56 protein-coding genes, 1 pseudogene and 1 riboswitch (2 of these 58 only partly in view) are annotated in these 57,671 nt (G+C 41.8%); of the genes and pseudogenes, 30 read left to right on the top strand and 27 right to left on the bottom strand.

All coding sequences use genetic code 11. The features are described 5' to 3' along the window. Positions 1-734: the 3' portion of a hypothetical protein gene (locus B5D77_RS18075; protein WP_008203506.1), read on the top strand. It extends 187 nt beyond the left edge of the window; 734 of the gene's 921 nt are visible here — the last part of the coding sequence; its start codon lies off the left edge, out of view; its stop codon occupies positions 732-734. A 418-nt stretch (positions 735-1,152) separates the two neighbouring features. On the opposite strand, the gene B5D77_RS18085 is transcribed toward B5D77_RS18075, so the two are convergent. The 7 genes from B5D77_RS18085 to B5D77_RS18115 form a co-directional block, all read right to left on the bottom strand. After that, complete coding sequence (locus tag B5D77_RS18085) at positions 1,153-1,602, bottom strand: hypothetical protein (protein ID WP_159036978.1); 450 nt, start codon at positions 1,600-1,602, stop codon at positions 1,153-1,155. Between the two features lie 218 nt (positions 1,603-1,820). Then, a complete protein-coding gene (locus tag B5D77_RS18090; protein ID WP_106909361.1) occupies positions 1,821-2,990 on the bottom strand; it encodes a glycosyltransferase family 4 protein in 1,170 nt (389 codons plus the stop codon). A 13-nt stretch (positions 2,991-3,003) separates the two neighbouring features. Next, positions 3,004-3,462, bottom strand: coding sequence for a GtrA family protein (locus B5D77_RS18095; RefSeq protein WP_106909362.1), 459 nt, complete (start codon positions 3,460-3,462; stop codon positions 3,004-3,006). A gap of 31 nt (positions 3,463-3,493) precedes the next feature. Further along, positions 3,494-4,333, bottom strand: coding sequence for a bifunctional 2-polyprenyl-6-hydroxyphenol methylase/3-demethylubiquinol 3-O-methyltransferase UbiG (locus B5D77_RS18100; protein WP_016515147.1), 840 nt, complete (start codon positions 4,331-4,333; stop codon positions 3,494-3,496). A gap of 8 nt (positions 4,334-4,341) precedes the next feature. Next, a complete protein-coding gene (locus B5D77_RS18105; protein WP_016515148.1) occupies positions 4,342-5,403 on the bottom strand; it encodes a Gfo/Idh/MocA family protein in 1,062 nt (353 codons plus the stop codon). 41 nt (positions 5,404-5,444) lie between these two features. Then, positions 5,445-6,617 (bottom strand): glycosyltransferase family 2 protein, encoded by a 1,173-nt coding sequence (locus B5D77_RS18110; RefSeq protein WP_106909363.1) that lies wholly within the window; start codon positions 6,615-6,617, stop codon positions 5,445-5,447. A 360-nt stretch (positions 6,618-6,977) separates the two neighbouring features. Continuing rightward, positions 6,978-7,190 carry a hypothetical protein gene (locus tag B5D77_RS18115; RefSeq protein WP_002733331.1) on the bottom strand — a complete coding sequence of 71 codons (213 nt, stop codon included), beginning with the start codon at positions 7,188-7,190 and terminating at the stop codon, positions 6,978-6,980. Between the two features lie 61 nt (positions 7,191-7,251). Here B5D77_RS18115 and dapF point away from each other — a divergent pair, with 61 nt between their 5' ends. Further along, positions 7,252-8,097: a diaminopimelate epimerase gene (gene dapF, locus B5D77_RS18120; protein WP_106909364.1), complete on the top strand. Its 846-nt coding sequence runs from the start codon at positions 7,252-7,254 to the stop codon at positions 8,095-8,097. A 58-nt stretch (positions 8,098-8,155) separates the two neighbouring features. Here dapF and B5D77_RS18125 read toward each other — a convergent pair whose 3' ends face one another. Continuing rightward, a complete protein-coding gene (locus tag B5D77_RS18125) occupies positions 8,156-8,368 on the bottom strand; it encodes a chlorophyll a/b-binding protein (protein ID WP_002756687.1) in 213 nt (70 codons plus the stop codon). Between the two features lie 477 nt (positions 8,369-8,845). Between B5D77_RS18125 and B5D77_RS18135 the strand changes: the two genes are divergently transcribed. The 3 genes from B5D77_RS18135 (at position 8,846) to hisB (ending at position 12,212) form a co-directional block, all read left to right on the top strand. Continuing rightward, positions 8,846-9,505 carry a hypothetical protein gene (locus tag B5D77_RS18135; RefSeq protein WP_008203534.1) on the top strand — a complete coding sequence of 220 codons (660 nt, stop codon included), beginning with the start codon at positions 8,846-8,848 and terminating at the stop codon, positions 9,503-9,505. A 165-nt stretch (positions 9,506-9,670) separates the two neighbouring features. Then, positions 9,671-11,185 (top strand): energy transducer TonB, encoded by a 1,515-nt coding sequence (locus B5D77_RS18140; RefSeq protein ID WP_106909365.1) that lies wholly within the window; start codon positions 9,671-9,673, stop codon positions 11,183-11,185. A gap of 397 nt (positions 11,186-11,582) precedes the next feature. Next, positions 11,583-12,212, top strand: coding sequence for an imidazoleglycerol-phosphate dehydratase HisB (gene hisB / locus B5D77_RS18145; protein WP_008203540.1), 630 nt, complete (start codon positions 11,583-11,585; stop codon positions 12,210-12,212). Positions 12,213-12,241: 29 nt separating this feature from the next. On the opposite strand, the gene thrC is transcribed toward hisB, so the two are convergent. Then, positions 12,242-13,351, bottom strand: coding sequence for a threonine synthase (gene thrC, locus B5D77_RS18150; RefSeq protein ID WP_106909366.1), 1,110 nt, complete (start codon positions 13,349-13,351; stop codon positions 12,242-12,244). Positions 13,352-13,802: 451 nt separating this feature from the next. Here thrC and B5D77_RS18155 point away from each other — a divergent pair, with 451 nt between their 5' ends. Further along, a complete protein-coding gene (locus B5D77_RS18155; protein WP_008203546.1) occupies positions 13,803-14,573 on the top strand; it encodes a class II glutamine amidotransferase in 771 nt (256 codons plus the stop codon). 2 nt (positions 14,574-14,575) lie between these two features. Here the strand turns inward: B5D77_RS18155 and B5D77_RS18160 are convergent, their stop codons facing one another. Next, on the bottom strand, positions 14,576-15,304 hold the full coding sequence (locus B5D77_RS18160; RefSeq protein ID WP_106909367.1) for an ATP-binding cassette domain-containing protein: 729 nt from the start codon (positions 15,302-15,304) through the stop codon (positions 14,576-14,578). Between the two features lie 75 nt (positions 15,305-15,379). On the opposite strand from B5D77_RS18160, the gene B5D77_RS18165 reads away from it, so the two are divergent. Then, positions 15,380-16,090: a Uma2 family endonuclease gene (locus B5D77_RS18165; protein WP_106909368.1), complete on the top strand. Its 711-nt coding sequence runs from the start codon at positions 15,380-15,382 to the stop codon at positions 16,088-16,090. A gap of 322 nt (positions 16,091-16,412) precedes the next feature. Here B5D77_RS18165 and psaC read toward each other — a convergent pair whose 3' ends face one another. Next, positions 16,413-16,658, bottom strand: a complete 246-nt coding sequence (gene psaC, locus B5D77_RS18170) for a photosystem I iron-sulfur center protein PsaC (RefSeq protein WP_002734319.1) — start codon at positions 16,656-16,658, stop codon at positions 16,413-16,415. 251 nt (positions 16,659-16,909) lie between these two features. Between psaC and acs the strand changes: the two genes are divergently transcribed. From acs to B5D77_RS18195, 5 genes are all read left to right on the top strand, one after another. Next, positions 16,910-18,880 carry an acetate--CoA ligase gene (gene acs / locus B5D77_RS18175; RefSeq protein ID WP_106909369.1) on the top strand — a complete coding sequence of 657 codons (1,971 nt, stop codon included), beginning with the start codon at positions 16,910-16,912 and terminating at the stop codon, positions 18,878-18,880. Between the two features lie 210 nt (positions 18,881-19,090). Further along, positions 19,091-19,297: a hypothetical protein gene (locus B5D77_RS28175; protein WP_071989067.1), complete on the top strand. Its 207-nt coding sequence runs from the start codon at positions 19,091-19,093 to the stop codon at positions 19,295-19,297. A gap of 19 nt (positions 19,298-19,316) precedes the next feature. Then, positions 19,317-19,766, top strand: a complete 450-nt coding sequence (locus B5D77_RS18185; protein ID WP_106909370.1) for a hypothetical protein — start codon at positions 19,317-19,319, stop codon at positions 19,764-19,766. A gap of 39 nt (positions 19,767-19,805) precedes the next feature. Beyond that, a complete protein-coding gene (locus tag B5D77_RS18190; RefSeq protein WP_106909371.1) occupies positions 19,806-20,201 on the top strand; it encodes a GNAT family N-acetyltransferase in 396 nt (131 codons plus the stop codon). A gap of 181 nt (positions 20,202-20,382) precedes the next feature. Further along, positions 20,383-20,520: a hypothetical protein gene (locus tag B5D77_RS18195; RefSeq protein WP_008203558.1), complete on the top strand. Its 138-nt coding sequence runs from the start codon at positions 20,383-20,385 to the stop codon at positions 20,518-20,520. A gap of 127 nt (positions 20,521-20,647) precedes the next feature. Here B5D77_RS18195 and B5D77_RS18200 read toward each other — a convergent pair whose 3' ends face one another. From B5D77_RS18200 to rimI, 4 genes are all read right to left on the bottom strand, one after another. Next, on the bottom strand, positions 20,648-21,154 hold the full coding sequence (locus tag B5D77_RS18200) for a DUF1269 domain-containing protein (RefSeq protein ID WP_106909372.1): 507 nt from the start codon (positions 21,152-21,154) through the stop codon (positions 20,648-20,650). A gap of 97 nt (positions 21,155-21,251) precedes the next feature. After that, positions 21,252-21,869: a CP12 domain-containing protein gene (locus tag B5D77_RS18205; RefSeq protein WP_002756663.1), complete on the bottom strand. Its 618-nt coding sequence runs from the start codon at positions 21,867-21,869 to the stop codon at positions 21,252-21,254. A gap of 242 nt (positions 21,870-22,111) precedes the next feature. After that, positions 22,112-23,302 (bottom strand): glycosyltransferase family 4 protein, encoded by a 1,191-nt coding sequence (locus B5D77_RS18215; RefSeq protein WP_106909373.1) that lies wholly within the window; start codon positions 23,300-23,302, stop codon positions 22,112-22,114. Positions 23,303-23,340: 38 nt separating this feature from the next. Next, positions 23,341-23,919, bottom strand: a complete 579-nt coding sequence (rimI, locus tag B5D77_RS18220) for a ribosomal protein S18-alanine N-acetyltransferase (protein ID WP_106910025.1) — start codon at positions 23,917-23,919, stop codon at positions 23,341-23,343. A gap of 772 nt (positions 23,920-24,691) precedes the next feature. Between rimI and B5D77_RS18225 the strand changes: the two genes are divergently transcribed. Together B5D77_RS18225 and B5D77_RS18230 are read left to right on the top strand one after the other, a co-directional pair. Further along, entirely contained in the window at positions 24,692-25,672 is a 981-nt protein-coding gene (locus tag B5D77_RS18225) for a sodium-dependent bicarbonate transport family permease (RefSeq protein WP_106909374.1), read from the top strand. A 73-nt stretch (positions 25,673-25,745) separates the two neighbouring features. Further along, positions 25,746-26,063 (top strand): P-II family nitrogen regulator, encoded by a 318-nt coding sequence (locus tag B5D77_RS18230; RefSeq protein WP_106909375.1) that lies wholly within the window; start codon positions 25,746-25,748, stop codon positions 26,061-26,063. Positions 26,064-26,134: 71 nt separating this feature from the next. On the opposite strand, the gene B5D77_RS18235 is transcribed toward B5D77_RS18230, so the two are convergent. Next, positions 26,135-26,713 (bottom strand): DUF3172 domain-containing protein, encoded by a 579-nt coding sequence (locus tag B5D77_RS18235; protein WP_046663470.1) that lies wholly within the window; start codon positions 26,711-26,713, stop codon positions 26,135-26,137. A gap of 161 nt (positions 26,714-26,874) precedes the next feature. Further along, a riboswitch (cyclic di-AMP (ydaO/yuaA leader) is annotated at positions 26,875-27,038 on the top strand. Positions 27,039-27,267: 229 nt separating this feature from the next. Between B5D77_RS18235 and B5D77_RS18240 the strand changes: the two genes are divergently transcribed. From B5D77_RS18240 to dcm, 4 genes are all read left to right on the top strand, one after another. Next, on the top strand, positions 27,268-28,605 hold the full coding sequence (locus tag B5D77_RS18240; RefSeq protein ID WP_106909376.1) for an ArsB/NhaD family transporter: 1,338 nt from the start codon (positions 27,268-27,270) through the stop codon (positions 28,603-28,605). Positions 28,606-28,712: 107 nt separating this feature from the next. Then, positions 28,713-29,885 carry a glycosyltransferase family 4 protein gene (locus tag B5D77_RS18245; RefSeq protein WP_106909377.1) on the top strand — a complete coding sequence of 391 codons (1,173 nt, stop codon included), beginning with the start codon at positions 28,713-28,715 and terminating at the stop codon, positions 29,883-29,885. 51 nt (positions 29,886-29,936) lie between these two features. Beyond that, the gene (locus B5D77_RS18250; protein ID WP_106909378.1) at positions 29,937-31,952 is read left to right on the top strand and encodes an ABC transporter ATP-binding protein; all 2,016 of its coding nucleotides are present in this window, start codon (positions 29,937-29,939) and stop codon (positions 31,950-31,952) included. 256 nt (positions 31,953-32,208) lie between these two features. Continuing rightward, positions 32,209-33,576, top strand: coding sequence for a DNA cytosine methyltransferase (gene dcm / locus B5D77_RS18255; RefSeq protein WP_106909379.1), 1,368 nt, complete (start codon positions 32,209-32,211; stop codon positions 33,574-33,576). Here dcm and B5D77_RS18260 read toward each other — a convergent pair. The 4 genes from B5D77_RS18260 to B5D77_RS18280 form a co-directional block, all read right to left on the bottom strand. Then, the gene (locus tag B5D77_RS18260; protein ID WP_002777420.1) at positions 33,573-34,385 is read right to left on the bottom strand and encodes a TdeIII family type II restriction endonuclease; all 813 of its coding nucleotides are present in this window, start codon (positions 34,383-34,385) and stop codon (positions 33,573-33,575) included. The two genes, dcm and B5D77_RS18260, sit on opposite strands and share 4 nt — an antisense overlap. Positions 34,386-34,407: 22 nt before the next feature. Continuing rightward, entirely contained in the window at positions 34,408-34,623 is a 216-nt protein-coding gene (locus B5D77_RS18265) for a helix-turn-helix domain-containing protein (protein ID WP_106909380.1), read from the bottom strand. A gap of 339 nt (positions 34,624-34,962) precedes the next feature. Next, complete coding sequence (locus tag B5D77_RS18275) at positions 34,963-35,193, bottom strand: type II toxin-antitoxin system HicA family toxin (RefSeq protein ID WP_002744591.1); 231 nt, start codon at positions 35,191-35,193, stop codon at positions 34,963-34,965. Continuing rightward, positions 35,190-35,429 (bottom strand): type II toxin-antitoxin system HicB family antitoxin, encoded by a 240-nt coding sequence (locus tag B5D77_RS18280; protein ID WP_002777417.1) that lies wholly within the window; start codon positions 35,427-35,429, stop codon positions 35,190-35,192. The genes B5D77_RS18275 and B5D77_RS18280 overlap by 4 nt, the downstream gene beginning before the upstream one ends. A gap of 138 nt (positions 35,430-35,567) precedes the next feature. Between B5D77_RS18280 and prfC the strand changes: the two genes are divergently transcribed. From prfC to B5D77_RS18305, 4 genes and pseudogenes are all read left to right on the top strand, one after another. Continuing rightward, positions 35,568-37,202, top strand: coding sequence for a peptide chain release factor 3 (gene prfC, locus B5D77_RS18285; protein WP_002732604.1), 1,635 nt, complete (start codon positions 35,568-35,570; stop codon positions 37,200-37,202). Positions 37,203-37,503: 301 nt separating this feature from the next. Next, positions 37,504-38,214 carry a 1-acyl-sn-glycerol-3-phosphate acyltransferase gene (locus tag B5D77_RS18290; protein ID WP_106909381.1) on the top strand — a complete coding sequence of 237 codons (711 nt, stop codon included), beginning with the start codon at positions 37,504-37,506 and terminating at the stop codon, positions 38,212-38,214. Positions 38,215-38,608: 394 nt separating this feature from the next. Further along, positions 38,609-39,592: a GntR family transcriptional regulator gene (locus B5D77_RS18300; protein WP_106909383.1), complete on the top strand. Its 984-nt coding sequence runs from the start codon at positions 38,609-38,611 to the stop codon at positions 39,590-39,592. A 372-nt stretch (positions 39,593-39,964) separates the two neighbouring features. Next, positions 39,965-40,405: pseudogene (locus B5D77_RS18305) on the top strand (vWA domain-containing protein); the annotation flags it as partial. 97 nt (positions 40,406-40,502) lie between these two features. Here the strand turns inward: B5D77_RS18305 and B5D77_RS18310 are convergent. The 5 genes from B5D77_RS18310 to B5D77_RS27405 form a co-directional block, all read right to left on the bottom strand. Then, on the bottom strand, positions 40,503-42,584 hold the full coding sequence (locus B5D77_RS18310) for a hypothetical protein (protein WP_008203603.1): 2,082 nt from the start codon (positions 42,582-42,584) through the stop codon (positions 40,503-40,505). 13 nt (positions 42,585-42,597) lie between these two features. After that, positions 42,598-45,849 carry a hypothetical protein gene (locus B5D77_RS18315; RefSeq protein ID WP_008203605.1) on the bottom strand — a complete coding sequence of 1,084 codons (3,252 nt, stop codon included), beginning with the start codon at positions 45,847-45,849 and terminating at the stop codon, positions 42,598-42,600. 24 nt (positions 45,850-45,873) lie between these two features. Beyond that, positions 45,874-47,340 carry a hypothetical protein gene (locus B5D77_RS18320; protein ID WP_106909384.1) on the bottom strand — a complete coding sequence of 489 codons (1,467 nt, stop codon included), beginning with the start codon at positions 47,338-47,340 and terminating at the stop codon, positions 45,874-45,876. A 28-nt stretch (positions 47,341-47,368) separates the two neighbouring features. Continuing rightward, entirely contained in the window at positions 47,369-47,857 is a 489-nt protein-coding gene (locus tag B5D77_RS18325) for a hypothetical protein (RefSeq protein ID WP_106909385.1), read from the bottom strand. A 76-nt stretch (positions 47,858-47,933) separates the two neighbouring features. After that, positions 47,934-48,176, bottom strand: coding sequence for a hypothetical protein (locus tag B5D77_RS27405; RefSeq protein ID WP_254052987.1), 243 nt, complete (start codon positions 48,174-48,176; stop codon positions 47,934-47,936). A 22-nt stretch (positions 48,177-48,198) separates the two neighbouring features. Between B5D77_RS27405 and B5D77_RS18330 the strand changes: the two genes are divergently transcribed. The 4 genes from B5D77_RS18330 (at position 48,199) to B5D77_RS18345 (ending at position 51,124) form a co-directional block, all read left to right on the top strand. Continuing rightward, positions 48,199-49,455 (top strand): hypothetical protein, encoded by a 1,257-nt coding sequence (locus B5D77_RS18330; RefSeq protein WP_232306207.1) that lies wholly within the window; start codon positions 48,199-48,201, stop codon positions 49,453-49,455. Positions 49,456-50,167: 712 nt separating this feature from the next. Then, complete coding sequence (locus B5D77_RS28180) at positions 50,168-50,389, top strand: hypothetical protein (RefSeq protein WP_008203612.1); 222 nt, start codon at positions 50,168-50,170, stop codon at positions 50,387-50,389. Positions 50,390-50,468: 79 nt separating this feature from the next. Then, positions 50,469-50,702: a hypothetical protein gene (locus B5D77_RS18340; RefSeq protein ID WP_002756604.1), complete on the top strand. Its 234-nt coding sequence runs from the start codon at positions 50,469-50,471 to the stop codon at positions 50,700-50,702. Between the two features lie 14 nt (positions 50,703-50,716). Continuing rightward, a complete protein-coding gene (locus B5D77_RS18345) occupies positions 50,717-51,124 on the top strand; it encodes a type II toxin-antitoxin system VapC family toxin (RefSeq protein WP_106909387.1) in 408 nt (135 codons plus the stop codon). A 14-nt stretch (positions 51,125-51,138) separates the two neighbouring features. On the opposite strand, the gene B5D77_RS18350 is transcribed toward B5D77_RS18345, so the two are convergent. Both B5D77_RS18350 and B5D77_RS18355 read right to left on the bottom strand, forming a co-directional pair. Next, positions 51,139-51,699 (bottom strand): Uma2 family endonuclease, encoded by a 561-nt coding sequence (locus B5D77_RS18350; protein WP_106909388.1) that lies wholly within the window; start codon positions 51,697-51,699, stop codon positions 51,139-51,141. A gap of 109 nt (positions 51,700-51,808) precedes the next feature. Further along, the gene (locus tag B5D77_RS18355; protein ID WP_106909389.1) at positions 51,809-52,399 is read right to left on the bottom strand and encodes a Uma2 family endonuclease; all 591 of its coding nucleotides are present in this window, start codon (positions 52,397-52,399) and stop codon (positions 51,809-51,811) included. A 293-nt stretch (positions 52,400-52,692) separates the two neighbouring features. Between B5D77_RS18355 and B5D77_RS18360 the strand changes: the two genes are divergently transcribed. From B5D77_RS18360 to B5D77_RS18380, 4 genes are all read left to right on the top strand, one after another. Continuing rightward, complete coding sequence (locus B5D77_RS18360; protein WP_106909390.1) at positions 52,693-54,612, top strand: long-chain fatty acid--CoA ligase; 1,920 nt, start codon at positions 52,693-52,695, stop codon at positions 54,610-54,612. Positions 54,613-54,673: 61 nt separating this feature from the next. Next, positions 54,674-55,123 carry a YlqD family protein gene (locus B5D77_RS18365; protein ID WP_002782037.1) on the top strand — a complete coding sequence of 150 codons (450 nt, stop codon included), beginning with the start codon at positions 54,674-54,676 and terminating at the stop codon, positions 55,121-55,123. Between the two features lie 289 nt (positions 55,124-55,412). Next, on the top strand, positions 55,413-56,600 hold the full coding sequence (locus B5D77_RS18375; protein ID WP_106909391.1) for an RNA-guided endonuclease TnpB family protein: 1,188 nt from the start codon (positions 55,413-55,415) through the stop codon (positions 56,598-56,600). Between the two features lie 90 nt (positions 56,601-56,690). After that, positions 56,691-57,671: the 5' portion of a DUF3370 domain-containing protein gene (locus B5D77_RS18380; protein WP_106909392.1), read on the top strand. Its footprint extends 384 nt past the window's final position; only the first 981 of its 1,365 coding nucleotides appear in the window; its start codon is at positions 56,691-56,693; its stop codon lies off the right edge, out of view.

A 57,671-nucleotide genomic window follows, 5' to 3' on the forward strand; every position in this document is an offset into this window, starting at 1 on the left:
TCAATCAACTTTTACAGGACAATCAAGGTTGTCTCACCCCGATTGACCTATCGGCAAAAGCCAATCTCACGGCCAAATTAGCCAGACAATTTTTAGACAGAAAAGCTGAGGAATTTGGAGCGCAAAAAAAAGCGGTAGGCGATAAGGGTATGGCCTATTACTTTATCACCGCCAGTACCCTGGGTAGTATTTTTGATGAGAGTGACCCCTCTTTAGAAGAAATAGAGGAAAAACAAGTTCCTGCGATTACTGCCTCGAGATCCCCTCTGACCAATTTAGAGCCATCGCAGGAGGCTAAATCCCCCCTGATTGTGGCCGAGAAAAGCGAAAATTCTGTCCCGGAGGTTCCTGTTATTTCCTCCTCCCAACCTCTGACTAATTTAGGTAAATTATTTGAGGAAAAAGAGGAAGAAAATACCGCAGCAATCGCTGTTCAAGAAACGGTAATTCAAGAACCGGAGGAGATAATTAATCCTAGTTTGAACAGTTCTGCCAGTTCTTTGTTCCAGTCAGAAGCAGAAGTTAGGGAAGAATCACTAACCTCTGTATCTGAAACCATCTCATCGATGAGTTTGGCGGATTTGGCTAAACGTTTAGGAGTTACCCCAGCCGTTTTGGGTAGAAACAAGAAAAATAAATCCGAAACAGAATTCGCCGATTGGAGTCGCATCAGAGATCCCGATGGTATTGCTTGGAAATTTGACGCAAAAAACTCCCTATTTTTGGCCAACTGATAGGTAATTTGTTTGGTTTTCTAGACAGGCTCTCTGCCTGTCTTTTTTGGCTCTACGTCCTACCCTCAATCCCATAGATGGTTGCTTCAGATTGCTTGAGGATATTGGAAATCATCACCGACCACAAATCTGGCGGTTGTATCAGTAACAGGATAGGTTTTAACGTAAATGAGACAACCTGTTGTTGAGGAAGGACTGTAGGGGCAATTGGGGGGGTATCTTAGCCAACTGCCTACTGGATAACTACCCAATTCATCCTTCCAGGTACCTTCAACGAATGTTATTTTTCTGGATAAATTTCTGCACGGCAGTCAGATCGGGACTATATTGGGCCTCGATCAAGTCGATATATCTTTGGCGAAGTTTTTCATAGAATAACAAGTTATAGGGTTCTAAGCAGTCTCGAAAGCCAGTAAAATTAAAGAGAGTAAACAAGGAATCGTGAAAGAGCGAAGTAAGTAATAGATAAAGGCCAGAAAAGAGGGTTTAAAAAGCCCCTCGGAGTACCGGAACCTAAATCATCTTTTAACCACAGATTTTGATTGAGAAATAGTGTAGAGATAAATCCAGCCAAAGGTACGGGCAGAATTTGTAGGGAGACTCGATAGCAATAAATGGTAGATATTAAACCTAGGGCGATCGGTAGGAGCTTATTAAAAACTATGGCGTTTATCCCCACCACTGACATCAATTTATAAAGACTTGCTAAGGCCGAAGGAGTCGCCCATTGATAATAGTTCATCAGGAAATCATCGGGAAAAAGCCCTGAATCGGAGAAGCGCATCATCCAAACGATACTACGGCGTCCGTCATCCTGAATACTGTACTCGCTACCGAAAGCGATTTGTAAGAATAGGATACTGTACAAAATGGAGAATACGATGCTGAGACTGAACCAGAAGGTTCTGGAAAGCATCAATTCTCTTAGAGGAGTTAAATCTAAAAAATACGAGTTCTTTGTCTGCATAATTACCTTTACGTTTTATACAAGTATTTTACATTTAATAATTATTGTCGTTATATCCCACAATCGGAAGTGTTGAATGTGAAGATTTTGAAAAGTGTGACCAAGTTATACATTCACTCTTATTTTTCAGCTAAGTCTTGAAAAATTTGATAATATTCTTCGGCACAAGCTGACCAAGACCAATGCTTTTGGGCAAAATTAGCTACTTCCGGTCTTATGGATGTTAACATCTGAGAATCTTCAAGCAAATTCTCAATTTTTGCTATCCATTTCTCAATGATATCTCCCACCTCTAAGTCTTCTGAAAACATGAGATACTGAGCTGCACTGTTAGCTTGAACTGTTTCTGAATTAACCAAAACAGGCGTTCCACAAGCCATCGCTTCTTGCACGACCAAGGGAAACCCTTCTCCTGTACTCGGTAAGATTAATAAATCTGCTGCCTGATATAGTGGAGTCAATGTGGAATCTCGGCGATTACTAAAAACTTTCACATTTGGCAAATTCCAAGTTTCTGGATTGATTGATCCCCAACCCGCAAATATAAATTGAATAAGCGGTAATCGCTCGGCTAACTGTTGTATGATGGGCAATCCTTTTTTTTCTACAAAGCGTCCGACGAAAAGCAAGATAGGTAATTCTAAACTTAATCCTAACTCTTGGCGAATTTGTTGCCGCTGTTCTTCTTTAACTGGGATAAATATTTCAGTATCTACTCCATTGGGAATCATGAGAGTTGGGCAACGAAAGCAGGCTTTATCCGTGAAATATTTCTGAACAACTTCACTGATGAATATGGTTTGATTAGCTCGTTTTAGCATTTCTATTCCTATTGTTTCGTTAAGAAAAGAAAGCAATTTTTTAAGGAAAGCACTTTTGTAGGGAATGAAACCTATATGCTGAGTAATTACGAGCGGTTTATGCTGAATTTTAGCAAATAGGAAAGCAAAAATATTGCTCATATACAAGTAATCATGGAGATGAATAACATCTGCCCATTGAACTGCTCTCCAGAGTTTTACTAGGGAAGGCAAACTCCAAAAAGGATAGGGAAGATGGAGCTTTTCTTCTATAATATTAGAAGCCTTCATGGGCAAGCATTGCAGTCTAGGTATATCTATTGGATGTGGATCAACATTACTCGCCATCCAGTTAATTTCTATATTCCCTATTTTAGAGAGAGATTCTGCAAGTTTGCCAGCAACAATTTCTATCCCGCCTCTGTGCATTGGGTAGTAGTGGGTGACAAGTAAAATTGTTATTGGTTGAGATTTTTTTAGATAAATCATTATTCTACACGAATTACTTAAAACTCCAATTTTTGTGCATGAAAAAATTGTAAAAAAGAAATCCTAGAGTAATTGTTAAACTTGCATATATATACCACATATTAAATAATTGAACTAAAACAAACATGAAAAATAAATTTAATATAAAACTCGATAACATGACGCTATAGTATTTCCAGAGTTCTGGCAAAAATCTTTTTTGATCTGTTCTAAATGTATAATACTTATTGAGATAAAAACCAATGAAATTAATAGCTATTAATGCAATTAAAGTCGAAATTATATAATTTAATTTTGCGATGCTTGTTAATAGATACAAAAGTCCTAGATTGAGAGCAGTACAAAACGCACCAATAAAAGCAAACTTAATAAATTTACTGTCGATAATGTCTCTCAGAAGTTGTATGCTTCTGAACTTATACTGAAATTTTTTGGATTTTTTTCTACTCAATTTTACCTCATAAATTTTCACAAATAGTTCATTAACTTGGCTTAAAATTGGCCTAACATTTTTTCGCTTGGATCATCAAACATCCTTTAGGCTCCCCTCGTTGAGATTTGAAAGTCTTTAGATTAAGAGTAAATAAATGAGTGAATAAACTAGCTAAAAAAGTCGGCAGTTTAGTTTTTACTTTTCGTATTCCTAGAGTTCTTTGAATCTCAATAGGATGTTTCTTTTTGCCAAACAAGCTATATAAAACTCCTGCGGTAAAACGAGATAGAGTTTCCCATCGTTGAACTTCCGATTGATTCAAATATTCCGTAACTTGCTCAATTTCTAAACGATTCTCTAAAAGGTGCTGTCTCCAATCTTCAACACTCCAATATCTTAGGTGAGCGCATCGAGAATCTATTTCATTTAGATATGCTTGTCGAGATACCCAAGGCAACAGAGAGCCGCGAAGACACTGATGAAACTTATCTCCAGGAACTGTAAACAAAAATACACCTCCGGGTTTTAGTAAACGGGCTGTTTCTCTGAGGACATCTTCAAGATTATCGATATGCTCTAAAACAGAGTTTGAAAAGACAAAATCAAAAGTTTCATCTGGCTCTGGAATCTTGTTGGCTGGGATTGTATGAATACGCTGATAAATTTTAAGTTGTGCAGCTTGTTCAGTTTCTTTAGGATCAATATCAACCCCAACCAATTCTCGATGTCCTACACCCTCTAGAATAATCTTTGTCAGTTTTCCGTCTCCGCAGCCCAAGTCAAGACCAAATCCCTCAGGAAAGTGACAAGAAATGACCTGATCGATTTCAACCGCTCTCCAAAAACCCGTGGCAGGTTGGAAGGGATAATCACGGAGAAATTGTTTTAGTAAAGTTTGGTTAACACTCATAATAACTGTTAGTAAAGTATAGTTTGATTTTGAATGACCTCATGCTGCATTTTCAGCACGCGCAAAGCATCTTCTGGTCCAATATCCTGAGGGTTGCTACCCTGGACTACTGACCGAGCAAATCGCTCAAAAATTACCTCATTACCATATCGCAATTTACCTGTTAAGTGTTGAATTCCACTGGTAAAGTGTTGCGCCCAATGTTGCCAAGTAGCTAAAGCAGAAGTACGAAGGACTGTCTTAGTCGTGTGCAAGCCATCGTTAGGCAGACGGATATAGATATCTCGGAAAATATCAACATCACCCAGATAATGTTCCCCATAAACCGTTAAATGCCATTCACTTACAGTTGCTTCAAAATTCATATTGATGCTTACAGGAATTATACCGTGTTCTGAACTATCACAGCGATACTGAATAGCGATCACCGCCGGAGTCACGAATCCCAAGGTGCTAGGATGAACGTCAGCCCGAAGAAACTGTAAAGGACCGGGAGAAAGTCGTGTAACTAAGTAAAAGAAATGAGGACTTTCATCATAAAACAAGCCTAATGGTAATGCTTCATACCATACAGGGAGTCGTCGGCGCGGATTGCTTAACTGACTCGCTACGATACCTTTAATTTTACCAAAACAGCCACTTTGCAAATCTTTTAACAATTTTTGAGTCGATGAAGCAAACTGAAAATTATGGACGATTCCTAAAGTCAAACCCTTCTCTTGCGCCAAGTCAACAAGTTCTTGTCCTTCAGCTATCGTCAGCGTAAACGGCTTTTCAGTGAGAACGTGCTTGCCGAGCTTCAAAGCTGATTTAATGAGGGGATAATGGGAAGGAGGACAAGAACCTATAGTAACTGCATCAACCCGATCCAGCCAAGGAACATTTTCTAGGCTATCTGTTTCACAAAAGTGGCGATACCCTCGTTCTCTGGCGAGTGTTTCTGCTCTTTTAGGACGGCGATCGATAACTCCAACAATTTCATATTTTGGATTATTACTCATGGTTACTAGATGACGGTTAGTAGTCACCCATCCCAACCCTACTGAAGCAACTCTTAACTTTTCTTCCATCGTATCCACCCTTAATTTCTAGTCTGACAATTCTATAGTCTCTATCGTCTCTTCAGTCCCAAAACACTTAAAAAGAAACTGGAAAAAATCACCTGTACTCCCAACCCTAGAGCGGTTACGGAAGGAATGACAATCCGCATGGTCACGGCTGGATCTAAAGCCCCATAAAGTTGTGCATTCCAAGTATATAAAGCATACACCGAACCGCCTATACCTACTAAAAATAAAATTACGCCAATGATCAGTCCCACCTCTAGATTAATATAACGCAAAAATCGTCTTAACTTCCGGTCTTCTGGTAACAAACCTTCGCTGATAGCAAAAGCTTTCGTAAAGATGGCAAAACTGACGATTTGAAAGCCAATAATCAAAGCTGTGGCTGAATAGAGAAGGGTGTGAACTCTGGGTTGAGGAATAAACCAAATCGTCGCCACAAACCCCAGAAACATTAAAGCCAGTCCGGGGTAGAGAAACAACCAGCGAGGACTATACATTAAGAGAAATCGGAGATGTCGCCAGCCATCGCGCCAAGTTTTTAGGTGGGGGGGACGACTACGACCGTCAGGGGATAAAGTGGTTGGTACTTCGGTAATTTTCAGACCGTAGAGGGATGCTTTCACCACCATCTCGCTGGCGAATTCCATGCCAGTGGTGCGTAGGTTCAATTGTTCGATCGCCCGTTTACTAAACCCGCGCAATCCACAGTGAAAATCACCACAGGGGCTGCCAAAAAACAACCGTCCTAACCAAGTCAAGACAGGATTGCCCAGATACTTATGCAATACTGGCATCGCCCCGGGTTGAATTCCGCCCTGAAAACGATTGCCCATCACCAAATCGTAACCCTGTCGCAATTTTTCTAGGAAAGGCGAGAGATTGGTAAAGTCATAGCTATCATCGGCATCCCCCATAATAATGTATTGACCTTTGGCGGCGGCGATACCTCCCCGCAGGGCGCTACCATAACCCCTTTCCGGGATAGGAACCACCCGCGCCCCGGAATTAGTGGCAATTTCCTGGGAACCATCGCTACTGCCATTATCGGCGATTAGCACCTCTCCCGCAATTTTGTGTCGTTCCAGATAATCTCGTGCTTTGCCGATACAGGTGGCCAAGGTTTCCGCCTCGTTGAGACAGGGCATGACGATCGATAATTCTAAAGTAGGTATCTGCTCCTTAGAGGCGGCATCTGCCATGACCTGATTTTCCAGCATAATAATCGCGGTGGATTCGTTTTGCCCAAGAGTATAACAGGTTATGTACAGCAATGTCCCAAATTGTTAGCAGACAATCTGCTTATTCTTTTTCCTCTGAGCGGCAATCCATATCTGAAATTAGATGGCGATCGCTCTGCTGGATTCTCTGACCTTCTTTATTGGGCAATTTAACCCAAATTTTCCAGCAACTGAAATTCTGATGCTATCCTCGCCATCCCACCTAATTATTTGCTAGAATTCACGGCCAAATCTCCTTAACCCGAACTGACGCTACATTTGCTCAAAAGCTATCTGCTTGGCACTGAATTTTTGATGCGTCCGGGACGCATCCCACAGCCAAATATCGCCAATTTCCCCCTAGGCTTTAGGTCTTAAATAAACTAGAGACTGTTGCCAAATTAAAGTGGGTTTATCGTAGTGATCGACTAGGTATAGACAGTTAGCATCTTGCCAAAGGATGCGACCAACGAGGAGATCATCGGTGCTTAACTTAATTTCTACTTCCCGTTTCTCTTGAATATAGCTCTGTACTTGTTTAATACTCGGCAGACCAGGATCGAATTGAGACATAATGAGTTTATCGATGAGGTGTTTATCCTCTATTATTCCTGTTGAGTAGCTTTTATTGACGATGAAAATACCCTTCACCAAATATCAAGGCCTGGGCAATGATTTTATTTTGATAGATAACCGTCACAGTCCCGAACCCCTGATCACACCAGAAATGGCCGTGGCTATGTGCGATCGACATTTTGGCATCGGTGCCGATGGCGTGATTTTTGCGCTTCCCGGCCAAGCAGCAACCGACTACACCATGAGAATTTTCAACTCTGATGGTTCGGAACCGGAAATGTGTGGTAACGGTATTCGCTGTCTAGCCCAATTTATCGCCCGTTTAGAGGCTAACAACACCATTGGCCGCACCTATCGTATTCATACTCTAGCAGGAACGATTATTCCTCGTTTAGAAGCCAATGAACAGGTAACGGTTGATATGGGACCGCCGCAATTACTAGCCAGTGAAATCCCCACCACTTTAGTCGAGGGGTCTGAAAAAATCCTCGCGGTTCCCCTAGAGGTGGAGGGCAAAGATTGGTTAGTTACTTGCGTTAGTATGGGTAATCCCCACTGTGTCACTTTTGTGGATGATCTGGCCTCTATTCCCCTAGAAACTATCGGACCCAAATTTGAGCATCATCCGGTTTTTCCCCAACGGACTAATGTGGAGTTTGTGGAGGTAATCGCGCCAGATTATATGAAGATGCGTGTCTGGGAAAGAGGAGCGGGAATTACTCTCGCTTGCGGTACCGGTGCTTGTGCTGTGGTGGTGGCTGCCCTATTAACGGGCAAATGCGATCGCCGTTGTACCGTGGAACTCCCCGGTGGTTGTCTTCAGATTCACTGGTCGCAAACCGATAACCGGGTTTACATGACAGGTCCTGCTAAAGCTGTTTTTGAGGGCATTTACTTGGTCTAAACCAACCCGCTAGGACGGGGACTGAACTCCCCGAACAGCGCGACGGGATTGTTGATTCTTAGAGACTGGTAATCCAAGCAATAATTCCTTTACCGGTTAACAATTCAATGGCTAAAAGAGAGACAAAGCCAATCATGGCTAGTCTGCCATTCAATTTTTCAGCGTTTTTGGTAAAACCGAGACTGCTGGAACTATCAACGTACATTTTCGGTTCGACAGCAAAATTATTCAGTCTTCCTTGTTCTTCGGTGGTGTAGCCGCGGGCAGTCATGGGGAGGCTCCTTTTGTATGCTTTATGTTAAGAAGTGTAACACATTGTTAAGTTATGTTGCAAATTTTAACAAAAAATTTTTGGGGACTCAGAAAACCTCGATCGGGTAGGCTGTCAGGGTAGTGCTGTAGTTCTACCTTATCTGGGTTTATTGACGAAATTTTGCTTTTTCCTTGACAAATTACTCAGATTATGGTAGCAAAGAGGTGTAAGCTTGATCGCCCAATCAAGGGAAAGACAAAAACTATCTTAAGGCCGCCAGAGGAGTGCCGTTAAACCGCGTAGGGGTTAGCGGGGGATAAATTGCCACCAAAAGCGAACCCGACGTTAGGGAGTTAACTAACCTTGAGCGAAGATACTAGAAAGAGTGAGTGTGGGGAGAATAGGTAAAAACCACTAGGAAAAACCTGAATAGAATCTTAATATATGTAGTGCCTAGTAGCTGTAACGATCGCGCTCACTGTTTTTGTAAATTCCATGGCAGAGATTAACCCAGAGATCAACCTCATGCAGATAGCGACTATACTCAACCAATATCGATTTGAAATGAGAGGATATAAAGCGCAAGAATTAATCGAGCGCTGGTTGCCCACCTATTCGCTAAATTGGATTCGCATGGCAATTTTAGAGGCACTCTATCAGGGACGTTACAAAGTCATTTCGGTGGAGGAAATCCTCAAAATTTGGCGGCGCCGCGGCCATCCTACCTTTCATTTTACGGGGGAATTCGAGCGCTTGGTTTGTAAAAACTTGCCAGATTCCCAGTTAAATGGCAAAAAAACAGCAGTTATCCCTAAACAGGAACAGGTCAATATACCTTCCCCCACCCTTGAGCGGCCTTATCCAGAGTCACAAGCGGAAGTCACGGGTAAAGATTCTTTACTAAACTTAGAAGCTTCTCTTTTTGATGATCCTCGTAAAGGGATGAGTGATGTGGAGGAATTATTCTCGCAGTTAACCCCAGAAACGCCCAAATTCCCTGAATTAGAATCAGTGCCTAAATCGCCTAACAGCCATGGAACTAGGGAGAATTTTTCGGCTAATTTTAAGCCGGTAATCGATGAGTTTATCCCTTTGTTAGACCCTTCGGAATTATATCCCAAATTAAAAGCTGTGGCTCGCTCCCAGTCTAAGTAGGGTTGGCTGAAAAAGTTTTTCCTAGGGGCAGGGTGTGGGGTGTGGGGTGTGGGGTGGTGGGGTACTGACAGCAATTAATTCCCCGCCCCAAGAAAAAAAAATCGCCTTGACGATTAGAATAGAGTTAACTTTTCCCCTCAAGGCTCTGCTCAATTAACTAGCATTATGACATCCTCCTATTTTGGTCTAGAAACCGAAGAAAATAAACTAATTAACTCTAATAATCTCTCGTTCGCCGCTTCTCTTGGTATTCATGGCCTAATTTTAGCGATTATCTTACCTAATTTCCTCAATAATCCAGCGCAGGAGCCAAAAAAGGAATTACGCAACGTCAATCTGATTGAATTGAACCCTCTAGAGCAGTCACGTCTTCCCAGTCTTGACCCCTCCCTGTCCAGCTTACCGGAACTGCCTAACCTTAATTCCTCCTCTTCCTCTTTGCCGCCTCTCCCCTCCATGGACGGCATCCATAACAGCACCTTACCTCCTTTACCCGCGGTTTCTTCCCTTCCCCCCTTACCTTCCTTACCTGCTTTACCTCCCCTCTCCTCTTTACCCTCTGTCAATATCTATTCTCCTCCGGTGGCATCTATCCCCTCCCCGGGTAGATTACCGATTCCTCGCAATTTTCCCACTTCTACCCCCAGTTTACCTGGTCCTCCTGCTGTTCCTCCCCTGCCGGACAATAATAATCTACCTAGGGAGACTAATAACCAGCAGGTGCGGCCTGACTTCGATCCCTACCAAGATAATCTAACTTTAGATAGATTGCGAAATTCGCCTCTTAGTGCATCGCAACAGGCGCAGCAACAATTAAACAATTCCTTGGCCCGCACGTCGGAGCCGAATGGTCAATCGCCCCTCGACGAACAGCGTCGTCAACAATTAATGTGGGAAATGCGGGAACGTTTGCGCTCCCTAGAGGCGGACAAAAGCAATACCAGTAACGAGGAGGCCATGAGAAATCAGGTGGATTGGCTGGCCAGAGTCCAAAAAACCAATCCTAACGCCTTAAATGAACTAAATCAGCCCAATCAGGGCAGCGGAGGCATAACTACCGTCAATTTGACTGGTAACTATCCCGCCACGGCTTGTTCCCGTCAATTAGCGGGGACGGCGGTTTATGGCGTGACGGTGGATGGTCAAGGCCGCCTCAGCAGTGAACCCCAGTTAATTAAAAGTGCCGGCTTCCCGATTTTCAATCAACAGGGGGCTAGGGAAGTGCGCTTAACTCGCTTTAATAATCCCAGTGGTGAGTCGAGAATCTATCAGGTGCGAGTCAGTTTTGCCCCTAACCCGGAAGTGTGCCGAGGTGCGATCGCTAATCCCCCAAAACCAGAGGGTAGTAACCTCAATACCCGTAACTCCCCCCCCGTAACGCCGGCAATTGAAACCCCGCTTCGTCCCAATCAAACCCCGCAACCCGCCGTTAGCCCCCAACCGGATAACGTCAAGCCGCCCGAAACCACAGGTCCAAATCCACCCCAAACCCAGCCAGAACCGCCCAAAGAAGCGATAATCGAGCAAAAAGCCCCGGAAACTTCTTCCCACCCCCCCGCTCTCAATCAGACGGAGGTTTCCCCCGCTAGTCCCCCCACTAGCCAAAATCCTCAACCCCTGGGCGAGGAAGCTTTGCCCCCCGGTCCGCCGGCGGAAGCTAAAACTGAACCAGAAAGTTAGGCCTTTTCAGTTATCAGTTATCAGTTATCAGTTATCAGTTATCAGTTATCAGTTATCAGTTATCAGATGTGAGTTTTAAGTTCACTGATTACTGAAAAAAACTCTCATCTTCCTAGTCAATAATTCGATCCCCCCTTAGTCCCCCCTTAATAAGCTGTCCTTTAGTCACATCTTTCTTAACATTTCAAACCTTTGTAGCACAAGGCTTTCAAGACTCGGTTAACAATCTGTAATATTCCTTGTTGACACCCTTACTGACAAGGAAAAAACTGAAATCAAGTCAGGATAAGGGTTGGAGTGCTTACTGAAAAAATTGTTAAGAAAGATCCCTATAAGGGATAGCTTGATAAGGGGGCATCTGATAATTTTTAACGGCTACCTACTTATTTTTACTTAAATGATTTCCACTTCCCAGATACCCGATTCTTTTGTCTCACCTTGCCGTCGCGCCTCGGTTAGTCGTACTACCAAAGAAACCGATGTACAGGTGACGATCGATCTTGATGGTAGCGGCAATTGTCGCGCCCAGACAGGAATTCCCTTTCTCGATCATATGTTACAGCAAATTGCCTCCCACGCTGCGATCGATCTCGATGTGCGTGCCACCGGAGATCTAGAAATTGATGACCATCACACCAATGAAGACGTGGGAATCACCCTCGGACAAGCTTTACTGCAAGCTTTGGGGGACAAAAAGGGGATCGTCCGTTTCGGGCATTTTGTCGCCCCTCTCGATGAAGCTTTAGTGCAGGTTGCCCTCGATTTTTCCGGTCGCCCCCACCTCAGTTATGGTCTAGAAATTCCCACCCAAAGAGTGGGAACCTACGATACTCAGCTAGTGCGGGAATTTTTTGTTGCTTTGGTCAATCACAGTCAAATGACCCTACATATTCGTCAATTAGACGGGATTAATTCCCATCATCTTATTGAGGCTACTTTTAAAGCTTTTGCCCGGGCGATGAGTATGGCCATAGCGATCGATCCCCGTCGCGCCGGTATAATTCCCAGTTCTAAGGGAGTTTTATAGAAGCACTGCTTAACCGAATTAACGTTAGCTTAGAAGCCCATAATTTGAGCCACTTGCGTTAATTCGGGAGCAATCCCAGATTTTAGTTGGTTATTGCTGTATTTTACCGCCGAATCTGGGTCTTTTAGTCCATTGCCCGTTAAAACACACACTACCGTGGCCCCATCGGGAACCTGTTGATGCACTTTTAATAATCCTGCCACAGAAGCGGCGCTGGCTGGTTCACAGAAAACCCCCTCTTGGCCCCCTAAAATCCGATAGGCTGCTAATATTTCCTCATCGCTGACCGCATGAAATTGCCCTTGACTAGCGTGACTAGCGGCCCAGGCTTTTTCCCAGTTAGCGGGGTTGCCGATACGGATAGCCGTGGCTAGGGTTTCGGGATGGTCAACCGGTTGTTTAGAGATAAAAGGGGCGGCCCCGGCGGCCTGAAAACCCATCATCTTCGGCAGCCGGTCGCATTTACCTATCTGGTGATACTGACAGAATCCCATCCAATAGGCGCTAATATTGCCCGCATTACCCACGGGAATACATAACCAGTCGGGGGCATTACCCAAGACATCGACAATCTCGAAAGCCGCCGTTTTTTGACCCTCTAAACGGTAGGGATTGACGGAATTGACTAAAGTTACGGGATAATTTTCTGATAGTTGGCGGACAATCTTGAGGGCATCATCAAAGTTGCCATTAATAGCGATGACTTCCGCTCCATACAATAAAGCCTGGGCCAATTTTCCTAAGGCCACATAACCATCGGGGATAATCACAAAGGCCCGCATCCCGGCCCTTCTTGCATAGGCTGCCGCCGCCGCCGAGGTGTTCCCGGTACTGGCACAAATCACCGCTTTTGCCCCTTCTTCCTTGGCTTTCGAGATGGCCATGGTCATGCCCCGGTCTTTAAAGCTGCCGGTGGGATTTAAACCATCATATTTGACAAAAACCTTGACATCGCGCCCGATTTGTGCTGAGAGATAGGGGGCGGGGATCAGGGGTGTATTGCCTTCTAGGAGGGTAATTACAGGGGTTGTACTGCTTACGGGCAGAAATTGGCGATATTCTTCGATCAAACCGCGCCAGCCGCCGATAGACGAGGATTTAGTGGGTGATTGGGGGATCGATCGAGAAATAATTGTCATAGCCTTAAGGATACAGATTTGATTAGATGGCCTGATTTCCCATTTTATCCAATAAGCAGGCAAAAAAATTAATCTTGATCGCCCGATTCAGATTCATGGGAGTTAAAACAGAGATGCAGGGAGATAAAAGGCAATAACAGCAAATAAATAACCTTTTTAGGCAAAAAATTGTCATTTTATCCCTAAAAATCTGATTTTTGCCCTTTTTGTCTTTCAGAGGTTGATTTAATTAGGATTTACTGAATAAATCTAAAAACCTTCTGAAAATCGGTAAAACCCCACACCAACCAACAAATTTTTTCAGTAAACCCTAATTAGTAGTAGTGCCAGATTAATTTCTTAGCTAGGATAGGCAAGAGGCAGCTGAAAAAAATTCTCCTGTCTCCTGTCACGACTGCTGGCAGTAAGTAATTTTGCCAGCATCTGATGTTCAGTTCAAATTCAAGCAACTATGTGTCAACTTCTAGGCATGAATTGTAATGTCCCCACGGATATCTGTTTTTCCTTCGAGGGATTTTGTGCGCGGGGAGGAAAAACCGACGAACATCGAGACGGTTGGGGAATCGCTTTTTTTGAGGGTTTAGGTTGTCGAACTTTTATTGATGTTAAACCCTCGATCGCTTCTCCGATTGCGGAATTAATTAAAAACTATCCCATCCATTCTACCAATGTTATCGCCCATATTCGCAAAGCTACCCAAGGAGAAATTAAACTAGAAAACTGTCATCCTTTTCGGCGGGAATTGTGGGGAAAATATTGGGTTTTTGCCCATAATGGTAATTTAGAAAATTTCTCACCGGCTGCGGGAGATTTTTATCAACCGGTTGGGGAGACGGATTCCGAAAGAGCTTTTTGTTTAATTCTTAATACCCTGCGAGAGACTTTTCCCCAGGGCAAACCTTCCCTAGAACAACTTTATCAAGTCCTAAAAACTATCACAAACTCTATCGCTTGTCAAGGAATTTTTAATTATCTTTTATCCGATGGTGAACATTTTTTTGCCCATTGTTCCACTAAATTAAGCTATATAATCCGTCAGTATCCTTTTGCCGCCGCTCATTTAATTGATGAAGATGTGAGCGTTGATTTTCAAGCTTTAGCTCGTCCGGGCGATCAAGTGGCAATTATTGCCACTACACCCTTAACCGATAATGAAGTTTGGACATCGATTAATGCAGGAGAATTATTAGTTTTTCAGGAGGGCGCACCAATTTTAAGTTAATCTTACCAGTGGTCACTTTGTCGAGATTTTTCTAAGTCAATTAACTGAGTTTTTAGCCCTAACCAATCTAATTGATTAGCAAGGCAATCTGATCCAATTTTTCCTGCTTCTAGATAAATGACTCGCTCGGCAAATTCCTCTAAAAAATCTAGTTGATGATTGACCATAATTATCGTCATTGAACTTTGATTATTTAATACTTCTAATAACCTGCTGGCCGTGCCTGTATCTAAAGCAGAGGTGGGTTCATCTAATAACAGTATGCTCGGTTCTAACAGCAAAGCTCTGGTAATTGCTACTAATTGTCTTTGTCCTAAAGATAATTCTAACTCCCCGCGCTCAAACCACTGTTGAGGAATTTTTAATAGGGATGTCCAATGGTCAATTCTCTGATTAATTTCAGCAGGGTTAAGTTTTTTTAATTGCAGAGGATAAGCGAGAGCATCTCGAACAGTCATCCCTAATAACTTCGACTCTTGTAGCAATAAAACTATCTGTTGTCGCAGGGAAATAACTGGTATTTCCTGAATCGATTTACCCTGAAAATAAATATTTCCCGTGCTTGGTTCTTGCAAACGATTTAACAATCGCAAAAGAGTCGTTTTTCCTGCCCCAGATGCTCCGACAATAGCTAACTTTTCTCCTTGCTTGATGCTAAAAGTAATATCTTCTAACAGATAAGCACTACCCCGTCGGATAGCTAAATTTACTTGCTGTAGTTCTAAAATCAAGATCGGTCTTTTCCTTACTTAGTTCAAACTTATTATATAATAAAAATAGCCCAATGAGTTCGGCAGGTATTCCCCATGGTTAGTCAAGTTAACAAAACCGAGATTATCTATCCTGAGAGCGACGGTAAACCGATGGCAGATAGTACTAAACAATTTCACTGGATAGTAACGATTAAGCAGAATCTCGACTGGTTATATATCGATGATCCCCAGGTATTTGTAGCGGGGGATCTGTTATGGTATCCCGTGGAAGGCCAGCCGAAAATTGCTGCCGCTCCTGATACGATGGTAGTATTTGGCAGACCGAAAGGCGATCGAGGTTCCTACAAACAATGGCAAGAAGATAATCTTGCTCCTCAAGTCGTCTTTGAGATTCTTTCTCCCAGTAACACCTCCATCGAAATGGCCAAAAAATTGCTATTTTATGATCGCTATGGAGTCCAAGAATACTACGTCTATGATCCCGATGATAATAGTCTAGAAGCTTGGCAGCGAATTGGTGACAGTTTAGACAGTGTTAGTGAGGTTAATAATTGGGTGAGTCCCCGTTTAGGCATTCGTTTCGACTTAACCGACGAGTTAAAAATTTATCGTCCTGATGGTACTCAATTCTTGTCCTACAGCGAAATTAATCAACTACTGGAGCAGGAAAAGCAACGGGCTGAAAATGAACGACAACGGGCTGAAAATGAACGCCAACGGGCTGAACAGGCTAATCAGCAGTTAGTAGAAATGGAGGCAAAACTGCAAAAATATCGTCAACTTTTTGGGGAATTACCTAACTAGGGTCTGCTGAATAAATGTGAAATATAGACGAGGTAAGGGGTTTGGGGCCTGTTTGGCGAGGCAGGTGCAAGATTTTAAAGCTAGTGGCTCAAAAACCTTGCATCTTGATCGGCGATTGCGTCCTGTAGGGGCGAAGCATTCGGGCAATAACTTATCGGTGAAACCGTAGATTTTCTATCCGAATGCTTCGCCCGTACTTTTTGCCGCAAACCCTAACTAAAATCTTCACTAGCGACGGGAGTATAACGAAAAAAGAGGACTGGTTAGTCCTCTTAACAAGATTAGTTTTCGCTAAATGTTAAACACAGAATGATTGCCAGGCCTAGTAGGCTAGACCCATACTGCGGGTGGTTTCTGCTCCGAGATAAACCCGAATGCTCAAGAAATCCGTCGGACAAGCGGTTTCGCAACGCTTACAACCAATACAGTCTTCCGTGCGGGGAGAGGAGGCAATCTGGGCAGCTTTACAGCCATCCCAGGGGACCATTTCCAGCACGTCGAGGGGACAAGCCCGAACGCATTGGGTGCAACCGATACAGGTATCGTAAATTTTAACGCTATGAGACATTGAATTATGACTCCTTACCGAGTGTTCTCCATGTTAAATTTCGGGTTTATCGGTTAGTTTACCTTACAGCGATCTGTTCATCGCTCGATCGGTGACATAACTTTAAACTCTGTAACACTTGGGGCCAAATGGCGATCGCTAGTCAGGGATCGGGCAATCCTAAAATAGCCTTAAAGAATTGCTTGCCGGGGTTACGCGGGGAACCGAAAAAGGTAATCTGGATCGCAAGATAATTTATTTCGTTTGCCAGTATGACAGAAATAGCGATCGAATCGATCCTACAGGAAAATCGGCTGTTTTCTCCCAGTGCCGAATTTTCCCAGAATGCCACCATTAAAAGCCTTGAAGAATACCAGCAACTCTACGCCAAAGCCAAGGCCGATCCCCCGGCTTTTTGGGCCCAATTAGCCGAAAAAGAATTACATTGGTTTGAAAAATGGTCAGAGGTTCTTGACTGGCAGCCCCCCTTTGCTAAATGGTTCGTCAACGGCAAGATTAATATTTGTTACAACTGTATTGACAGACATCTCACCACCTGGAGACGCAATAAAGCCGCCATCATCTGGGAAGGAGAACCGGGAGACAGCCGCACCATTACCTATGAACAGCTACACCGAGAAGTGTGCCAATTTGCCAACGCTTTAAAGGAATTAGGCGTTAAAAAAGGCGATGTGGTCGGAATTTATCTGCCGATGATTCCCGAAGCGGCCATCGCTATGTTAGCCTGTGCCAGAATTGGCGCGCCCCACAGTGTAGTTTTTGGGGGATTTAGTGCCGATGCTTTGCGTGATCGTCTTAATGATGCGGCTGCTAAGGTGGTAATCACTGCCGATGGTGGTTTCCGCAAGGATAAAGTAGTTGCCCTCAAGGAACAGGTAGATCTGGCTCTAGCCGATAATAGCGCCCCCAGTGTGGAAAAAGTTCTCGTTGTCCAACGCAGCAAGGAACCCATCAATATGGTTGCCGATCGCGATTACTGGTGGCATGATCTACAAAAACAGGTATCTGCTAACTGTCCGGCCGAACCCATGGATAGCGAAGATATGTTATTTATCCTCTACACCAGTGGTTCCACCGGCAAACCGAAAGGAGTCGTCCACACCACCGGCGGTTATAATCTCTACACCCATGTCACCTGCAAATGGATTTTTGACCTGAAAGACACCGATGTTTACTGGTGTACTGCCGATGTGGGGTGGATTACCGGCCATAGTTATATCGTTTACGGACCGCTTTCCAATGGTGCAACGACGGTAATGTATGAAGGGGTTCCCCGTCCCTCTAATTTAGGTTGTTTTTGGGATGTAATCGAGAAATATCGCGTTAATATCTTTTATACTGCCCCCACTGCTATCCGCGCTTTTATCAAAATGGGGGAAGATATCCCCAATAGCCGGGATTTATCCTCTTTGCGCTTACTGGGAACCGTGGGAGAACCGATTAACCCAGAAGCTTGGATGTGGTATCACCGAGTTATCGGTAAGGAAAAATGTCCGATTGTCGATACTTGGTGGCAAACGGAAACCGGGGGAATTATGATTACTCCCTTACCCGGGGCAATTGCCACCAAACCGGGGTCAGCAACCCTGCCTTTCCCCGGTATTATGGCCGAAGTGGTGGACTTAGAGGGCAATCCCACCCACGCGAATGAGGGGGGTTATCTGGTGGTCAAACATCCCTGGCCCGGTATGATGCGAACAGTCTATAAAAATCCCGATCGCTTCCGCAATACCTACTGGGAACAGATCGCCCCCAAAGATGGCCAATATCTCTATTTTGCCGGGGATGGTAGCCGTCAGGACGAAGACGGTTATTTCTGGGTAATGGGGCGCGTCGATGACGTGATGAGCGTTTCTGGCCACCGTTTAGGGACCATGGAGATCGAATCAGCTTTAGTATCTCATCCCGCGGTAGCGGAGGCGGCTGTGGTGGGACGACCGGATGAAATTAAAGGGGAAGAAGTCTATGCTTTTGTCACTCTGGAGGGCCATTATGAAGCGAGTCCGGAGTTAGCGCAAGCATTAAAAGACCACGTTGTCAAGGAAATTGGCATTATTGCTCGACCGGGAGAAATCCGTTTTACTGATGTACTGCCAAAAACGCGATCGGGTAAAATTATGCGTCGTCTCTTGCGAACTTTAGCATCAGGTCAAGAGATTTCTGGTGATACTTCTACTCTAGAAGATCGATCGGTTTTGGATAAATTACGCCAAGGTGCCTAATTTAATTGGCGGTTTTTCCTAGTAGTTAGGGTGAGGAATAAGAGTTAATCTTATCTCACTCTAACGGGAGTGATGCTCGGTGAACATATTTGCTCAAGCACCAAAGCTATAACTAATACTAAATCCTGTTTAAAAGGTATAGGGGAAGTGGGGAAGTGGGGAGTCGGTTGTCAATACTAAATTAGCTCATAAGCTCTCTTAATTTTTTGTGTGATAATTTTAGATTATCTAGAAGCGATCAATCTTTGTGTCCTTTGTGTCTTTGTGGTTCGTTCCAGTTGGTCTCGCGTAGCGAGCGCGTTGCGACCGCCAGCAGGAATGTATCCTATAATATATTTTACCCACCTAACCCAAGAGAGCCGATCATACTTCATGTTTATAAGAAAGGCTGTAATAATAAAGATAAGAGCGAATTGAAATTATAGGAGTTTAATCAATGACCACCACTACTACTACCGATAATGATTTAAAAAGACTAGAAGATTTAATCCTCAATGGACAGAAGATAATCGAACATCGATTCAACGAAATCGACAATCGACTGACTACCATGGACAATCGACTCACTACCATGGAAACTCGACTCACTACCATGGAAACTCGACTGATTGACGTGGACAATCGATTGAAGGTGATCGAGAATGGACAAGCGGAAATGAAAGCTGATGTCAAAACTGTTCAAAAAGATACTACCGATTTAAAGATTGAACTCACGGAAGTTAAAGGTGATATTAAAACTCTTGATAGTAAATTTGATGACATGAATAAACGCTTAGAGAAAGTCGAAGGAACCCAAAAAAATCAAATTTGGACATTGATAACCGTCCTAAGTGGTTCCTTACTAGCCGTAGGATTTAGAAGTTTTTTTATCGACAATAATCCCTAATCTCAGAAAAAGAATTGCTATAATTTGCTCACTAAAACAATGAAAAGTGATCGCCTAATTCTCCGTCCTTGGCAACTACCCGCAGACAAAGAGTCTTTTTTTCAGATCTATCAAAATTCCGAAGTCACTTATTTTTTACCGAGAATTCGTCAGTTAGCCACGGATATTGAGAGTTTAAATGCCCATTTTTCTGTAAGATTAGCAACTATTCGTAATCAGGGTAATGGCAGCGATTGGTGGGCAATGATCGATCAAAAAAATAATCAGATTATCGGTTCGATAATTTTACAGAATTTGCCCGATAACTACGGTTATCCTACGCCAGATAGCGAAATTGGTTGGCATTTACGGCGCGATTATTGGGGACAAGGATATATAACCGAAGCGGGAGCATCTCACCTTTGCAATGAGCATAAATACTTAGTGGAAAAATAGGCTTTTCGAGGGTAATTCTTGTTTTAATTCTCCATGTACGCAGTCTTTAAAAGCCTCTATTTCGTTCCAAGACACGATTAAGAGTGGCTTTTAGGCTAAGTATAATTACTTATCGCGTAAGTGAGATGCTCCCACCGAAGCGGCTAGAGTTATTCTAGAATACGGCTTAATCACCTGACAATTGCCGATTATCTACGCCGTGGTTAATCCCGATAATTATCGCTCAATTCGTGTCACGGAAAGATTAGGAATGCAATCAATGGGATTAACGAATAAATACTACGACACTGAAGCACTTTTATTCTCGATCGAAGCTTAAAGTTCATTAATAATTATTGATTGTTTCTTATTTTATAGCTGCTGTGGTTGTCATGCTAAACCCATTCTTGTTCAAAAAGCAAAAAGGGAAATATATTCCCTTTTTCTAGCTTTTATGGACTCATATCCTAAACCGCTTCGGGTTTAACACCTCTTTGGTCGAGAATTTTCTGTAATTCAGCTTCGTCGGTTTTAGTCAAAGAAGTGCGTAATACTTTACCCCCGTAGGGAGCCACTTCATCGAGGACCTTATCGGGGGTAACTTTTTGGACGAGAACAAAGAGAGCAGAGGTTCCAGGCTGCAGGGTTTCTCCCAATTCCCGCATAAAATTGTCATCCACACCGATATCACTTAAAGCACCACCTAAAGCGCCACCAGCAGCACCGAGAACAACCCCCAAGAGAGGGGATAAAAAGAGTGTACCGATTAATAATCCCCAGAAACTGCCACTAGCGGCTCCGGCTGCCGTTAAATTGACCGCTTGCTTGAGTTTAATCTCGCCTTCTTTGTTTTTAACCACTACGGCAGCATCTTCTAACTCGATCAGATGTTCCCGTTGCAGTTTAGCCAAAGTTAAACGAACTTCTTCTGCTTTAAATTCGTCCTCATAGGCGATGACAAATAGATCAGCCATGGTTTTTCCTCGATTATTAGCAAATAAAACCTTTATACACTACTTTTGCCAGATTAAAAAGTTTGAGGTATCGGAGAATACCGAAAAACCCTGGGGATTAGGTGTCATAAATACGCGCTTCAAAAGCATCGGGATTTTCTTGACAGTATTCCTCAAAATAGGTTTTTTCCGGTTTTTTAGCGCGTTGGTGTGCCAATTCTGCCTGTAATTCCTCAACAATATCCCAAGCTGCAGCACAATCGGGAGAATTTCCCCCTTTTTCAGCACATACTGCCCGGGCAATATCTCTAGCTTTGATAATCTCCGCTTCTAAATCAAGACTGCGGGGCTTTTCGACGGCGTTACCTTTATGGAGGATGTCACTAACAGAGATAACACCGAGTAAACCGCCCTTAATTACCGGTGCGAAACGAATACCGGTATTAGCAAATAAGCGGGCCACATATTCAACCCCGAGGTCGGGATTAATCACGATGCAGGGTTTGCTCATCACTTCATAGACGCGCACTTTTTGCGGATCTTGACCGAAAGCGACGACTTTATAGACAATATCGGTTTCAGTGATAATTCCGTAGGCATCTTCATCGTGACGACGATCAACAATGAGAGTTCTAATGTTCTTTTCTCTCATCAATTGTACTGCTTTGGCAACGGTTTCAGAACCTTTAATCTTGGCCACCTCCGTGGTCATAATTTCAGCTGCTTTCATAGTCATATTTGGAGAAGTTAAGTTGTGCCTTTGTTATTTTAAGACATAAACTGACCCCTAATACTGACGGCGGCTCTCTTAGGTTTGGTGGGTAAAATGTATTCTAAGATACATTCTTCCTAGCGAGGGGGTGGAACGAACCACAAAGACACAAAGGACACAAAGATTGATCGATCCTATGTAAGTTAAACTTATCACACAGAACCTAGAAGAGCCTGACGGCTGACGGCTAAAAAACTGATCCCTGATTAACGCCATTCTACCAGTTGTCGTTCTTGGACGACCAAACCATATACTGTCTCGGTTTGACGGGCTAAATTCGCCCAATGAAAGCGTTTTTCTAGGTCTTGGTAGGCGTTATTAACCAATTCTTGGGCGTATTCGGGATTATTTAAAACCTCTAAAATGCCCCAAGCGAGGGAATCAGGATTATTGACGCGGGTGACAATTCCCGTTTGGCCATGACGGACAACTTCGGGAAAACCGCAGGTATCGGAAACTACCACGGGAACCCTAGCGGCGAAACTTTCCAGGGCGACAATACCAAAAGGTTCGTAAAGACTGGGAAAAACGGCACAATCGGCCACAGTTTGGAAGCGATCGAGGTTTTCATCGGACATAAAGCCCGTAAAATAACAATGATGCCAGATACCGAGATGCCAGGCCTGTTGTTTGAGTTTGTCGGTATTGCCGCCACCGATAATGACAAATTTAGTTTTAGCCTCGGTCTGAGCGAGGACTTTTGGGGCAGCGTTGAGTAACACCGAAACCCCCTTTTCAAAGGTCATGCGCCCGACGTAATAGACGATTTTTTCGTGATCTTCGGCATATTGACGACGAAAAGCTCGGTAATCAAAGTTAGGGTCTCTTTGCTTTTTCTCGGCCCGAATACCGTTATAAACCACATCGATTTTATCCCAGGGTGCGCCCAAGGCCCGATGGACTTCATGGCGCATATAGCCGGTACAGACGATAACGCGCCAAGCATTATAGACGAGGGTTCCCTCTTTGCCGGCGATATAGCGTTGGGTGTCGGTGTGCAGTCCGTTATAACGTCCGTATTCCGTGGCGTGAATAGTGGCAATCAGGGGTATTTTAAAGAGATGTTTCAAGGCAATGGCCGCATCCCCTACTAACCAATCGTGGGCATGAACAAGGTCAAATTTTCCGTATTCTGCGATTAGTTTGCCGCCCTGTTGCCCCATGCTGTTATTCATGTTGACCACCCAATGGAAAAAGTCATTGCCGGGGGGTACGGGGACGCGGTGGATGTGAATACCTTCCACCAGTTCGTGACTGGGGGCCTGACCGAATTCGATCGTGATTAAGTGGACTTCATGACCGAGTTTGACGATTTCGGGATAGAGTTCGGCGACATGACGGGCGATACCGCCCACTAATCGCGGTGGAAATTCCCACGCCAACACTAAAATCCTCATTTTTCCCTAACCTCGACCTGATTTAAGCTGGTAAGTAATCATTGCATCCCCATGGTATCTATTTTGGCTCTGGTTTCTTCCTCTAATTGCCACTCTCCCCGCGCCAGTCTGGAGAGGATTTCTTGTCGCCACTTGTTTAATTGTTCCTGAAAAGCGGCCGTTTGTAGATCGTTGCGCCAGAAAATTAGGGCCGATTCGCCAGTTTGCGAATAATAATTTTTACGCTCTCCAGCGACGCGGAAGCCAAAATGCTCGTAGAGTGCGATCGCTGACTGGTTCGACACCCTTACCTCTAGCGTAGCCCTTTCCAGTTGTCTTTGTACAGCCTTTTCAAGCAGTTTGTAGAGAAGCAGTTTTCCTAATCCTTGTCTTTGATAGTCGGGATAAATTGCCAGGAGGGTAATATGTGCTTCTTCGAGAATTGCCCAAAAACAAGCCAATCCGATTAGGGTTTCGTTCTTCTGGTGGAGGTTAAGAATTAATAATTCACTGTTGGGGCTGTTTAATTCCCGTTCATAACCAGATAGGGTCCAAATACCGCCGAGACTGCTGCGATCTAGGGACACCATGGCGGCAAGATGCTCTGATTTTGGGGTTTTAAGCTGTATTTTTGGCATTGATCGGGGAAGGGAGCAGGGTGTGGGGTGTGGGGTGTGGGGGGAGTGGGAATTATGAATTATGAATTGGGGAAGTGGGGAAGTGGGGAAGTCGGGAAATTCAACTAAAACCCCAAAACCCCAAAACCCCAACCCCCAACACCTAAAACCTGTCTCCTGTCTCCTGAATCCTGTCTCCTGAATCCAATGGTAGATGTGGGATTTTTGCAGGAGTCCTATTTTCCGACAAAGATAAGCAAAAGTTATTTATTGACTGGAAAAACTTGAGAATATTTAAATTAACATTCCGCAATATTTATAAATTCTTAAGAATTAATTGAGAAAGATTTTTATTTAACAACGATGTTATCATGGTTACAGCGATTTTACTGAATTTCATAATGGGTTGTTTTGTGCTTTTTTGTCCAGCAAGGGTTGAAACCCTTGCCACACCTAGAAGGTGATCCTAATTAAGACGGTTAAATCAGTCAATTTCACCCACAACGATGATCTTTTTTTTGTGTAGTTTTATTGCAAAAAAAAGTTTTTTTGACAAAAAGCACAAAGTATGATAGGAACCCAAGTGATTTCTGGCTGCGAGTAATTATTGTAGAGGGGGAGAGGGGAGAAAAGCTGACGACTTCAAGATAACTGATCACCGATCACTGAAACATCGTCCATCTTAATTTTTTTGGGCGGCCATCGTTAAGCGTTTTAATCCGGTTCTTAACATTTTCCCAGTATTCTCAAAATCGAATAGTATAGATTGGAATAACTCAATGTACGCAAACCTATGGATGGCAGCTTAATCCTGTTCAACATTCTCAATCCGCCGGTTTTGTTCTTTTTCTTGGGAATGCTGGCAGTATTTTTTAAATCCGACCTAGAGATTCCCCAACCACTGCCTAAACTCTTTTCTCTCTATCTGTTGATGGCGATTGGTTTCAAGGGAGGTTATGAACTAGCGGAAAGTGGCATCAATAGCCAAATCGCTTTAACTTTGATTGCCTCTGTGGTTATGGCTTGCATCGTTCCCATTTACACTTTCTTTATCCTGAAAATTAAACTCGATAGTGCCAATGCTGCGGCGATTGCAGCCGCCTATGGTTCCATTAGTGCCGTTACTTTCATCACCGCCAGTTCTTTTTTAGAAAAACTGCATATTTCCTATGGCGGTCACATGGTAGCGGCCTTAGCTTTAATGGAATCGCCGGCGATTGTAGTGGGTTTAATCCTGGTGCGAGTCTTTAAAGAGAAAAATGGCGAAGAAGAAGCATTTTCTTGGTCAAAAGTTTTACATGAAGCCTTTTTAAATGGTTCGGTATTTCTCTTAGTCGGTAGTGTTATTATTGGTATGCTGACGGGGGAAAAAGGCTGGGAAAAATTAGAACCTTTCACCCAAGAGATTTTTTATGGTGCTTTAACTTTCTTTCTCCTGGATATGGGATTAGTGGCGGCGAAAAGAATCCGAGAATTAGGCAAAACTGGTGCTTTTCTCATTGGTTTCTCGGTATTCATTCCCGTCATCAATGCTATGGTGGGCATCCTCATCGCTAAGGTTCTCGGATTTGAACAGGGCAATGCTTTATTATTCGCTGTTTTGTGTGCCAGTGCCTCTTATATTGCTGTTCCTGCGGCCATGAGAATGACTGTTCCTGAAGCTAATCCTAGTTTATACGTTTCTATGGCCTTGGCTTTAACTTTTCCCTTCAATATCATCATCGGTATTCCCCTGTACCTAGAGATGATCAAAATCATTGGCTGTGGAGTCTAAAAGTCCTGGCGGTTTTTAAATAATTCCTGTCAAAATTGTTCTCTTTCACTTGTACCTTTTTTACTTAACTACCATGCTTGAATCCCCGCATCCTTCCCTACAAACTGTCAAAAAAGTAGATATAATTGTTAGTCATGCTCTTCTGGAAGAAACCTTAAGCGTTCTTGATGTTGTTGGAGTTTCCGGTTATACCGTCTTTGGCAATACTTCGGGAAAAGGTGATCGAGGTTTATCCTGTGATGACTTGGATTGTGATTACAGTGGTAACTACATTATGACCGTTTGTAATAGTGACGAACAGCTTGGTCGTCTGATCGATAAAATTCAGCCTTTTTTAAAAAAAGCCGGCGGAATTTTTGTGGTAACTACGGCCCAATGGCTAAGTCATTAGACCTCTTGTAAAAATCAAAAATTGTTCCGGTTGATTAGGAGTCAGCAGTCAGGAGAAAGATATTTTCTGGTTTAGAATTTATCTGTATCTGGTCTGGGGCCAACAGCGCCGGCGGGATTAACAAAAAGATTACCCCCGGCTTCATTTTGGAAGATACAATCGATTTTCGGTTTGCCTTCCAAGGGTCCGGTATAACCAAAGGTATTCATCCGGTTTTTACAGCTTTGTACCTGCTGTCCATCGACTAATTTTTGTTGTTCTAAAATTGACCAGTTATTGCGTCGCAAAACGCAACCGGGTTGCATGACTGGTTGGGTAACAAAAACATTAAAGGGGTTAAGAGTGACATAAACCCGCAAATCGGTGACAATGGCACTGGCCCCAAACTGCACGCATAATTCCGCATTGGGGGCGCTGCGATCGATTACTTCCCGGGAAGCGACGTTTTCGGGGCTAAAATTAGCGGTAGAACTGAATACCAGACCGAGACCCACTCCTAGGACAAAAATACCGCCAATCAGGGCGATCATGGCATAGTTCAATTTTGCCAATAGGCCACCGGGGGCCGAAGCGCGGGAGTCATCGCCATAGGAGCGGTCATAATCCCGATCGCGCGATCGGGGAGGAGTATAACGAGGTCTTCTATTCATAGAAATTGCTGATGTGGCCGCTATGGCGGTCAGTCGTGAGCTATTAGCTGATATTAACCATTGTTCTATCCTAGCAACCCGGGGGATAAGCGGGAGGATAGGTATAGTATAAGGCTATATCGTTTTTTTTGGGGTTAGTATGCTATGGTGGATGACTAAATAGAGTAAGTCAGCCTAATCCAAGTTTCTATGCTAGATATTAGCTAGACAAATTCGGAGCGGAGGAACCATATTTGGGGCGTATTTCTAGATTTTTTAGCCTAGAAAAGGATATCTCTCTATCCTAGCCCGTCAGCTAACTTCGTCGGCGTGGGGGGGAAGACTGAAACATCACTACATTCCTAGCAATGTCTTGATCGGTTCGGTTATGTTGCTGATACTACTTGATAGTGATAACTTACAGGAGACATTGTCTATGGGGATTCTCATGCCAGATTACCGACCGCAACAATTTTAAGATTTTCCGTAGATAACCATATTTTTTGTAAGTTTGCCGTACATTCGGGCAAACTTTTAGTCGTATCGAGAAACCGAGAGTAAAAACAGGATCAAAAATGCTGGAATCTTTACCAATGTGGATTGCTGCAATGACTTTTATTGCAGTCATTGTGGTGATTATGTTCGAGTGGCTTCATATTACCGTAGCGGCTTTACTGGGAGCTTTAATATTAGTTTTTACCCATATCATGACTCTCCAGGAGGCGGTGGGTTATATCAGTCGCAGTTATGCCACTCTCGCCCTATTTTTTGGGGTAATGGTGTTAGTGAGAGCCTTTGAACCAACGAAAATTTTTGATTATTTAGCAGCACAAATGGTGCTTTTAGCCAAGGGGCAGGGCAAATTATTACTAATAGGAATCGTCGCCATTACTACCCCGATCTGTGCGGTATTGCCCAATGCTACCACGGTGATGTTATTAGCACCTTTAATTCCACCCTTAGCTCAAGATATAGGTGTGGATTTTGTGCCGCTCTTAATCCTGATGGTTTTCGTGGCCAACAGTGCAGGATTATTAACTATTGTTGGTGATCCTGCTACTTATATCGTCGGTGATTCTATTAATATCACCTTCATGGAATACCTACAGCGTTTGAGTTTAGGTGGTGCGCTGGCAGTAATTACCATTCTGGTTATGTTACCTTGGTTATTCCCCAAGATCTGGCGGACAAAATTCGAGCATTTAGAAGACTTACCCCATCCGAAAATTAATCATCCTCGCGTCTTAGCTCTGGGGGGAATTATCGTCTTTTTAGTCTTATTTTTATTCGTCGTCGGTGAATCTTTTCCCGTACCCCTTGCTCCTGCTGCCGTTGCTCTGATGGGGGCAGCTTTAGCCCTACTTTTAGCCCAGCAATCGAAGATAGATACGGTGCATAATATTCTCCGAGATGTGGACTGGAGTACCCTATTATTTTTTATGTCGATTTTTGTCCTAATTGGCGGCTTAGAAAAAACTGGGGTGGTTAATAGTATATCGGGACTTCTGGCGATAATTTTAGGCAAAAATATCTTTTTAGGTTCTCTAGTCTTGCTGTTTTTTGTCGGACTTGTTTCCAGTGTCGTTCCGAATATTCCCCTAGTGGTGGCCATGGTTCCACTACTGAAACAGTACCTTGTTAATGTTAATTTAGTCGGGACAGAGGTTCTTTCTCCCGATTATGCTGGTTCTTTTCCCCCGTCCGTTTTACCGCTTTTCTATGCGATGATGTATGGAGCTACCCTAGGGGGTAATGGTACTTTAGTGGGGGCTTCTTCTAATATTGTCGCCGCTGGCATCGCCGAACAACACGGGGGCAAAATTACTTTTCATACCTTTCTGCGCTACGGTTTACCGGTGATGTTTACTCAGTTAGTCGTCTCGGCTATGTATATGTTAGTTTTCTTTGTCTAGTCTATCTCTGGGGGGATTAATGTTAAGTCCGTTTAAGATTGACAAAAACGTTAACATTGATTAACATTCTCCTATTCGTGCTAGATAATCTGGATTGATCGGCGATCGTGAACAAAAAAATCTCTGTTTTAGCACCAGATTTATCCGGTGGTGGTGGTACAAGAGTCTATTTGATTGCTCAAGTCTTGCAACAGCTAAACTGTCAGGTGACGGTTTATGGACCGATTTTTGGACGGGAAGTCTATCCCACCCCACCGGGGAATTTACCCGTGGTATCGGTCAAAGGCAATAATTATCCCCAGTTTTTTGGCCAGATCAAGACTTTACTTGATCGCATCTCCGGAGAGATTATCTATGCGGTTAAACCCCGTCCCACCAGTTTCGGCATCGGTTTACTGAAACGTTTTTTTTCCCCACGTCCCCTAATTCTTGATATTGACGATTGGGAAATGAGTTGGTTTGGTGGCGATCGATGGTCCTATCGTCCTCATCCTCGACAATTAGCTAGGGATATCCTCAAAAAAAATGGTGCGCTTAGGGATCCGAATCACCCTCTTTATCTGCGTTGGCTGGAAAATTTAATTAACCGCGCCGATGCGGTGACGGTTAATAATCAATTTTTGCAAAAGCGTTATGGGGGGATTTATTTACCGAATGGCAAGGATACGCAACTTTTCGATCCCAATCTCTACGATCCCGTTGCTTGTCGTCAAAAATACGGTTTATCTGCCTATAAAGTCTTAATGTTCCCTGGTACAGCTAGACCCCACAAAGGTTTAGAAGATGTCTTAATCGCTTTAGATCAAATTGGTGATCCTGATTTTAAATTGGTGGTGGTGGGGGGTCGCCAAATCGGGGATGGCTATCTGGATAGTTTGTTAGAAAAAGGTCAACCTTGGTTAATTCATTTGCCTGCTCAACCGATCGATCGAATGCCGGAAGTTATCGCCGCTGCCCATGCTATTATCGTTCCCCAGAGGGATGAAGCTACGGCTCAGGCCCAATTTCCGATTAAACTCACCGATGGTATGGCGATGGCTAAACCGATTATTTCCACTAAAGTGGCAGATATACCAGAAATTTTAGCTGATATTGGCTATTTAGTCGAACCTCGATCGCCAGAGCAACTAGCTGCTATGATTAGCGAAGTTTTTAATCATCTCGACTCGGCTAATGCACGAGGACTAAAAGCGAGAGAGCGCTGTATCGCCTCCTATAGTACCACCGCCATGGCGACAACTCTCTCTGGCATAATTACTTCTCTGGAAGGGAAATATTAGAGTCTAGCGAGTAGGATAATTGACCGTTGACTATTTACTTTATTACTTGCGATGAATCCTAATCAAATTCTGATTAAATATACGCTGAAACACTGGATATTAGTGGTTTCCAGCATTATTATAGGCTTTGCCAGTACCATATTTAATGGGGTAGGAACTGTTTTAGTTATCCCCTTACTAATTTCTTTTATTAATCCCGAAAATGATCTCTTAAAAAATGCCCCCCAAATTATCAAAGAGCTGCTCTCAGTTTTTGAGATTTTCTCGGTCGATACTCGTTTTTTCTGGATGTTTGCGGCGATATTATTAATTTTAATCCTCAAGCATATTACCAATTTTGTCAGTAATTGGCTAGGAACTTACTTGTCTTTAATTATGGCAAGAGATATGCGAATTGATTCAGTTATTCTGCTGCTAGAAGTGGATATAGATTATTATGTAAAAAGTAAAATAGGAGATATTTTTAATCGTTTCATGTCGGAGATTAATCGAGCCGTGGGATCAATTAGAAATTACATAAACCTAATTAAGATTATCGCCACAGCTTTCATGTACTTAGCTATTTTATTATCAATTTCTTGGCAATTAACTATTTTTTCTAGTGTTTTAGGTGGCCTTTTAGCTCTGCTTAATCAATACTTTGTCAAGAGATCAAAAAAGTTTGGAGAGATTATAACCGTAACAGCTAAACAGCAAACTAATAAACTGTTGGAACTGTTAACGGGAATTCGCCTAATTAAAGCGGTAGGTAATGAAAGATACGAATTAGAATCTATTGTCGAAGATATAGAAGCCAGGGAGAAAGCGGGTTTAGATGCCCAGACTAATAAGGCTGTAATCGAACCGCTTAATGAGATCGGTGGGGTAATTATTATTGCTTTAATTATCATTGCTGGTCGTTATCTTTTTAATGAACAACTGCAAGCTTTAGCGACGATTTTATTAACCTATCTCTATGTACTTTTCCGGGCCCTGCCGATAGTTAGTCAAATTAACAGTGCTAGGAGTAGTCTATTGGGTGATGTTTCCGCAGTAGAAATGGTAGCGGATTTTCTCATTCGAGAGAATAAACCATTTATGAGCAATGGCTCTATTCCCTATCAAAGATTAGAGACAGGTATTCATTTTGATAACGTCCAATTTTCCTATCCTGGTCATCAAGAATTAGTTCTCAATGGCATTGATCTTTGGATTCCAAAAGGAAAAATGATCGCTCTTGTTGGTGCTTCGGGGGCGGGAAAATCGACGATTGCTGATTTATTACCACGCTTTTATGATCCTACAGCTGGAAGAATTCTTTTTGATGGTCAAGATTTAAGGGATTATGAGATCAAATCTGTGAGAAAAGCGATGGGAATAGTCAGTCAAGACACTTTTCTCTTTAATAATTCTCTGCGTTTTAATATTGCCTACGGATTAAGCGATGTTAGTGATGCAGAAATTTTAGCAGCGACAAAAAGGGCGAATGCCTACGAGTTTATCTGCAAACTGCCGGAAGGACTGGATACGGAAATTGGTGATCGGGGAGTGAGACTTTCGGGGGGACAAAAACAAAGATTAGCGATCGCTCGTGCCTTACTGCGAGATCCAGATCTTCTCATTCTCGATGAAGCTACCAGTGCTTTGGATACAATTTCTGAGCGTTTAGTACAGGAAGCGATCGACGAACTCTGTCGCGAGCGGACTACTCTTGTGATCGCTCACCGTCTTTCCACTGTTCAAAAAGCCTATCAAATTGTGGTGCTGGACAAGGGAAAAGTGGCAGAAATCGGCAATCACGAGGAATTATTAGCTCAAGGTGGTCATTATGCCCGTTTACACGCTCTGCAATTTAGTGATAGCAAAGAGGCCGACTCTAAGAAGAGGGAAGATGAGCAAAAAAGAAAAGCTTATTTATCCTACGAAGCGAGAAGCAGTCTTAATAGTCTTTTAGGTTCTCTGCGTCTGGTATCTGAGGATTTAATCGATGATTCTCAGGAGAAACAGGAAATTTTAGAAGAATCCTGTAGTTCAGCTATGCGACTTCTCCATATTATCGAAGACTACGAGCATTCCTCGACTCGATAGATCTCCTGCAAAAATCAAAAATTGTCGTGGTTAGTGAGGATTCAGGAGACAGGAGATAGGAGACAGGTTTTGGGTTTTGGGGTTTTGGGGTTTTAGTTCAATTTCCCCACTTCCCCACACCCTACACCCCACACCCTCTTTCAAGTCAGGAGACAGGAGATTTGCAAGAGGTCTCTGGAAAAAAACTCTTAATTTATACTAAAATAGTTAGTACATATAGGCATCTTCCCAGACGGTGAAAAGGAATTATTTACCCTTGAAAACCACAGTTAAAGTCAGCACACAACCCCAATTACCCCTACATCTAGTTATTACCCATCCCCAGTATCGTTTTGTCGATTTATTCGCGGGAATCGGTGGGTTTAGAATCGCTTTGGAGAAATTGGGAGGACGTTGTTTAGGCTATTCAGAAATCGATAAACAGGCAATCCAAGTTTATCAACAGAATTTTATTAGCTATCTCAACAGCGATGAAATTGCTTTCGGAGATGTGAGTAAAATCAGCAATTTACCCGATAATCTTGATCTTATTGTCGGCGGCGTTCCCTGTCAACCTTGGTCGGTGGCGGGATGTTTACGGGGATTTGAAGATCCCCGGGGAAAACTCTGGTTTGATGTGATTAAATTAGTCCAGAAAAGTCAACCGAAAAGCTTTATTTTCGAGAATGTCAGTGGGTTAGCTAGTCCTCGCAATCGGGAGAATTTAGAGTTAATTATCGATGAATTAACTAGATGTGGTTATCAAGTTTACTGGCAGTTATTAAATGCCTACGATTTTGGTTTACCCCAGAATCGCGAGAGAGTTTTTATCGTAGGAATTAGAAAAAATATAGATAACTATGAGCGGTTTAAATTTCCTTTACCTTTGGGTATCCATCCGAAGGTTTTAGATATTTTAGAAGACATCAAAAATATTCAACCCGTCGAGAAAGTTAAGTTATCTGCGGATACTTTATTTAATGGTTTTGTTCCCCCATCAAGAACTCGTTTCCAAAAAGAAGATGAATTAAATGACTTCTTTATTTTTTCTGATTTAAGAAATGGCCACACAACTATTCATTCTTGGGATATTATCAAAACTACGGAACGACAAAAAAGTATCTGTTTAGCTTTGCTGAAATTAAGACGCAGTAAAAAGTATGGCGAAAAAGATGGTCATCCCGTGGCTTTTTCTACTTTTTTGGAAATTATACCCGACCTAAAAATCGAGGAACTAAATCAGTTAGTTTCTCTCGGTATTTGTTGGCAAACGACCGCAGGTAAGTATGAATTTATTAACTCGAAAAATATGACGGGAATTAACGGCATTTATCGGATTATTTTACCGACGGCCGATATTATTCCTACCCTAACCGCTACGGGTGCTAAAGATTATATTGCTACTATTTCAATTACCGCTACTCATCCCCAAGAATACAAACAATTGTTTTTAAAGAAAATCTATAAACCCAAAAAGTTTCGAGAAATTACTCCCCAAGATGCGCGTAAATTACAAGGATTCCCTGATAATTTTATCTATCATCCACAGTCAGCTATCGCTAAAAAACAATTCGGAAACGCTGTTCCTGTACCAGTGGTGGAGGCAGTAGCAAGAAATTTACTGGAAATAATTTTACCAAATTAATTATCTAGATAATTACGAAACTTTTGTCTATACTTGTTGATAAATGCTTGATCTTTTTGAAGATCGATAAAAGCTTCTTTAATTAATGACCAAGTATTGATTTTACCAGAACAAAAATCCCAAAATTCATTTTCAACCCATATATCATGATGTTCCTCTAGAGGATACATTTTATTTCCCTGTGATTGCCACCATGTTTGAGGTAAGAAAGGATTAAAAGGAATAACAATTCTTGTGTGAATACTTGCTAAAGGTTCACGGGACAGCCGATAACAATACCAATCTAACAACTGGTCGCTAAATCTAGAACCATCTCCCCTATTAGGATGTGTAGCTTTTAAATCAAACACATACTCAATATTGTCTTTGATTAAATAAATATCTACTCCATGACCAGAAGGAGGATCGATATAATTGAGGTTATTCCTATTTATTTTCTTAGCTACTACTCTAAGTCTTTCAATGCACTCTGTCATGGATATTTTTTGTTCTTTCGATTTTCTGAGACTTTTTAAATTATCGAGTTCACTTCTTAAGTCTTGAGGAAATGGACTAGGTTGTAAAAGTTTTTTATCCTGCTTATATAAAATACGAAATCCATTATCTTTGGCTAAAAAGGTTGCTAATTTTTCCCAGAAAGTAGTTCCCATGCTTGTCGTTAGTCCAGTCATCACAGAACTAATCTGTCTCTCTTCTGGAAATAAATAATCTAAAATATGATGATTCCTAGGTTTGGGTTTTTTAAAATAGTTTTCTATTGAGTTTTTAATTAGCTTTTGAATTTCTATCACTAACTGGTTATTATCCATACTGAATTGCAATTAATCAAATTTATAGATCAGCAATAGATATATCAAGTGCTTTGGCTAACTTTTCGATATTTTCTAAAGATACATTACACTTACCAAGTTCGATACTGGAAATATAAGTTCGGTGCAGTTCCGCTTTTTCAGCTAAGATTTCTTGAGATAAGTCAAGTTCCCTTCTGCGTCTTCTGATAGCTTTACCAAAACGATGTTTGATATCTAAGGATTCTTTTTGTGCCACAGATCAATTATCAAGAAAGTGTATGAGACATTTCTACAGATTATAATTCACATTTTGCAGATTATAATTTACATTTTGTCTAAAACATTGCTTCGTTCCTCTTAAAGTACAATTGGGGAGCATCCCACTTTTGCAATAAGCAATTGTACTTAGATGCGAAATACTTATATGGCAAGCCTTTTCGGGAGTTCATAGATTTTCAACGGTTCTCTAAATTGTGTGATTGGAACCAGAATCGTTACTACAAAAGCCTTCTTACCCTTCTGAGCATTTATACTCATTACATAATTGGGATGCTCCCGTACAATTGCTGCTATCGCTTCGACTATCTTTTAACTCTTATTTTCGTAACAACTCGAAAAATGTTTCTTTATCAAGACCAATATCTTGAATCATACCCATGAGAGTACCTTGCTTAATATCTTTTCCTGAATGAATAGGGATCACAACCCTACATCCACCACTATTTTTGTAAATAGCATGGCTACCTTTTTGACGATCCAAATAAAAGCCCAATTTTTCAATAACTTTAATAAACTCCTTGACTTTAACTGCGGGATACTGACTCATATTAAAATATTTAAAGGCTTAAAAATCAAATCTTCTTTGGGAATGGGTTGATGATCAGCTATCAAACTTTCGAGGTACAATTCCATAGCTTCTGTAATATTGACAATCGTTTCTTCAAAAGTGTCTCCTTGAGAATGACAACCTTGAAGCGCAGGACAAAAAGCGTGATAACCACCGTCTGACTCTTTTTCTAGAATAACGGTGTAGTTATAAATTTGTTTGGTATTATCACTCATAACACTATCAGTTGTGGATTGTAAATTATCCTAGCATAGACTTTTTTTAATGACTTTTCCCGGAGCGATCGATTTTTTGAGCGGATTAACTCCCCAGCTAAACTAGAATAGAAAGATAGGAAAGCGATCGAAATTAGAATGACGACCGAAATTGAAAAAGAACTAGAAACCAGCGAAGCTGTCTTGGAAAAACGGCGAAATTTTGCCATTATCTCCCACCCTGACGCGGGAAAGACCACCCTGACCGAAAAACTGTTACTATACGGGGGTGCAATCCATCAAGCGGGTGCAGTCAAAGCAAGACGCGACCAACGCAAAGCCACCTCCGACTGGATGGAAATGGAAAAACAACGGGGAATTTCGATTACTTCCACGGTTTTACAGTTCGATTATCGTGATTTTCAGATTAATCTCCTCGATACTCCCGGCCACCAAGATTTTAGCGAAGATACCTATCGTACCCTGGCCGCTGCCGATAATGCAGTGATGTTAATCGACGCGGCCAAAGGTTTGGAACCCCAAACGAGAAAACTCTTTGAAGTGTGCAAACTGCGGCAGTTACCCATCTTTACCTTTGTTAACAAAATGGATCGCCCCGGCCGCGAACCTCTGGATTTATTGGACGAAATCGAGCGAGAATTAGGATTACAGACCTATCCCGTCAATTGGCCGATCGGAATTGGCGATCGCTTTCGGGGAGTCTTCGATCGAGCCACCCAGACCATACACCTGTTTGAACGTCGCTCCCACGGCTCTCAGGAGGCGCAGGAAACCGTGATCGAGCTTGGCGACCCCAAAATTGAGGATTATCTCGAAAAAGACCTGTATTACCAGTTAAAAGAGGATATAGAACTACTCTCGGAATTGGGTGCGGAATTGGATTTGCCAGCAGTCCACGCAGGAGAAATGACCCCGATCTTTTTTGGTAGCGCCATGACCAATTTTGGGGTGAAATTATTCCTAGAATCCTTCCTCGACTATGGATTGCCACCCAGAGGACGCAATTCCTCCCTCGGAGTCCTTGATCCCACCTATCCCGATTTCACCGGTTTTGTCTTCAAACTGCAAGCAAACATGGATCCCAAACATCGCGACCGGGTGGCCTTTGTGCGGGTATGTACGGGGAAATTCGAGAAGGATATGGTAGTAAACCACGCTAGAACCGGTAAAACTATCCGTTTATCCCGTCCTCAGAAGCTTTTTGCCCAAGATCGGGCAGTTATTGAAGAAGCTTATCCCGGAGATGTGATCGGATTGAATAACCCCGGGGTCTTTGCGATCGGTGATACCATTTATATGGGTAAAAAGCTCGAATACGAAGGTATTCCCTGTTTTTCTCCAGAATTATTCGCCTATCTCAGAAATCCTAACCCTTCCAAGTTCAAACAGTTTCAAAAAGGAGTCTCGGAATTACAGGAAGAAGGGGCCGTACAGATATTATCCTCGATCGATGAATTTAAACGCGACCCGATTTTAGCCGCCGTCGGTCAATTACAGTTTGAAGTGGTGCAATTCCGTCTTTTAAGCGAGTACGGAGTCGAAACTACCCTCGAACCCCTAGCCTATAGTTTAGCCCGTTGGGTCGCCGGGGGTTGGGCCGCTTTAGAAAAAGCAGGTAAACTCTTTAATACTCTAACTGTCAAAGATTACTGGGGTCGTCCCGTCTTATTATTCAAAAATGAGTGGAATTTACAGCAAGTCAAAGAAGATCATCCCTCTTTGCAATTAAACTCGATCGCACCGGTAGGATCGGGAGTAGAACCGCAATCCTAACCATTAGACCTCTTGTAAAAATCAAAAATTGTTGTTAGGGTTAGGAGTCAGTAGCCAGTAGTCAGTCCCGATGAAAAAATTTTCACCCCCACAGATGAAAGAGGTTTCCTTCCCTACACCCTACACCCCACACCCCACACCCTGCCACCAGGAAGAACTTTTTGCCGCAAACCCTAATTATGCAAGAGGTTTATTAATCTGACAAGACAATTACCGAACTGGTCAGGACAAGATGGCGACCCCCAGACAACTACTCTAAAGTAGAAGTGGTCAGAAAGTCTCGATCTTTCCTAACACTCGGATGTCTCAAAGCACTATCATTGACGAGTCCCCCACCATTAGAAAAAGTCCTGCTGTCAATTCCCGAATTAATCCCTGTTTAATTCGCTTTTGTTATTTTCTGGGAAATTATCTGGTTTTACCAGCTTTTTTCAGCAAAATAACGGTGACAGGCCAGGAAAATATTCCCCTAACGGGAGGTGTCATCTTGGCACCTACCCATCGGTCCCGTTGGGATGCGCTGATTTTACCCTATGCGGTGGGACGCTTAGTTAGTGGACGGGATTTGCGCTTTATGGTTTCCGCTAATGAGATCAAAGGGGTGCAAGGTTGGTTTATCCGACGTTTGGGGGGTTTTCCCGTCAACACCGATCACCCCGGTATGGGTAGTCTAGTCCATAGTGTCGAACTTTTGGCCGCGGGGGAAATGGTGGCGATTTTTCCAGAAGGGGGTATCTGTCGCGATCGAGTGGTTCATCCCCTTAAACCGGGGGTAGCGCGGATTGCGTTGGAAGTTAAGACTATCAAACCCGATGCAGATATCAAGATTTTGCCGGTAAGTATTAGTTATAATCAGCCTTACCCCGGATGGGGAAGCGAAGCAACAGTAAATATCGGTCAAGGGATTAATGTGCTTGATTATCAACAAAATTCGCTAAAACGGGAAACTGTCCGCTTAACCCAAACCTTGAGCGATCGCTTAAAACTTCTCCACGAGGATCAATCACCTTAATCAGCTGTTGATACTAAATCCTGTTCAAAAAGTATAGGATAGTGGGGGGGTCACTGCGTGCGCGTTGCGGGGGGAAATGGGGTGATAGGGAAGTGGGGTGTGGGGAGAAACAATTCATAACTTGAGAGTTAATCACACTATTAAAAACGGATTTGGTATGACTATCTACCCCATGAGTGGGATTTCGGGGACGGATTAAAATGATTGTTTTAACTATTTTTAAACAAAAAAGTGGCTTTTCTAGTTTAAATAAATAATATCTTGGTTTTTGCTGCTTCTGGCTCCTGAATACTGCCTCGGAAACCCATCAGATCAGGGAAGATGTCCGATTGTTGCAGGAAGTCTAATGATAGAATGGGCATCAGCGAAAGTAGTTTGTGAGTGAAGTGATCCGATGCAGTTCCAAATCCAGCCAGACAGTGAAATACCCGCCTCTAAGCAATTATTTGACCAAATTCGCTTCGCTATCGCCTCTCGTCAGTATCCCCCGGGCCATCGTTTACCTAGTACCCGTCAACTAGCTATGATCACGGGATTACACCGTAATACGATAAGTAAAATTTATCAACAACTGGAAGACGATGGGTTAGTGGAATCCATAGCAGGTTCGGGGATTTATGTCAAGGCTCGCGGGCATGAAAACGATAATTTATCGGGTTCACCCCTATTGGAACAAAATCCAGAAATAGGCCGACTAATTAGCCAGAGTTTAGCCAGTTTTCTCGCTCAAGGTTTAACTTTAGAGCAAATTCGCGAGTTATTACTGGCGGAAATCGATTGGCGATCGCAGTGTAGTTCTCAAGTTCTTGTCACCATTCCCCGTCATGATTTGGGAGCAGGGGAACTAATGTTAAGAGAATTAGAGCAATCCCTCAAAATTCCCGTCCAATTAGTGGCAATGGAGGATTTAGCCCAAGTTTTAGCCAATACTAAATCTGCCACTGTTGTCACCAGTCGCTATTTTATCAGTGTAGCGGAGGAAATTGCCGCTCCTTTTCAATTACGAGTCATTCCCATCGATATCTACGATTACAGCAAGGAATTGGCATTAATCAAAAAATTACCCACCGATAGCCGCTTGGGGATTGTCAGTATTAGCACCGGTATTATTAAGGTGGCCGAAGTTTTAATTCATAGTTTACGGGGCGATGATTTATTAGTTATGTCTGCCCAAATTCATGAAACGGATAAGTTAAAAGTTTTAGCCCGAACTTCCCAGACAATTATCAGTGATCAAGCGAGTTATACTTTAATTAAAAATATGATTAATGAAGTGCGATCGGATTTAATTCGTCTGCCAGAAATTATCTGTAGTGATAATTATATTGGGGATAAATCAATTCAATTGCTCAGACGAGAATTAGGATTAGGTGGTTAGATGATAAGCTAGGACCCATTTTAACCTCTGAATCTCCCCCCTTTGCTGTTGCCTCTTGCCTTATCTCAACAAGCAATTTAAGTAGGGAGGCACAATTATTTGTAGGATGGGTTAGCGGTAGCGTAACCCATGCTGGCGTTGGGTTTCATGCTTCAACCCAACCTACGTTCATCTTATATTTAATTCCACTCACCCACTTAAATGCGCGGGCAGCTGAACTTTAAAATTTAGTTTAATCTATGGTTACTATTGACAATGACCTAGGGCAAATCGAGAATAAAAGCGAAAAAAACTTTTAAGAAGTATTAATTTTTTAGTACAATGGCGGAAGGATAGGGATAAGCTCAATTTTTCACTCTTGAACGAGGTTAGATGAAAAGTGCTGAATGTTTAACGGTATCCCCCGGGGAACCGCTTACTGATTGGCAAAAACTCGGATTAGATTTGGTGGCTCGTTGGCAGGGACGAGATGTTATCCTAGCGATCGATCTTACCGGTAGTGTTAACTTTAATGATGAAGGACGGACGCGCCTCGGTCAAATTATTCGCGATAGTTTAAAAAATAACGATTCCGTTTATTTATTCCCCTTTGCTGATAATGTCCAACCGATTACAGAACCGATTTTAATTCGCGGAAGGGAAGATATAGACGCGGTTTTAAAGGCGATTCCTTGGCAATCTAGCCAAAGTGCTAAAAATACCGATATTCAGGGAGCAGAATGGCACGTTTATACTCGACTGGCACGCTTAAATCAGTGTCGTTTAACTGCCAATCAAGCTATTAAACCCCAGTCGGTAGTTTGGATTTCAGATTAGGTCGTACTGGTCGAGATGTGTTAATGAGAATTCGTCGCTTTATTATTGATAAATACGGGAAGTTATCTAAAATATTTGAGCTTGTTAGCTTACATTAATTGTATTCTAATCTTCCTTTGTGTTTCAGTTGCCACATCCCACTGCTACCAACCGGGGTAACTTGTGCAGGTGAAATTAAGGTAAATTTACTGGTGTTGCCGCTTTTATAGCCATCAAATAAAGCAGATACTGTAAACTTTTGAGAAACGGCAATAGCGTGCTGTTTCGGAAAGAGTAAGTAATCGTTTCCTACTAATACGATATAAAATCCATCAGGGGACACATTAGATGTCAAAACCACAGGCTTACTAGAATTATTCCGTCTTTCTGCTCCTTTATCTTCATCCTCGACCACTTCTCCCTGTCTTTGCACCCCATGAATATTAAGGATAGCATCTGGAGACTGATTATAGGAATTGATTATGTTTTGCCATTGCCAGGGAATATCTACTGTCTCAATTGCCTCTTTGTTAAGCAGCTTTCTTAGTCGTTCAATCTCTTCTTTAAGTGCTTCGATATCTTGGACATTTGTCTGAACTTTTAACTCTAAATCTTTTTTATCTTGCTGTAACTGGTTTACCTGGCTATTTAGAGTTGTAGCTTGTTGTTCTAGTTGTGCTTTTTCAATGTTTACATTGTACAATCGTGTTTCTAGGTTTTGATAAGAACTAGAAAGTCTCTGATTTTCCTTACGCAAATGTTCCACTTCTCCTGAACTAAACTGCTCGATTTGCTGACGTTGTTTTGCTAAGTTCTGCGATAGTCGATTACGTTCGTCAGTTAGCTCTCCAATTCTTGTCAAATGACGTTCTTTTTGATCCTCATATTCTTGAATTTTAATCTCTAATTGCTCATTTTTTTCTTTATGTTGAGATATACTCCCACCCTCTTTACCTATACTTAAACTACCAACTATTGCTTGAATATTACTAACTTTATCGCTTAAATCTTTCAGTGTATTTTGCGTAGTTTCATCTAGGGAAGTTGATTTTACATCAGTGATTATCTCTTTTTTAATAGATTGAAGTTGTTCCACTAGCCAATTTTGAAAATAAACTGCTTTTGTATCTTCCTCCTGCTTATCGTTATCACTTTCAACAAGAATCGATTGTGATATAATTATTTTCTCATATAGTCCATTGAATTGTTTCCTAACGTTTTCTAGGCTTTTTTCTATTTCTTTTACTTCTGAACTACTAAGTGGTTTTTTATTAAATGGTAGAATTTGTAGCCAAGAAACTTTTTCTTGCAAACCTTCAATTACGCTTTTGATTTTTGGCAATTCTACTAAAATTTTTTGCTGTTCATCAGATGAATCTGTCGGTTTCTTAGTTTTATAAGTGATAAGAACGCCAGTCATTCTGCTCCATAAAAAAATAAAACTAATGGGAACAGAAAGTAACGCAAGAGTATTGAATAATGGCCATACCCAATTATTACGATTAATATCCTTCTTAAGTTGTTCTAATTGAGTTTTTAAATCATCTGTAGTTAAAGTAGGTTGCTCTGATGAATTATCAATTTTTAAAGTTGCGAGAGGTTGGGTTACATTTAGAATTTGCTTTAATAGCTCTTTAGTCGCAATTCGTTGGTTGTCGCCATCTTGACCTGGATCAGTGCTATCAACTGTTTGCGTATAGAATCCTAAATTCTGTAATTTTATTTGTGCTTGTCTATGTTGTTTACTTGCTAAATCTTCTAGAATTTTTCGCTGTTGAGAAGTTCCTTCTAGGATAGGTTCAATCTTTGAATCAATATTATTAAAACTGATTTTCGTTTTAATATCATCAGATAAACTATCTTTAAATGTCTTGTAAGCAGTAGCAAGTTCATCAACAATTTTTTTTGCTTTAGCATAATCTACAGGATTTTCTACTTTTGCTTCATTTTCTGTAACTTGAATATTTGCAACAAAAGTATTCAGAGCCTCGCGTTTTTCTCGCAGTGCCTTTAAATTGTTAATAGCGGCAGTCTGTTGATCGTCTGCAACTGTTGTTGATTGCCCCATTGAACTTCCTGTCGCTGATGAAGAAGAAGAGTGTTGTGCTTGATGCCCAGAAAGATTACAACCACTTAACAACCCCGCAGATAATCCCGTTGCTAAATAAAGTATCAGAAATGTTTTTCTAACCCTCATCGTTCCTTTCCTCCTATAGTCTGCTATTTAATTCTTTTAATAAGGCTTTTAACCCTAAGATAAAGGGAGGTTCAACCCTGACATCCTCTGAGTTACGACCTTCTAAATTCGTTAAATTGGATTCTACCGAACGCTTAACCTTTGTCCAGAGACTATTGCGCCATTGCTCATCGTCATACTGTCTGAGCGGTTTAATACTGGTGATTTTTAACTCCTTAAAAGCTTGTTGAAAATCCTCTAGAAATTTCTGAAGATTGGCTAATCCTACCTCCTCATCATCTGATCCAACCAGCTTAAAGCTTTCAATTTTTTGAAATTGAGTTAAATCAAGGCGATCTTGCCAGCCAAAAGCCACCCCATTCACCTCACAATCTTCTCCTGCGAAAATCACTTCATCATCATCTTGTAATCCCGTTAAACGAGTCACATTTTGATCTAAAACTAAGCCACAAGCGACTTCTGCTTTCGGTTTAGAACTGAGGACAGTGGGTTCTTTTTTGTTCTCAAATCCTGATGCTTTACTGAGCAATCGGCTAAAAAGAAGAGAAGTTTCACAATCTGGACTAAATCTTCCACTTAAATCCAACCAATTAAGAATCCGAGAGCCATTTCCCCCAATATAGACTGGCGTATTCAGCTTACGAGTGTATTTTTCCTCAATGTCTAAAGCACGCAATACAAGACCGATATAGTAATACAAACCTGAAATCCCTAGTGTAGAAAGTTGTACAATCGTTTGCAGATCAGTATCGTCGTCCATCAGCGTTCGATTGCGTTCTAACCACTTGCTTCCTTCGGCCGCCAATAAGCCATCAAGTTTCACGAAAAAGGGTTCATCCCGCAAACTACTGCTTAAATCACTTAAATCTGTATTAAATTGCTGATTAAGAAAATCAGGTCGGTTTTTCCAAAATTGGGAAAAGAGGAGTCTTCCTGCTATCTGTACCGAACATTGATGAATCAAACGATTACCAACCCAGATAGAAATATCGGACGTTCCCCCTCCCATATCAATGCAGGTGGTATAAAGGAGGTCTTTTCCTTCTTCATCGGCAAAATAATGGGCTAATGCTAAACTTTCTGCACGATAGGGGTTGCCTCTGTCTAACCATTTATGGTCAATTCCCGTCGTTTTGCCTAAATCCTCGATAATTCGTTGCCACGTCACTTTATAGAGATTTTTGTCACTGCGAGAAAAGGCCGAGGGATAGGAAATAGACCAGTTGATCTTTTTGACATGATTTTTCGCCGCTTCAGCCGTAATTAAAAGAGCTAAATGCTTTAGAAAGGTGCGAGTATAGGCAATATTCTGAGGGTGCCATTTAAGATCGGTTTTAATATCATCTTGAGTGGGGTCAAACGCTCTGACATCTTCCAGAATATAGAACCGTCCATCTAGTACAGGTCTTTCCTCTTCTTTACTCCCTTTAGTGGTCAGAACGGATGAAAGGGGAAATTTTTCAGCTTCACCCGACATGAAGTAGTCATACAAAATGCTGAAACGCTCAATCTGAGTAGCTTGAGTGATTTGAAGATGCAGCGGCGTTAAGGTGACACCTTCGCGCACATTATTAATGTGATAATAGACATTGGTGAAAGATGTACCAAAATCAACGCCCACTGTCCATGTTTTATTGGGATTTTGATCCCCCACTTTAGGAGGTGTTTTCAACAAAATTAACCCTTGAGAAATCCCTGTTTCATCCTGACAAAGAATATAATCGGGAAAACTATCTAAACGAGTAATTTGGCAGTCTTTAAGATCAAGGGGATGAATTTCTCTTGCTTCAGGAAAAACGGCTCGAAAGATTTTATTTTGTTTAGTCGCTTCGGTGCGGTTGTCGAAATATAGCGCATAATACGCTTTCCAGTTCGGGGCTTTAAAATTCGGCCAAATTTCTAAGAATGGTTTCGCTGTAATTGCATTGTTAACTTCAATAGGATACTCTCTGTGAATGGTAAAGTCTCCCCCAGATAAGGGTAAAGTTAAAGATACTCTGACGGCTGATTGGTTGCCAATGGTCGTCGGATTAAAAGCAAGACGCTTAATGAGTTCTTCTGAGCTAAAATAATTAAGCACTTCAGATTCTAGCGGTAATAAAGGGGTTAAATGACGTTCTTGTTCATCAACCGTATAAGTGATCTCCCTTGTGTCTTCAGGGAGTAATGCCCCTGGTAAGTTTCCCTCTCCTTCCAAATAGAAAAAGGTTTTTGTAAAGATGTCATCTTCTGTGAGAAACTTGACTTTTCCTTTATATTGTTTGGTAAACTCGGCTTTATCAAAAATAGCGGCACTGACCGTATCATAGATCCAAATATCAACAGATTGTTTGGTTGGCCATTGTTTTTTCAATTGCTCAAGGTCTGGAATGAAAATAACCTCTTCATTCATTGACTTCCCTAAAGCTAAAATACTCACACTGGAAGGATTTCTTTTCGCTTGAATTGGAATATTGAGAGCATCTAAATCCCCTAAAGTAAGCGGTACTCCAAAATAGGCAACATTTCTACTAGGTCTAAAAGTTTGCCCTCTAGGATCAATCGTTAGCTCCTGTGCCAGTTCATTTTTATATTCTTTCAAAAGTTCTTTAAGTTTGGCAGAATCTACCCCCCTTTGACTGTCAAGCTGAGTTTTTAAGTTATCTAACCACAACCATAATTGAATTTTGTCATCTTCTGTTAAATATTCACTGGAGTCCAAGGGAGAATGTAAGCGTCCATCTGCATACCAAGGAATACCTTCCCAGTTCCCCTCTTCGGCAGGACAGACTAAGGTTGCGGGAGAAGTCATGCCCACAGACTGTCCATTCAGCAGAAAAACATAGATTTTGTGCCAAGGATTACGATTTTCCCCCCTAATTCTTTCCGTTGACTGATAAACCGTTCTTTGACTGGAAGGTGATAGAGCGATTAATGCTTTGATCAAAGCATCGGCTTGGAGCGTATCTAAATCTAGTAGTTGGGCTTGTAGTTTAAGCCGTTTCACCTCTGCTAGGGCGATCGCCGCTAACATCCCCTTCCATTGGGCTTTAATGGCACTATGAAGCGGATATTCTTGATCCCGTAACACCATATCCACAAGTAACGGTCTTGCCCACATATCGGGAATTGAACTAATACTTTGAGTATTAGTCCCAATCTCGGGGCGGGTTAAACTATCTGCAACCTCTGTATAAGCGATTCCTGCTTGGGGTTGCCATTTTCCCGCTTCTCCTGGTTTGACACGCGCTTGTGATTTCAAGGGGGGTAAAAAAGAGCTACTCATTGAATCCATCTCCTCTTAATGCTTTTAAATACTTTTTTCCGATAAAACCTTATACAGAGCTTTAGCCAGTCCCGTTGTCCCGTTGTCAATTCCTTGTAAGTCCTTCTTGCTTAAATCTCTAATACGAATGTTAATTTCTTTATCCAGACCTTTCTCTACTAGATCGGGAAAGTTGGAACGGTCTATGATCAAATTGCCTTGATTGTAAAAAGCTGTAACATTAAACCATCTTAAACCGATACCATTAGCATGAAGAATTCCCAGCCATTTGAGATAAGCTTCACACCAGACTTTAATCGCATTAATTCGATCCCATTCGCCCGATTTTTTAATGCTTTCCCGATCATAAAATTTAAGTGCAAAGTCAACCTCACCTAATTTGGTTTTAGCGTGTTCTAATCCTGGAACAATTCTCGATAACCAAATATAGGCAAATCGGACGGCATTAGTTAACTTTCGACGAACTTCATCCTTATCAGGTACATCCTCCCAACTGATCTCATTATCTTTGTTACGACTCAGCAAAATAACCTGTCTTTCATTAGGTTTTGGGGTAAAAATAAAATCTCTTAGGGCTAAACCTGCATATAATTCCAAAACGTGAGGATCATTTCTCTGGTCACTTCCCCCTTTACTAAACTTCTCTACATTAGTCATGGTAGGCATTCCCAACAGATAAATAGTATCAAACTTCAAATCTTGTGTCCCATAATATCTTAGGGCGGCCTCTGTTTTCAGAATAAATTCCTCAGAACGAGCAAAAACGGCTTCTTTATCTTCCTTAGAGGGAAAGCGAAAATAAGGCAACATTAATAAGCCACCCAATTTTACTTTTCTGAGGAGATTTCCTGTCTCTGGATTATCCAATTCTTTAGCAATTAGACGACCCAATGTAGGAAATCCCGATGCACCTGTTCCCCCAAAAATTGAGCCACAAAGAAAAACTTGCGGAGGGTTATTTGCTTCTGTTTTAAGATCGCTATCAATCTTGCCGATCAATTCCTTCCAACTCTCATTAGTGGCCACATTTTGCCGAAGTTGAGTCATAATCGCTGAACCAATAGCGGGTCGGCCTAGAAACCCATCTTTTAACAAGACATCTCGCTCTTTTTCAGTGTAAAGAACATCGAATAAATGACGAATAACTTCCCTGTTTCCATTGTAGTTATCGTATTTAAAGACATCTCTTAAACGAAATTCATCTGCTTTTTGAAAGGGAGTCCACAACCCTAAAAATTCGAGTTTTGTCTGCATCCACCAATTAAGAGTGGGATTAATTCCTTGATCGATATTTTTAGTACAATTTTGGTAGGTCGCAATCGCACCATCGGCCTCTTTAAGATTGCCATTACCTTTGTCAGGATCAACAAAGAGAATTTCTATTTTTGGAATACGCTCACCTTGAGTGTAAATACCCGCTGCTGCTAGATGACATACTGCTTCAACAATTTTTGTCCCTGTTCCACCAATGGCAATAACGTAAACTGACATAACGTTTTAATAACCTCTAAACTAATTTCTAACGAAAACGAGGAAACAAACCAACTAGGGGAACAACACGACGCATATTTGGAGGGGTACTAAGGGCGGTAGATAGCCAGTAACTGGAACACATTCCTAATAGTAAAATCAAGCTAAAAAAAACCAAAGCTATGGTTTCTAGATTATTGTTACCATCCTTTCCCCAGATAAACAAAGAAATAATGAAACTCAAAAAGGGCAAGACAAACAACAGCCACCAAGAAATTCGAGCTTGGCTGAATTCTTTCTCGGTAAACGTTCGCCACCACTTAAGAGATATTAGATACCAGATAACAGCAAACACACTAGAAAACGCCCCCACAACGAGAACGGCAGGCATATAATTACTTTGTATCCAATTGCTGGTATAGGTGGGAATGATGCCATTGCCAAATAGCATCCGACCGATTACCATTATCATCGCACCGATCATGATGCCAGCCGCAAGACCTGCAATTTCTGGTGGAATCGAATTCTGCTCATTCATTACTGTAATAACTGGGATTAATGAGTCTAAGAAAAAATCGGGATAAATAAAATGATCTAAACCCGCCGCTTTGATGTTATCCTAGCAAGGGAAATATTTTTTGTCCACAATAATTAAATTTACTTAATAAGTTTTTTACTTTTTCGCAACAATTCTTTACATTTATGAAGAAACTTGTCTTGCCTGTCTTTCTAATTTTACTTGGAACAGTCCTAGTCGGCTGTCCTAAGCCTGAAAATTGGTCATGCCCTGAGCTATCAACCCCGACTTCCACTGCCAAAATATCATCAAATCCTGACAAACCAGAAAAAATCATCATTCAAATTGATGGTACGCCGTCTATGAAAGGGTTTGTCAGCGATCGCAATAGTCGCTACATTAGAACCCTAAGATTATTAAGAAGTGCGACAAATACAGCTTTTCCCGTCACGCCATCTCCTACCTTTTATGTTTTTGGGACTCAGCGACTCAAGGAGCCGATCAATCATCAATCGGCTGAAACTGCCTGGTTTTATAGTGGGGGAAGACCTGAATTAAGAGATGCGGCCACTCATAAAATTATCGCACCCCAAAAGACTGATCCGCCCAATTCCCTCTACGTTATTGTGACGGATTTATATCAAGAAAAAGCCCAATGGGAAGACTTAGTAGCACAACTCAAAGATAGTTATCTTCTCAAAGATGGCTACGCCGTCGGTATTATCGCAGTCAAAAGTGAATTTTTGGGGGATATTTATGATGTCGGATTAGATAATATTCGTTATCCCAGTGTTAAAACAAATCATCCCTTTTATATCTTAGTGTTAGGTCGCTATTCTCAGGTTAAACAATATTTCGATAAAATCAAATCGGAAAGTCAAAATACAGGACTTGATTTTCCTGCTGAAAATTTTGTTATTTTCTCCACTCAAATTTTTGAAAAACCTGCTTTACTGCAAATTAATGACAATGAACAACCTACCCCTTCATCTTCTTCTCCGACATCAGATAATCCTCAGAAATCAGGAATTAGACGAGTACAAGTAATTAATGATGGTAGAATAGTGATCAAAAACGTGGAGAATCCTCAAAATGTAGAACGACTTATTATTCCTAGTCAAACGAGCAATGATAGTCCAAAAGAGACTTCTTTAAAATATAGACTCAACTATAATCCTCTGCCCTATACTTTGCCACTAGGGAATTCTGCTAGTTATCAACTCAATGGTGATAGTGACTTTAATAACAACACAGAAGAATTTAAAAAATTAGATCCCCAAAGTTCACTGATTCCCCTTCAACTAACGAATTGGCAATCTACGAATAGTCAATTAGAATTTAATGCTTTAATAAATCTTGACAATAATCCTCAAGGAATTGGCGTTTATCGCTTAATTTTTGATGTATTTCCCGAAAAAATTTCTGGCTCATCAAGACCATATCAAGCCCCGTCTTGGTGGAAAGATTGGAGTTTTGGCGAAAACGAAATTTTTGCAGGAGATAGAACTTACAATTTACAACCCTTTTTATATAATCTAGGAGATACGACTTTTAGAATTATTGAAAATAAGCCAAATGTTGCTCTTGGCCGTCTTTGCTTTATTATCCACAAAAAGTAGGGGTTTGTCAATCAATCAAAACACGGGAGCATCGAGAGCATCCCATTTATGCAAAAATATAAGAGAGAACACCAAAAATAAGTGATTAAATTTATTCAATAGGACAAGCAGACATAACGAATTTATCTTCATTATCGCCTCTAAGAAGGAATTAAGGAAGAGATTTAGACAATTTATTCAACTGTAAGCGATTAAATAGCCAGTTGACCATTAGACACCTCCATAATATTATTTTAAGACTGAAAATGTTTCCAGCAAAGGAGTTGGGCTAAATAAAAATTATTTTATTTGCCCCATAGTTTTTCTATAAAATTAAATTAGCAATGAAAGACATACATTTCAGCCGTTGCACTATTTTGTTAGTACACAGCATAAAAGCAAGCTGTGATTGGTTTATCACTCTTGGAGATATCTACTGATTAGGTATCTCGAATAAGCAAATCGAAAACTTCAAAAACTGCAAACAGCAACCCCGATAGTTATCGATGAAAAATCAGGAAAATTTAAATTTCAGTCGGGAAGTGCTGAATTAAACCCTGCTTTAAAAACCCATATTCGTCAGCGCATTATTCCCGCTATCGAAACCATTACCAAAGACAGAGAAATCGACTTCATTCAAGTAATTGGACACACCGACGGACAAGGAATACAGAAGACAAGTAATCTCGATAAAAATATCGAATCGGTTGCCAGCAGAAAACAATCTGTTAAAATGCTAGTACCCGGTTCTAACACTGATTTAGGATTAATGCGAGCTTTAGCAGTAGTGCAAGAAATCGAAAGCACAGGTAAACTCAAAAACGTCAAATTTCGAGCTTTTTCCGCAGGACAGTTATACCTCCCATCGGGTAAATTAGCTGCGGTTAATCGTGACGCAGATGCAAGCAGACGCAGAATTGAAATCCGTTTTATTCCCCCCGGTAAAAAACAATAAGACAAAAAAATTCTAGAAATTTGTTTTTTTATCTTTTGCTTGTTACACTGAGGAAAGAACGAAATTCAAATCAATATCTATGGAACAAAACACTTTAGAGGGGACTTGGGAAGAAATTTTACAGCATAGTGCTAAATTAGCAGGTCAGCGAGTGAGATTGACCATTCTACCTAATCAATCTTCCAATTCTTCCACTCCAGAAACCCTAGACCAAAAATTAAAAGGAAGAGTTGGACGAGTTTATTTTCAGCCATCAGATTTATCTGAGCGAGTAGAAGAAGTTTTTACAAATATTTTAGATGTTCAAGACTAATCAGCATTACATCAATGACTCTTTGCGACGCTTCTCCACTTATTGCCTTAATTAATGAAGCTGATAAAAATCATCAGCGTTGTGTTGACATTTTATCTTCGCTATCGGACCCCCTTGTCACGACTTGCGCTTGTTTTACCGAAGCAATGTATTTATTGCGTCGATATGGTGGTTGGTTCGCACAACAAGAATTATGGGGTTATGTGGTAGATGAAATACTGGTAATACACCATCATAATTCAGATGAACTAAAAAGAATGGAAACCTTAATGATACAATATCAAGATGTTCCTATGGATTTAGCAGATGCTTCTTTAGTAGCCATGGCTGAAGTTCTTAATCAAAAACAAATATTCACTCTCGATAGCGATTTCTATATTTACCGACGGTATGGAAATCAACCTTTTGAGGTTGTACCTTAATTATTTTTCATTCCCTATAGGGTGACATCCTCGTATAAATCCCGAAAAGATGCCGTCAGATTAATACTCTGTAAACTAAAACTTTCTTGCTGATAGGTTTGCAGAATCCATAAACCCTGTTCACCCCGTCGAAAAGTTTCCACTCGTTGGTGTTTACTATTGACTAAGACATATTCCTCTAAACTTTCTAGAGTTTGATAATCATTAAATTTATCCCCCCTGTCAAAAGCTTCTGTAGAATCGGAGAGAACTTCAACAATCAATTTAGGAAAACTTTTGTAGGTAGCAGTTTCTTTATCTCTGTCATCGCAGGTGACAAGAATATCAGGATAATAAAAGTGATTGCGTTTCTCTAATTTGACTTTCAAATCGGCAAAATAAACTCGACAATCGGAACCCCGCAAATGATTACGAATAATTGTGTATATATTCCCCGAAACAATATTATGAGTATCCGTCGTTCCTGCCATGGCGTAAACTTGTCCATCGATATATTCATGTTTAATGGGACTGGTTTCTTCAAACTGAAGATATTCTTCTGGAGTGAGATTATTAAGTAGTCGTGCAAAATTAATTTCCTAGTGAAGATAGGCAAGAGGCAAAAGGCAATAGGCAAGAGCGGGGTTAGATATGTGTAATTAATTTTGCTTAGGTACTTATAGTTAGATAGAGCAATCATGGTTTTTAAGGAATTTGGGGAGTATCATTAACCGTTTCTAGGGTGACATCCTCGTATAAATCCCGAAAAGATGCCGTCAGATTAATACTCTGTAAACTAAAACTTTCTTGCTGATAGGTTTGCAGAATCCATAAACCCTGTTCACCCCGTCGAAAAGTTTCTACTCGTTGGTGTTTACTATTCACTAAGACATATTCCTCTAAACTTTCTAGAGTTTGATAATCATTAAATTTATCCCCCCTGTCAAAAGCTTCTGTGGAATCGGAGAGAACTTCAATAATCAATTTAGGAAAACTTTTGTAGGTAGCGGTTTCTCTATCTCTGTCATCGCAGGTGACAATAATATCGGGATAATAAAAGTGATTGCGCTTCTCTAATCTGACTTTCACATCGGCAAAATAAACCCGACAATCGGAACCCCGCAAATGATTACGAATAATTGTGTATATATTCCCCGAAACAATATTATGAGTATCCGTCGTTCCTGCCATGGCGTAAACTTGTCCATCGATATATTCATGTTTAATGGGACTGGTTTCTTCAAACTGAAGATATTCTTCTGGAGTGAGATTATTATAGTTAGATAAAGCAATCATCGTTTTTTCTGCTAGTTACAACTATATTTCAGTACCTAAGCAAAATTAATTATACATCTAAGCCGTTAGCCTTTTCCGTAATCAGTAAGCAGTATTAAGTAACAGTAACATTCCCTGATTACTGTTCACTGTTCACCGATAACCGAAAAGTCTCCTCTCTCCGAGTCTCGATTAGGAAATTAACTTTGCAGCACTAGATACCTGTTGAAATACTGTCTAGGAGAACCAGCAAAAAGAGCCTAGAATGGTTAATCTATATCCTATGACCCTTGTAACTCTCTATAACTACTGCTATGACAACCCTAATTGACTATTCAAATATTCAATCTTTACCCGAAGTTTGGTCAATAGTTGCCCAGCGTTTCCCCAATATTATCGCCCTGCACGATCCCCACAGTAAACCGGAAGTAATTCTCACCTATCGGGAACTTTATCAACAAATTCAGCAATTTGCCGCCGCTTTACAAGCATTAGGAGTCACAGAAACCGAAAATGTCGCTTTATTTGCCGATAATAGTCCCCGGTGGTTTATTGCCGACCAAGGTTCCATGGCAGCCGGGGCCGCCAACGCGGTACGATCTGCTCAAGCGGATGCAGAGGAATTAGCCTATATTCTGGCCGATAGTGACAGTCAGACGCTGATTGTCGAAAATAACAAAACTTTAGGCAAATTGCTGGCGAAAATCCCTGAATTGCCCCTAAAATTAATCGTGCTGCTCACCGACGAAGACCCCGCTACTGGGGCGATTTCCGTGCAGACCTTAAATTTCAAGCAACTAATGGCGATCGGGGCTGAGAACACCCTTAAACCCATCACCAAGAGCGAAAATGATCTGGCTACCCTCATCTACACATCGGGAACGACGGGACAACCCAAAGGGGTGATGTTAAGTCATGGTAATCTGCTGCATCAGGTACGCAACTTAAATGCTATCTTTCAACCGGAGCCTGGCGATCGAGTTTTAAGTATACTACCTTCATGGCACTCCTACGAGCGCAGTTGTGAGTATTTCAGTCTAGCTCAGGGTTGCACCCAGATTTATACCAGTATTCGCACTTTTAAGCAGGATTTAAAGCAATTTAGTCCGCAATTAATGGTGGGAGTTCCCCGTCTTTGGGAATCTCTTTACGAGGGTATCCAAAAACAATTTAGCGAACAATCGGCCACAAAACAGAAATTAGTGCGATTTTTGCTAGAAAAGTCGGAAAAGTACGTTATTGCTAAACGTATCGCCGATAATCTCAGTCTAGATCATCTTCACGCTTCCCCCGGAGAAAGACTAAAAGCAAGAATTCAATCCCTCTTACTCTATCCCCTCCATGCCATCGGTGATAAGCTAGTTTATGGCAAAATTCGCCAAGCAGTGGGAAATAAAGTTAAAATCTTGGTTAGTGGCGGTGGTTCCTTAGCCAGACATCTAGATACTTTCTATGAGATTGCCGGAATCCCGATTTTAGTTGGTTATGGACTGACAGAAACTTCTCCCGTCGCTACCGTCCGTCGTATCGATCATAACCTGCGCGGGTCTGCCGGTCGTCCCGTCTTTCAGACAGAAATCTGTATTGTCGATTTACACAGCAAAGAAGTCTTACCGACAGAAAAACACGGTTTAGTCTTGATTCGCGGTCCGCAGGTGATGCAGGGATACTATAAAAAACCCGAAGCAACCGAAAAAGCGATTTCTCCCGATGGTTGGTTTGATAGCGGTGATATTGGTTGGTTAACCGCTGCTGGGGATTTAGTCTTAACTGGACGGGCCAAAGATACAATTGTTTTGAGCAATGGTGAAAATATCGAACCGCAACCGATTGAAGATGCTTGTTTACGCAGTCCCTTTATCTCCCAAATCATGCTAGTGGGACAGGATCAAAAAGCTTTGGGGGCTTTGATCGTGCCTAATCTTGATATACTGGCCAATTGGGCCCAAGAACAGAAAATATCCTTAAATTTACCCGATCTTCACAGCGATCGCTCAACGATTCTTTCTAGCGATCTCTACAGCAAAAAAGTCTTAGCTCTCTACCAACAAGAATTAAAGCGCGAGGTAAGAAATCGGCCCGGTTATCGTGCCGATGACCAGATTAAAACCTTTGAGTTAATTTTAGAGCCTTTTTCCCAAGAAAACGGCATGATGACCCAAACTTTAAAGATTAAACGACCGGTAGTAACGCAACGCTATCGCGATATGATTAACGAGATGTTTGCCAAGTAAATATTTCTGGCAAATATTCCCTAACCCCTTGACAAAAAGACCTTTTTAGGATAAGCAAATCATGGATGACGCACAAACCAGTTTATTACTGAAGCGCCCGGTGACAATTAAAGTCATCGTGACCCCGCGCTGGAAAGAAGAAGCACAACAGCAATTACAAGCACAAATGGTTCAAATTGACGCACAAATTCAACAATTAGAAAGCCAAGGACAAAGAGCGATCGCCGAAATTCAGCGTCAGAGTCTGATCCCCTTACCCCCCGCGGCTGCCCAACAGATTGACAATATTCAAATCCAAGTCAATCAACAGAAAAGTGAGTTTCTCGAACAAAAAAACCAGTATCTGCAACAATTGCAACAGGTACAACTCTTGGAACTCAATCAAGAAGTCGCCCAAGCACAACTAGAAAGCTTTTTCCGGGTCGAAAAAGGCGATAACTTAGTGGCCAAAATGAATGTGGAACTCGTCCTTAGAGATGGCATCGTCGAAGAAATTCGCGGCGAAATTTAAAGCTAGGGTGAGCAGTTACCCGTCCCTGTCAAATTAAAGGCTAAAATCGGCAATAGCAAGGGAGAATACCCCTTGCTAACCGATAAAACCGCCCCTAGCTCACATCACCCCTGACATGACTTGATCGGGCCTGAAAAATATATTAAGATTCTTTATCGATCGCCCGGACAAACTCACCTATATTGTTGTATAACTTCATCGAAAATTTGCGTCTGAAACCCCGCCGTTCTAGGTTGGCTTTACTGTTAAATACTAGCGCATTTACACGATATATGCTAAAATGTGAGACATGGAAAAAGCCTATTCTTACCGATTTTACCCAACACCCGAACAAGAGTCGCTATTGCGGCGCACTTTGGGCTGTGTAAGATTAGTTTACAACAAAGCTCTCCACGAACGAACACAAGCTTGGTACGAAAAGCAAGAAAGAGTAGGCTACGCTCAAACTTCTTCAATGTTGACCGATTGGAAAAAGCAAGAAGAATTAGACTTTCTCAATGAAGTAAGCTGTGTACCCTTACAACAAGGGTTAAGACATTTACAAACAGCTTTCACTAACTTCTTTGCTGGTCGTACTAAGTATCCTAACTTTAAGAAAAAACATCAGGGAGGAAGTGCCGAATTTACCAAATCTGCTTTTAAATTTAAAGACAGACAAATCTATTTAGCTAAATGCACAGAACCTTTACCTATTCGATGGTCAAGACAAATACCAGACGGATGTGAACCAAGTACAGTAACAGTCAGATTACATCCTTCTGGACGTTGGCATATCTCAATAAGATTTGATGACCCAACAATTAAGCCATTACCAGTAACAGATAAAGCCATCGGAATTGACTTAGGAATTAGTAGCCTAGTAATTACCAGCAATGGCGATAAAGTATCTAATCCTAAGCATTTTAACAAGCATTATCGGAGACTGCGAAAAGCACAAAAAAATCTTTCTAGAAAACAGAAAGGGTCAAAAAATCGGGAAAAAGCAAGAATCAAAGTAGCCAAGATTCACGCTCAAATCACCGATAGCAGAAAAGACCATTTACATAAGCTAACCACTCAATTAGTTCGTGAAAACCAAACGATTGTGGTTGAGAATTTAGCCGTCAAGAATATGGTCAAAAACCCGAAATTATCTCAGGCAATATCTGACGTTAGTTGGGGAGAAATCACTCGACAATTAGCCTATAAATGCCGTTGGTACGGCAGAAATTACATCGAAATAGATAGATGGTTTCCCAGTTCTAAACGGTGCAGTAATTGTGGGTATATTGTGAAAGAGCTGCCGTTAAATGTTCGAGAGTGGGACTGTCCGAACTGTGGGACACACCATGACCGAGATATTAACGCCAGTAAAAATATTTTGGCCGCAGGGCTTGCGGTGTCAGTCTGTGGAGCGACCATAAGACCAGAACAGAGTAAATCTGTTAAGGCAGGTGCGGAACCCCGCAAGGGAAAGAAGCAGAAACCTAAATCGTGAGGTTTGGGAATCACCGTCCGTTTACGGCGGTGAGGATGTCAACTCTCCATCGACTCACCCTTAATTAGATCCTATAAATATAGAATCTCTATGCTTTCTTTCTTACCCACTATTCTTTTAGCTCAGTCCGCCTCGGTTCTGCCCCAGATAGAGAGGAAATTAATCACCCAATATCAGGAAGTGCGTCAGTTGCCCGGTCAACTAAATGATGTTCTAGTTTTTAATAGCAATAGTCCCGAAATCGTAGAAAAAGAGGGAATTCTCCTCTCCACTTTCCCCGGCAAAGGAAAACGTTATCCCGTAGCCCATCTCAATCATCCCCTACAAGGACGTTTTGACGTTTTCACCCACCACATCGCTCGTCAAACCGATCCCGATCGCGACTTACACCAGGGCCTGATCGTTACTAATCCCACCTCCAGAAACCTGGTTATCCGCGTCCTGCAAGGAGTCAGTTACGTCACCTCGGCCGATGCCCCTTTTGTCGAGTTGCCCTCTCTGGTGGAAGATCCCAACGGCCGGGTTTTTTCTGGTCCCGGTTCCCGTTTAGCCAGTGATATCATGCGTCGTCGCCATGATACCCAATTTCCCACCCAGATCGTCATTCCCCCCGGCCAAAGTCGGATGCTCTTCGATCTGGTTATCCCCAGAAGTAGCGCCCGCTCGACTCTCCTGCGTCTCTACAGCGATGGCCCTGTTTATATGGCCAATTTAGCCCTCTACGAAGTTCCCCAAAAAGTCAAAATCGAAGATCGGGAAATAGAAACCTTTCGTCCCCCCACCCTAGAGGAATGGCGTACCCTATTAGTTAGAGGTGATTTAGCCGCACCTCGCGATTTTCCCCCCACTCCCCCCGATCAATGGTTCCCCGGAAGAAGAAATTTTTATGGTCGCGTGGCCGGAATTTCTGTGGGTTCGGAATGGGCAACTCGCATTGTTGATCCCAAAGGGGGAATTAATCTCACCATTCCTCAACCCGGTCAAGCTTTCGCCTATCCTTTGAGTACGGTGACAGCAGCTACTTTCGGAACCAGACAAATCCAAAGCGCCCCCATGTTAGTGCGTTATCCC

The sequence above is a fragment of the Microcystis sp. MC19 genome (assembly GCF_003019735.1).
Taxonomy (GTDB): Bacteria; Cyanobacteriota; Cyanobacteriia; order Cyanobacteriales; family Microcystaceae; genus Microcystis.

Bases quoted from the DNA above. Each gene is read 5' to 3' on its own strand.
- B5D77_RS18090 (WP_106909361.1), bottom strand. From the start codon at position 2,990: ATGATTTATCTAAAAAAATCTCAACCAATAACAATTTTACTTGTCACC.
- B5D77_RS18100 (WP_016515147.1), bottom strand. From the start codon at position 4,333: ATGAGTGTTAACCAAACTTTACTAAAACAATTTCTCCGTGATTATCCC.
- B5D77_RS18105 (WP_016515148.1), bottom strand. From the start codon at position 5,403: ATGGAAGAAAAGTTAAGAGTTGCTTCAGTAGGGTTGGGATGGGTGACT.
- B5D77_RS18110 (WP_106909363.1), bottom strand. From the start codon at position 6,617: ATGCTGGAAAATCAGGTCATGGCAGATGCCGCCTCTAAGGAGCAGATA.
- B5D77_RS18115 (WP_002733331.1), bottom strand. From the start codon at position 7,190: ATGTCTCAATTCGATCCTGGTCTGCCGAGTATTAAACAAGTACAGAGC.
- dapF (WP_106909364.1), top strand. From the start codon at position 7,252: ATGAAAATACCCTTCACCAAATATCAAGGCCTGGGCAATGATTTTATT.
- B5D77_RS18125 (WP_002756687.1), bottom strand. From the start codon at position 8,368: ATGACTGCCCGCGGCTACACCACCGAAGAACAAGGAAGACTGAATAAT.
- B5D77_RS18135 (WP_008203534.1), top strand. From the start codon at position 8,846: ATGGCAGAGATTAACCCAGAGATCAACCTCATGCAGATAGCGACTATA.
- B5D77_RS18140 (WP_106909365.1), top strand. From the start codon at position 9,671: ATGACATCCTCCTATTTTGGTCTAGAAACCGAAGAAAATAAACTAATT.
- hisB (WP_008203540.1), top strand. From the start codon at position 11,583: ATGATTTCCACTTCCCAGATACCCGATTCTTTTGTCTCACCTTGCCGT.
- thrC (WP_106909366.1), bottom strand. From the start codon at position 13,351: ATGACAATTATTTCTCGATCGATCCCCCAATCACCCACTAAATCCTCG.
- B5D77_RS18155 (WP_008203546.1), top strand. From the start codon at position 13,803: ATGTGTCAACTTCTAGGCATGAATTGTAATGTCCCCACGGATATCTGT.
- B5D77_RS18165 (WP_106909368.1), top strand. From the start codon at position 15,380: ATGGTTAGTCAAGTTAACAAAACCGAGATTATCTATCCTGAGAGCGAC.
- psaC (WP_002734319.1), bottom strand. From the start codon at position 16,658: ATGTCTCATAGCGTTAAAATTTACGATACCTGTATCGGTTGCACCCAA.
- acs (WP_106909369.1), top strand. From the start codon at position 16,910: ATGACAGAAATAGCGATCGAATCGATCCTACAGGAAAATCGGCTGTTT.
- B5D77_RS18185 (WP_106909370.1), top strand. From the start codon at position 19,317: ATGACCACCACTACTACTACCGATAATGATTTAAAAAGACTAGAAGAT.
- B5D77_RS18190 (WP_106909371.1), top strand. From the start codon at position 19,806: ATGAAAAGTGATCGCCTAATTCTCCGTCCTTGGCAACTACCCGCAGAC.
- B5D77_RS18200 (WP_106909372.1), bottom strand. From the start codon at position 21,154: ATGGCTGATCTATTTGTCATCGCCTATGAGGACGAATTTAAAGCAGAA.
- B5D77_RS18205 (WP_002756663.1), bottom strand. From the start codon at position 21,869: ATGACTATGAAAGCAGCTGAAATTATGACCACGGAGGTGGCCAAGATT.
- B5D77_RS18215 (WP_106909373.1), bottom strand. From the start codon at position 23,302: ATGAGGATTTTAGTGTTGGCGTGGGAATTTCCACCGCGATTAGTGGGC.
- rimI (WP_106910025.1), bottom strand. From the start codon at position 23,919: ATGCCAAAAATACAGCTTAAAACCCCAAAATCAGAGCATCTTGCCGCC.
- B5D77_RS18225 (WP_106909374.1), top strand. From the start codon at position 24,692: ATGGATGGCAGCTTAATCCTGTTCAACATTCTCAATCCGCCGGTTTTG.
- B5D77_RS18230 (WP_106909375.1), top strand. From the start codon at position 25,746: ATGCTTGAATCCCCGCATCCTTCCCTACAAACTGTCAAAAAAGTAGAT.
- B5D77_RS18235 (WP_046663470.1), bottom strand. From the start codon at position 26,713: ATGAATAGAAGACCTCGTTATACTCCTCCCCGATCGCGCGATCGGGAT.
- B5D77_RS18240 (WP_106909376.1), top strand. From the start codon at position 27,268: ATGCTGGAATCTTTACCAATGTGGATTGCTGCAATGACTTTTATTGCA.
- B5D77_RS18250 (WP_106909378.1), top strand. From the start codon at position 29,937: ATGAATCCTAATCAAATTCTGATTAAATATACGCTGAAACACTGGATA.
- B5D77_RS18260 (WP_002777420.1), bottom strand. From the start codon at position 34,385: ATGGATAATAACCAGTTAGTGATAGAAATTCAAAAGCTAATTAAAAAC.
- B5D77_RS18275 (WP_002744591.1), bottom strand. From the start codon at position 35,193: ATGAGTCAGTATCCCGCAGTTAAAGTCAAGGAGTTTATTAAAGTTATT.
- B5D77_RS18280 (WP_002777417.1), bottom strand. From the start codon at position 35,429: ATGAGTGATAATACCAAACAAATTTATAACTACACCGTTATTCTAGAA.
- prfC (WP_002732604.1), top strand. From the start codon at position 35,568: ATGACGACCGAAATTGAAAAAGAACTAGAAACCAGCGAAGCTGTCTTG.
- B5D77_RS18290 (WP_106909381.1), top strand. From the start codon at position 37,504: ATGTCTCAAAGCACTATCATTGACGAGTCCCCCACCATTAGAAAAAGT.
- B5D77_RS18300 (WP_106909383.1), top strand. From the start codon at position 38,609: ATGCAGTTCCAAATCCAGCCAGACAGTGAAATACCCGCCTCTAAGCAA.
- B5D77_RS18310 (WP_008203603.1), bottom strand. From the start codon at position 42,584: ATGAGGGTTAGAAAAACATTTCTGATACTTTATTTAGCAACGGGATTA.
- B5D77_RS18315 (WP_008203605.1), bottom strand. From the start codon at position 45,849: ATGAGTAGCTCTTTTTTACCCCCCTTGAAATCACAAGCGCGTGTCAAA.
- B5D77_RS18320 (WP_106909384.1), bottom strand. From the start codon at position 47,340: ATGTCAGTTTACGTTATTGCCATTGGTGGAACAGGGACAAAAATTGTT.
- B5D77_RS18325 (WP_106909385.1), bottom strand. From the start codon at position 47,857: ATGAATGAGCAGAATTCGATTCCACCAGAAATTGCAGGTCTTGCGGCT.
- B5D77_RS27405 (WP_254052987.1), bottom strand. From the start codon at position 48,176: ATGATGATTTTTTCTGGTTTGTCAGGATTTGATGATATTTTGGCAGTG.
- B5D77_RS18330 (WP_232306207.1), top strand. From the start codon at position 48,199: ATGAAAGGGTTTGTCAGCGATCGCAATAGTCGCTACATTAGAACCCTA.
- B5D77_RS28180 (WP_008203612.1), top strand. From the start codon at position 50,168: ATGCTAGTACCCGGTTCTAACACTGATTTAGGATTAATGCGAGCTTTA.
- B5D77_RS18340 (WP_002756604.1), top strand. From the start codon at position 50,469: ATGGAACAAAACACTTTAGAGGGGACTTGGGAAGAAATTTTACAGCAT.
- B5D77_RS18345 (WP_106909387.1), top strand. From the start codon at position 50,717: ATGACTCTTTGCGACGCTTCTCCACTTATTGCCTTAATTAATGAAGCT.
- B5D77_RS18355 (WP_106909389.1), bottom strand. From the start codon at position 52,399: ATGATTGCTTTATCTAACTATAATAATCTCACTCCAGAAGAATATCTT.
- B5D77_RS18360 (WP_106909390.1), top strand. From the start codon at position 52,693: ATGACAACCCTAATTGACTATTCAAATATTCAATCTTTACCCGAAGTT.
- B5D77_RS18365 (WP_002782037.1), top strand. From the start codon at position 54,674: ATGGATGACGCACAAACCAGTTTATTACTGAAGCGCCCGGTGACAATT.
- B5D77_RS18375 (WP_106909391.1), top strand. From the start codon at position 55,413: ATGGAAAAAGCCTATTCTTACCGATTTTACCCAACACCCGAACAAGAG.